Source organism: Alteromonas sp. S167, assembly GCF_036864375.1.
Taxonomy (GTDB): Bacteria; Pseudomonadota; Gammaproteobacteria; order Enterobacterales; family Alteromonadaceae; genus Alteromonas.
Window position 1 is genome coordinate 57,672 of sequence record NZ_JAZETR010000009.1, and the last position, 57,671, is coordinate 115,342.

Genomic DNA, 57,671 nt, shown 5'->3' on the forward strand with positions numbered 1-57,671 from the left:
TATCTCGAACTGATACCACCATGAAGCTTCAATATTATTCTGAAAGAGAGTTGTTTGCTTTAGCTGAAGGGCTTATGGATGCCGCCGCCGATTTTTACGGCGCAAAAATACAGCGAGAAACGGTTAAAACGGATATCCCTCATACCTACGAATTTAATATTACTGTTCAGTAGCGGTCTGATATGTCCAACGAGGCCTCTGATCCACAAAAGCAAATTGCACTGCTGGAACGGCGCTTGAAACGAGAGCGTCTAGCCAGAGAGCAAGCTGAAACATTACTTACTGAAAAAAGTGCCAGTCTGTTTGAGTCGTTACGACAAAGTCAGGCTGCACAAAAAAATCTTGAGCTTGCTTTATGGGCGTCTCAAGAATCGTTTTGGAGTTGGGAAGCGAAAAGCGACTTATTGGAAATCAGATCGTTTTCTTTGCATTCTGCAACGGCATCTCGCTGGGAAGGCACACTGATAAAGTTAATGCAGCTGGTCCATGAAGACGACCTAGATAATCTTCAGTTTCACTGGGCAATGGCGTTACATGGAAACAGAGAGCAGCTTGAGTTTTCCTTTCGTTTAAAAGTTGATAACCACTACCAGTGGGTGCGACTTCGTGGGCGTGTGCTAAAGCGCGGCGATTGCGGTCAGGCCATGCATATCGTTGGTACAACGAAAGATATTACAAGACAAAGAAAAGCTGAACAGTCATTTCACTTAATGGCATCGGCGTTTGCCAGCTCACGTGAACCTATGCTGGTATTGTCTACTGATTTCACTATCACCGAATGTAATGATGCCTTTGTTCAATTAGTCGCAGCGCCAGTTAAAGAAACCGTATTAGAAACCAATTTCAATGCCTTGTTTCAGGGTAAAAAGGTAAATCAGGCCAAACTAAACAAAGATAAGCAGTACCGATTCGAGTCGAAAATTACATCTATGCGGGGCGATGATATTGTTGTTGACGTGTCGGTGGCTTTGTTTGAAGCATATCAGCAAACCTCATCGTATTTAATTGCGACCATTCGTGATATTAGTGACCGAGAACGCAACGAAGCCAAGCTAAAGCAGTTAGCATTGCATGACAACCTTACAGGCTTGTCTAACCGAAACGCATTGCGAGAAGCATTGAATGACCTTGCTAAAGATGATCAGCCATTTGTGTTGGTGTTTGTTGACTTGGACGGCTTTAAAGCGATTAACGATAACGCAGGCCATGAACGAGGTGATACCGAACTCAAAAGAGTCGCAACAGTCTTAAACAATACATTTGGCGAGCTAGGTAAAGTGGGGCGATGGGGCGGTGATGAATTTATTATTGTTTTACCTAACCAAGACTTAAATTGTATTGTTGAACAGTCTGAGGAGCTTATTAAGCACATTGAGGAAGATACTATCTCTGTTAAAAGCAACGAATTACGCCTGTCTGCCAGTATTGGTATTGCAGGTTTTCCGCTGCATTCAGACAACATTGATGGTTTAATTCAGTGCGCCGATGCCGCGATGTATCGTGCAAAAGAGTTGGGTAAAGGGCAAGTCTTTATCTACGAAGACGGCCTCTATGAAAGTATGGCCCAGCAAGTCAGTATGGCTAACGATTTGCGACGCACCATAGAAAAACATTTGCTCGACTTTTATATTCAAGGAAAATACGACTTAAACGGCCGCCTTAAAGGTGGCGAGGTGCTGTGTAGGTGGATATCAGGGCTACATGGTGTGGTGTCGCCGGGTGTGTTTATTCCCATCGCTGAAGAGCAAAATCTCGATTCCGCAATAGGTCTTCAGGCAATTGAAGCGGCGTGTGACTACATTTCAATTATGGAGTCACAGCAGGGGGGAGCCATTCCACTGTCGGTAAATATCAGTGCAAATCAGCTGCTCGACTCTGACTTCCCTGAACAAGCGGTAAAGATTTGTGAGGATAATCACGTATCGCCCGAATATATCGAATTAGAGCTGACTGAATCGGTATTTATTCGCGACGAAAAATCAGCTTTCAAAGCGCTACATCATTTACGCGAGTGCGGTTTCAGGCTGTCCCTCGACGACTTTGGAACCGGTTTCTCTTCGCTAAGTTACTTGCGCAATTTCCAGTTCCAAGTGGTTAAAGTAGATAAAAGCTTAGTTCGTGGAATCCATGAAGACAGCAGAGCTAACGCATTATTTCTAGGCGTTGTTGCAATGCTAAAAAGTCTTCAAATAGAAATTGTAGTAGAGGGTGTTGAGATTGAGTCACATCTGCCTTTTATGGAGCAAGCAGACGTTCAGTTAATGCAGGGGTTCTATTTTGATCAGCCCATGCCTTACGATCAGTTCTTGGCAAGGCACACATCTGAGCCTAAACGATAGAAACAAAAAAGCCCTCTTTAGATACTAATAATAAAGCATCTAAAGAGGGCTTTGTTATTCGTAATAAACGTTATTTTACGTTCGTACTCTCAAAGATTTTGTCTGCTGAAGCTGCCACAAAACCTTGATAGCGCTCGCCATTTGGCATGTCGTAGCGCTGTGCAAATTCATAAAAGCAGCTTGGGATAGACACGGTTTCATCGCTGAATACTACATCTGCGCGGTCTGCCATTGTTGAAGATTGAGCAAGAAATACGTCTGGACCGCCTTTAATTTCGCCGCCAGAAGTATTCAGTACGAACCCTGCTTCTTTCAACAGAAGGTTTACGTCGGTAAGTTCTGTAGTGCGCGTTAAATGGTTAACGCTTACTGTAAAGTGATTAGCGCGAAAGCCCCATGCAGCCATCCATGCAGCATATTCAGATTCATTTAGTAATGTATCGTACTCTGCTTTAGTCACTTCCCAATGCTTACCCGAGTAAAGGAAGTTATCTGCTTCAACAACACTCGCTGGCATCTGATCTACCAATTTCTTGATAATGCGCTGTGCTTCATCAGACAGCTCATGCACGCGCAATTCGCTAATAAACACTTTTGGCTTGGTGTCGTCAGGGTGTTCGAAATGCTTAGCGGTTAGCTTTTTCGCTTCAAAGTCATAATCGCCTTTATCCTCATAACCAAGTGCAAGGAAATGAGCAGCAAGCTTGTCTAAGCGCGTTTTATCAAGAGCAAAAGTTCTAAATGCAACGTGGTCATTAACGATTTCATCTGTGTTCTCTTCTCCAGCTAGTAGCGCGTGAATCTTGTGCGCAGATGGAGTAATAGTCACGTAATCGTCCCACATGTTGCTAAACAACGTATCGATGTTGCTATGCATAATGATAGGGTCCTTTCTGTCGTCTACTCTCTAATGGAGTAAATGGTAATTATGGGTAGGGTAGAGGTATGGCCAACAGCATTTGGCTTGTTGGCCACTGCTGTTTTACATTGTTAAGCCAGGGCTTAGCTTGCCTGGCATGGTAACTTTGTCTAGCTCAACCGACGCAACCGGATAGGCACAGTAGTCGGCAGCATAGAAAGCACTTGCTCGGTGGTTACCACTGTCACCAACGCCACCAAATGGTGCTGCACTGCTCGCACCAGTAATAGGACGGTTCCAGTTAACAATACCCGCACGAATGCGCGCGAAGAAGTAACGGTAGTCTTCTTCGTTATCACCAAGTAAGCCGGCTGAAAGGCCAAAGCTTGTGTTGTTTGCTTCCGCGATTGCAGCGTCGAAGTCGGTATAACGAATCACTTTTAACAGCGGGCCAAAGTGCTCTTCATCAGGCAGTGAAGAAAGCATCTCTGTTACATCGATGATCCCAGGTGTTGCAAAACCTTTGCTTTCGTCTTTTTGTTCAAGTCGAACTAACACTTTACCGCCAAGGCTCTCAAGCTCTTGCTGTGCTTTAACCATTAGCGCAGCCGCATTACTTGAAATCATCGCACCCATAAACGGTTGCGCTTGTGCGTCGTAGTCGCCAACGCTAATGTTTTTAGTGACTTCAATAAGGCGTGCAAGAATAGCGTCGCCTTGGGCATCAGCAGGCAAGAACAAGCGACGTGCACATGTACAGCGCTGACCTGATGTAATGAAGGCTGATTGCACGATGTCGTGTACCGCAGCATCTACATCGGCTACATCTTTTACGATAAGTGGGTTATTACCGCCCATCTCAAGCGCTAAAATCTTACCAGGGTGGCCAGCAAATTGTTCGTGAAGTATCTTACCCGTGCGCGAACTACCCGTGAAAAACAGGCCGTCTATGTCATTATGAGAAGCAAGCGCTTTACCTGTTTCCACTTCACCTTGCACTAGGTTTAATACACCTGCAGGCAGGCCAGCAGCGTCCCACAGTTTAACCATTTCTTGTGCAACCATTGGCGTTAGGTCGCTAGGTTTAAACACAACCGTATTGCCGGCAATAAGGGCAGGCACTATATGGCCGTTAGGTAAGTGTCCGGGGAAGTTGTATGGACCAAATACCGCAACTACGCCATGTGGCTTATGGCGAATGAACGCTTTACCTACAGGCATTGGGTTTTCAACGTTACCGGTACGCTCAAAATACGCTTTTTCAGAAATACCGATTTTACCCATCATGGCGCCTACTTCCGTAGCCGTTTCCCATTCTGGTTTGCCTGTCTCTTTTGCCATTACTTTAGCAAGGTGCGCTTTCGCTTCTTCAAGCTTTGCACCGTAAACTTTAATAACGTCTAGGCGTTCTTCAACGGTTTTCATGCTCCATGCAGGCAACGCTTGGCGGGCTGCGCTAATAGCATCGTCAATTTGAGCTGGCGTTGCTGATTTGCCTTCCCAAATAATTTCGTTTTTTGCAGGGTCAATCGACTTCAGGTCGTGACCTTGTCCGGCAACCCATTCACCGTTTATAAAATGTGTATGTAGCATAGTGGGTGTCCTTTATTAGTCTCTGAACGTTACGGGTGCAAAGCGAACTTCGTCACCTTCTTTAACGTTAAGTGCGGCAGCTGCTTGGCGAGATAAAACTACAACGTTTTGTTCTTCGCTTACCGCTATTTCGGTAGCAACCGCGCGAAAATCTGATATCGACGTGTTGATAATATAGTGCGTCTGACCTTGTGCAGCGGCGCTATCATCAATCACTACAGGCAATTTTAAGCTAGATTGCGCTGTTCGAATGTGGCTTAAGTTGGCTTCAACGGTCGGGCCTGCATCGAAAATATCTACGTAGCCGCGACAAGAAAAGCCTTCTTCTTCCAGAAGTTGAAGTGCTGGGCGGGTTTTCTCATGAACTTCGCCGATAACATCTTGCGCTTCTTTGCTAAGTAAATTTACGTAAATGGGATACTTTGGCATTAGCTCAGCAATAAACACCTTATTGCCAATACCGGTGAGGTAGTCGGCAGTAGGGAAGTCTAGCGAGAAGAAGTGCGTTTCTAGCCATTCCCAAAACGGCGAGCGACCTTCTTCATCACTCACACCGCGCATTTCGGCAATGACCGTTTCAGAGAAGCGCTCTCTGTGCTCCATCATAAACAAGAAACGTACTTTTGATAAAAAGCGACCGTTAATACCACCACGCGCTTGCTCGCGTAAAAACAGCGTACAAATTTCTGTAACACCTGTGTAGTCGTTACAAAACGTCAGGATATCAACAGTATTGTGAATGTTTAGTTCGCGTGAAGCGTGAACCACCTTGCTTAAATGGTAGTGATAAAACGCATCATCAATGCCAACTGCAGCTTCAATGCCTGATGTGCCCACCACTTGACCCGTGGTGGTATCTTCCATTACGAACAAGTATGACTCATCGCCAGGCTCGGTTACGTTGTGTTTATTAAACGCAGTTTCGGCACGATCAATTTTACGCTGAAGTAACTCGTCGTTAACGGGCAAAGACGTAAAGCCTATGCCCGACTCGACAGCTATCTCTTTTAGCGCATTGTAATCGGCTTTTGTGATAGGGCGAATGATATTCATGAAGGCTACTCGTGTTGTATTTATTCGGCGTTTACAACGGCAGCTACGGCGCGTTCAAAACGTGCAAGACCTTCTTTGATGTCTTCGTCAGGAATAACCAACGATGGAGCAAAACGAATTACGTTCATACCTGCTACCAGACACATTAGGTGCTCTTTAGTTGCCGCCATCATGAAGTCGCGCGCACGACCTTGGTATTTTTCGTTTAGCGCACAACCTAGTAGCATGCCCTGACCACGTACTTCTTCAAATACGTTGTACTTGTCGTTAATAGCACCAAGTAATTCACGGAAAAGCGCTTCTTTCTTAAGAACACCTTCCATTACTTCTGGTGTGTTTACAATATCAAACGCTTTTTCTGCCACTGCACAAGCTAGAGGGTTACCACCGTAAGTACTACCGTGAGTACCTGCTTTTAGGTGTGCACCAATTTTCGCAGTAGTAAGCATTGCACCAATTGGGAAGCCACCGCCAAGCGATTTAGCTGTGGTTAGAATGTCAGGTGTTACGCCTAAACCCATGTAAGCATAAAGATGACCAGTACGGCCTACACCAGATTGAACTTCATCAAAAATAAGTACGGCATTGTGCTTGTCACATAGCTCGCGTACGCCTTTTACAAAATCAACGTCAGGTGGAATGATACCGCCTTCACCTTGCAGTGGCTCCATCATTACCGCACAGGTCTTGTCAGAAATCATCGCTTCAAATGCCGCAAGGTCGTTGTAGTCACAGTGTGATACAGCGCCTGGCTTAGGGCCGAAACCGTCAGAGTATGCAGCCTGGCCACCTACTGTTACGGTAAAGAATGTACGGCCGTGGAAACCTTTGTTGAAAGCAATGATTTCGTTTTTGTCTTCGCCATAGTGGTCAAGAGCAAAACGACGCGCTAGTTTAAGCGCCGCTTCGTTAGCTTCTGCGCCTGAGTTTGCAAAGTACACTTGGTCTGCAAATGTAGCGTCTGTCAGCTTCTTCGCAAGGCGAAGCGCAGGCTCGTTAGTGAATACGTTACTTAAGTGCCAAAGCTTGCTGCCTTGTTCGTTTAGAGCCTTAACTAGCTCAGGGTGACAATGACCTAATACGTTTACGGCAATACCGCCTGCAAAGTCGATGTACTCAGCACCATCTTGATCCCAAACGCGTGAACCTTCACCGCGAACAGGAACCATCGCTGCCGGGTTGTAGTTGGGAACCATTACATCATCAAATGTAGCGCGAGTTACGTTCATCTTTGTTACCTCTGCGTTGGGCGCCATGCACATTATGTGTCTAGAGCCTGCTGAATTTTGCTGCATTTTTAGCAACCGCAAAACACAACAGAAACTGTTTGTGGCGCATAAAAACTAATCTAATTTGGAGCATAGTATGCCATTTTTTTTAACATTTGTCTTTAGTGTGAATGGCTACAGCCCTTTATTTATAAGGACTGTGGCTTAATTTGCAGTAAAAGTGAATAACTATTTACTGATTGGTTATAGCATTGTGGAATATTGAGCAAACGTAGGTGCGAAAGGGGGTAAAGACAGAATGTGGCGCATAATGAACGCCACGGTACTGCGCCAAATTTGGCTAAAAAGGTAACAGCGAAACGAATAATGAGTGCATGAATATCCAATATTTTTTTAATGTTTTTCCTCGTGTTTAGTCAAAGGAAGCGTAAAAATATCAATAGATTTCAGTTTTTCGAGCGCACCTGCTGGGTACTTCTGCTCAGCAATAAGTGGCTTAACTTCATGCAGTTCTACTAGCTTAAGCTGGTGGAGCATACGAATTTGCGTGTAAATTCTTGCTTGGTTTAATACTTTGCCTAACGAGTTAGGCGCTGCCGGCGCGTTCATTGCGCATGTTTGTATAGGTTCATTTAGGCGCAATCGTGTAAACTGCATGTGTTCAATAACATCAGCAGATACTTTGTCTGCAAATTCCTGCTGCAAAGCAATAAGGTGGTTTGCCGACGGTGTTATCTTTAACAGTGCTTCATGCCGTTTTTGCTCTTTCTCTTTCTGGCATTCTTGTAATAGCTGCAGCTGCACTTTATCAAAAAGCTTAAAGTAAAGGCGTGTTACAGCGCAGCGCCCCAAATTGCTCAGCATGCCGAGTGTATAGGCTTCACTTTTATGTAACCCGGCTAATTCTCCAATGTGCTTCGCGGTAAGTGCTACGCCCATCGAATAGGGCATAAGCTTTTGTTTAATCAATGGGTATGGATCGGTAATTTGTGGTATCGCACGTTTTATTACCACCCATGGAATGATTAAACGAAGGTTTTCTATGCCCAAAAAGCTTAATGCCGTTCGAAGCGTTTCAACAACGATAATGCGTCCACGTGAATCTTTTCTTCTAAAGCGTGGGGTATTTACTAGTGCAATGAGTTCGTCATAAAGCCATGGCATAGTAGCAGCAATAGGCTCTAGTTTTGAAATTGAGGCAGCGCGCACTGAAAGTGCATCTAATAACGCGCCCATGTTTTCAGGTAAATTAAGAAGCTGAGAGTATACGTCGTTGGTTTGGCTTAAATATGCTGTCATTTCTGCAAGCAGTAACTCATGCAGCTGGTGGTTAACCATCTCAATATAAGAAGCTTCAGTTTTTTCTTGTAGCCGTTTGTTTTCAATGGCGATGCGCTCAACGTTGAGTAGTTTTCGTCTTGCGTCCCCTTGCTCTGACTGATCAAAGGTAACCTCGCCTGCGCGTTTACGCCCAAGCATATGCATCACACGTTCAGGTGAGATAAGTAGGTTTTCAAATCTATCATCAAGTGTAGGCGGTGTTGATTCGCCAATTGGCATAGTAAAAATGCTCCTGCTTATGACTCTTTTATAAGCGGTAATATTGTCATACATAGAGGTGCCTCTAGCCCGATGAACTGGTGATAACATCTATGTTTCCGCACGCTTTACGCATTTTACTTCTAAAAAGTAAACGAAAACATGATGAATTGCGAATATGTTATCGGCGTAAGCGTAGATTACTTGAGGCGTGCAGTAGCCTTTGATGCTTGTAAAAAAGCGTTAAGAACGTCATGTCCGTGTTCAGTAAGCAAAGACTCTGGGTGATATTGAACGCCCCAAATCGGAAAGTCGTTATGCGAAATAGCCATTATTTCTTTTTCGCCATCCTGTGTTTCACACCAAGCGTCAACGCTTAAACATTGCGGCATTGAGTGAGGTTCCAGTACGAGAGAGTGATAGCGAGTAACGTTGAACGTTGTTGGAAGATGGATAAACAAGCCCGTATTGTTGTGTGTAAGCGGTGACACTTTACCGTGCTTTATTTCCTGCGCACCTACAACGGTAGCTCCGAATACTTGCCCTATAGCTTGATGTCCCAAACATACGCCCATAATAGGGATAATACCGGCAAAATGTTTAATAGCCTTTAAGCTAATGCCGGCTTCATTTGGCGTGCAAGGGCCTGGCGATATGACTAAATGAGAAGGCGCAAGGCGCGCTATGTCGTCTAGCGATACTGCGTTGTTACGCACAACTTCGACATGAATACCAAGCTCTGTGAAATACCGTGCAAGGTTATGAGTAAAAGAATCGAAATTATCAATCAGCAGCAACACGTTTACACTTTGCCTCGGTACGCTTTCTTCATTTGAAGTGACTAACTAGTTGAAGGTTGCTGGGCTCCTACCTACAGGTGCCCAGCAATCATTTTTGATTATGGCTTTGCAATAAAACCTACAGCGTCATAGACACGTTTCAGTGTTTGTGCTGCGCGTGCTGATGCTTTCTCTGCCCCTTGACGCATAACATCGTCAAGATAGCTACGGTCGGCGCGAATTTCTGCGTAACGCTGTTGAATTGGTTCAAGCAATGCTACCACTGCTTCTGCAACGTCACCTTTAAGGTGGCCATACATCTTATCAGTGTACTCAGGCTCTAACTCTTTAACTGACTTACCAGTTGAAAGCGACAGAAGCGTTAACAGGTTGGAAACGCCTGGTTTCTCTGCTGGGTTGTAATAGATATTGGCTTGCTCGTCTGAATCAGTCACAGCGCGTTTAATCTTTTTAGTAAGCTTCTTAGGCTCTTCTAATAAACCAATAAAGTTATTTGGATTAGTGTCAGACTTCGACATTTTCTTTTCAGGCTCTTGCAGACTCATAATGCGTGCGCCAAAGTCTGGGATATATGGCTCAGGTAGACGGAAAACATCGCCGTATAAATTGTTAACGCGAGTAGCGATATCACGGGTAAGTTCTAAGTGCTGCTTTTGGTCTTCACCTACTGGCACCTTATCAGCTTGATACAACAAAATGTCAGCGGCCTGCAAAACAGGGTAGCTATAAAGGCCTACGTTAATGTTGTTTTCGTTTTTCGCCGACTTGTCTTTAAACTGTGTCATGCGGTTCAGTTCGCCCATTTGCGCATAGCAGTTAAGCACCCACGATAGTTGAGCGTGCTCAGGTACATGAGACTGCATAAACAGTGTGCTTTTTTGAGGGTCTATGCCGCAGGCAAGGTAAAGAGCAAGACCGTCAAGGCACGCTTCAGCCAGCGCTTTAGGATCTTGACGTACAGTTATTGCGTGCAAGTCCACAATCATAAAATGACAGTCGTGGTCTTCTTGCATGGCAACCCATTGTTTAAGGGCACCCATATAATTGCCAAGGGTTAGCTGACCAGAAGGTTGGCAGCCACTTAATACAACGGGTTTGTTACTCATTAGTTTGTACCTGTAATACGAATAGTTAAATTAAGCTTGAGAGATTGAAGATAGCTCGTCACGCATTTGATCAATAACGTTACGATAATCGTCTTTTGAGAAAATGGCTGAACCTGCAACGAACATGTCGGCACCAGCCTCGGCTATTTCGCGAATGTTATCTACTTTAACACCGCCGTCAATCTCTATTCTAATGTCATAGCCACTTTCAAGAACACGCTGCTTCACCGCGCGCACTTTGTCTAGCGTGCTTGGTATGAACTTCTGGCCACCAAAGCCAGGGTTTACCGACATAATCAAAATGTGATGAAGTTTATCCATAACATGGTCAAGATAATGAAGTGGCGTTGCAGGGTTAAATACCAAGCCTGGCTTACAGCCAGCATCAATAATTAGTTGAAGCGAGCGGTCGATATGATCAGATGCTTCAGGGTGAAAGCTAATGTAGCTTGCCCCTGCCTTTGCGAACTTCTCAATCATGTCATCCACGGGTTTAACCATTAAATGCACATCGATAGGTGCTGTAATACCGTATTTGCGAAGTGCCTCACAGATCATCGGCCCAAATGTTAAATTTGGCACATAATGGTTGTCCATCACGTCGAAATGCACCACATCCGCACCTGCATTCAGTACTTTTTCTACGTCCTCACCCAGCCTTGCAAAGTCGGCTGAAAGTATAGAGGGTGCGATTAAATAGGGTTTCATGGCACTTCCTTAAAGTAAAAAACGACGGGGTTATTACCACTTACGTTCTGAATATTGGAAAGTTTACCCAAATACGTTCTGCAATGCCATGCAATGCCACGTAAACGTGTGTTAACCACATGACAGATTGGACGCTTTATGTTCACTATAACGTTCTGATGTATTGCCCAATTATGGGGAGGGTGCGTTAACTTGGTGCATTTTTATGCACTCATATTGCATGTCTATTTTTCGCGGCGTGATGGTAGTGTTTGTAAAGTCTATATATAACAGTGTTTTAGCTCTAGCTTTTGTCAATTTTTACAGTTGGCATAAATGGGCACCAACTTTGCGTTAATCAGTTCAAAAATAAAAGACAGACAGAAAAACTAATTACAACAAGTTTGATTTTTGACTGGAGAACACACATGAAAACATCTACAAAAAGAACACTACTTGCCGCTGCTATTTCTTCAGCGTGTCTATTCACTGCAATGCCAAGCTATGCTGAATTCACAGCTAATGCTGGTGTAAGCAGTAACTATATTTGGCGTGGTCTTACGCAAACAGAAAACGAAGCTGCTGTACAAGGTGGTATCGACTATTCTCACGAAGGCGGCTTCTACGCAGGTACATGGGCATCGAACGTAAACTACGGTGCAGGTGACGTTTACTCATACGAGCACGACATGTATTTCGGCTTCGCAGCTGAGTCTGGCGATATTTCTTACGATGTAGGTTATCTATATTACAACTACGATGATGAAGCGAACTTCGACTTTGCTGAAATCTACGGCACTGTTGGCATGGGCGGCTTTAGCTTGTCTTTATACGTGCTAGCACACACAGAAGCTGACGAAGGCCTAGGTCAAGACTTTGGTTTTGGTAAAGCAACTTATACCTCTGTTGATTACACTACAGAAGTACTAAACGGTACTGAGCTAGGTTTTCACGTAGGCTATCACCAAGGTGATTTCGCAGAAGCGTTCAACGGTGTTGAAGGTTATGTAGATTATGGTATTTCAATTGCAAAAGACGGTTTTAGTTTCGCAATTACAGGTACTGACTTAGACGATGCTGGCGATGACGATGCGTTCGATAACGATGCAGTGAAATTCACTGTTGGTTATTCAATGGATTTCGCTCTATAACAGCGCGGCTGATATACAGCAGTTCAAACCTAATTGTCTGAATTTAAAGCCCAATGTAAATCATTGGGCTTTTCTATTTTGAAAAATAATAAACAAAATAGGTTTTTCGAAATATTTGTCTTGTTCGCCAAGTTGATTTGATTATAATGAGACTAAATTTTAAACACAGGAAGGAGTATTCAGGATGAAGATTCTACCTTTTTTCGCAGTAAGCGGTGCGGTAGCGCTATTGAGTATTGCGGCGACATTTACGCCGGAAACGCGCTCGTCTGTATGCGAATATCAGCCTGTAACAGAATTTAACCCCAAACTACCCGCAAGCCACGTGCAAAATCAGTGTGCGCGCCATCTAGACGGCGTTGAGGAAGTAAGCTGGCTTTCATGGATAGCGGGAAAGTCGTCATCTTTCCAATTCCACTTCTTAGATTTACTAGAACTCTTGCATAACGACGACAGTGGTCTAGATTTCTCTGCCTCGCCAAACGAAAGATAAAAACGACTATGCAATCGGGCACCGGTTTTTGGTCGGTTCTTGGCAGCGTACTTGCTAGCTTTTTTGGTGTGCAAAGTCACAAAAACTATCAACGAGATTTCACTAAGGGCACGTTTATTAGCTTTGCAGTGTTCGGCGTTGCCCTTGTTGCACTGTTTGTGTTTGCGCTTTTCACATTTGTTAAATGGTATGTCGGCGTGAGTTGACAGTGATTATCTAGAGCGTGTTGAACTATGGTGCAAAAGCGTACCGTAAAGGTCATGCAACTCTAGTATTAATCAACAACAATGCTTTTGTAGTCATCCATGGTATTTACGTTAGAGAATAAATGCGAGTTGTTAACCGGCAATTTTTCGTGCTCTAGCTGCGCTATAAGTGAACGTATCGATAAATTGTCTTTTTTCTCTAATATGTTTGAAAGAATGTGCCTTACCTTTTCTGTGTTAGCGAGAAAAAGCGGTAAGGGAAAGCTTTCATAATACAACGCCTCAGTTGTGCGTTGGGTATGTGTTACCAATGGTGTTAGCTGTTCACAGGTAAGCAAAGGCATATCTACTGGCATAATAAGAAGGCTGTGACTTGTTTGTTGTAAAGCGGCATGAATGCCAGATAACGGGCCGCAGTTAGGGTAAATGTCGGGAACCCCCGCTTTATTATTAGCCGATACAATAATGTCACTTGCCCCTGTTTCAATAAGTAGGCGTTTGCAGTGGTTCAAGAATGAGTTTCCTTTGAACAAAAGTGCTGACTTGTCTTGCCCCATTCTGCTGGACTTACCGCCAGCTAAAATTACACCAGTAAATGTGTTCAAGTTGCACTCTCCATCGCTGCTGCTTTTGCGCGTGAATTATTGTTGTAGTGCTAGTTTGCTACCTTTATTAGCGGTACATGACCTAGCGTATTGTTTGGCGCGCTGCGTTTCCGTTTCTTTTTCAAAGGCACTTTTGCGGGTGGAAAATACGCTAATATTTCGTCAGCCGGCTGTCGCTTTGCGCCGTTTTGACTTATCGAGCGTTTCACAGACAACATACTAAAGTCTGCACCTTGATATAGCGCGCGAGTAAACGGTAAATCATGATTAGAAATAAGCACTGGAATACCGCGCTTCTTAGAGGCTCTTGTGGCTAACTCGGCTAACTTCTCTTGAGAATCTTGTCCAAAGCTTCGCGCAGCATAGCTGGTAAAGGCTGCGGTTTTACTAATTGGCGCATAAGGCGGATCGCAATATATAACGTTCCCTTTGCGTGCGCGGGTAAATACCTTTTCAAAAGGCAGGCAGGTAAACGTCGCTTTTTGTGATTTTTCCGAAAAAAAGAACATTTCTTCTTCCGGGAAATACGGTTTCTTGTATCGACCAAAAGGTACGTTAAAGCGGCCTTGAAGACTATAACGGCATAAACCGTTGTAGCCATGCCTATTTAAATACAAAAACAGAATAGCCCGATAGTACTCATCTTCAGTGGCGTTAAACTCTTCACGCAACGCATAATAAGTATTTTCATTATTACGACTGCCACTAAAGAATTCTCGTGCATCGTTAATAATTGCGTCTGGCTGAGCTTTCAGAAAGTTATAAAGATTAATTAAATCTGGGTTGATATCGTTAAGTAGGTAACGTTTGTACTGCGTATTCAAAAACACAGAGCCGGCACCAACAAACGGTTCAATAAGTTTGTTAGCTTGCGGTAATCTGGCCTGAATATGCTCTACTAAGCTGTATTTGCCACCGGCCCATTTTAAAAAAGCCCGGTTTTTCTTCTGCATCATGCTAAAACGTTACTACCTAAACGGAATGAAGACGGTGGTTATTCCTAACGTCGCCATTCTAGGCATTGCTGGGGAAGGGTTGTCATTGTGACATCACCACACTAAACAGTGATTGTAACTTTCATCGTTAACAGCGACAACCAGCAAGTGCGTAGTAATACTAAATCGGTAAGACGATTGCCCATCTTGCGAGCATTCCTTGAGCGGAGCTATAGAAAGTAGTTATTGGGAAAGTGCTATTTCAGAGAGTATTTGCGAACCGCTTTTTACAAACGCATTGTTTTTACCCGGGTAACTAGGGAGGCTTGCTTGGGCGGTACGCGCCGCGTCCAAAGTAGGGTAGGTTTGATTCGCTACTACAACGTACCAATCTCCACCATATCGCTGTGTTTTGTACGTTCTCGATACTGCGTTTAAACCATTTTCTTCAAGGAAATCGTTGAGTACCGCCACATCTTTCATTGCTAACATTTGAATAGCGAACTCGTTTGCGCTAATCCAGGCACCTTCCACCTGTTGTCTTGTTTCTTCAGCGGTTTGTGCGGCGCTAGTGGCTATTGTTGTATCTGGCTGACTGCCGATTTCATCATTAGGCGCATTGGTAGTATCGGCTCCTGTATTTGAAGCAGCCTGCCCTGAAGGTATGCTAGTCGCGCTATTCTCTAAATTCGAAATAGCATCCTTCCAATCTGTAACAAGCGTAGCTGAATCATCTCTAGGGTTGCTGGTTACAGTATCGCTGGGACCTTGCGCAACAATGTCACCAAACTCTTGTATGTTTTCTTTTGTGTTTTCGGGTGCTCTTTCGTTGCCCGTGGCGTCTGTTGTCAGTGGCTCCGCTACAGCACGTTCATCGGTATCAGCAGGCTGCGATGCATCTGCTTCATCAAGCAGGTTTTTATACGCTGAACCAGGCACTGCCTGTGGAGTATCTGCGATGTCTGCGTCGCTATTAATCGGCGTGAACAGTGAGGCTAGTTTATCGCCGTACTGCCAGTAGACTAACCCCGAAAACGTTACCAAAAACACCGCTAGAATACTGATATAGAGCCACTTTGATTTTAGTGGATTTGAAAAGGTAATGGCGTTTTCTTGCTGCCTATTATCCAAGTGCGCTTGAAATGCCTCACGACGAGACGCAATCATTTTATCTAAATCTGATTCAAAGCGCGGCTGTTCACTCATTACTGACTGACTGCTAATGATAAGTGGCGTTTCGGTATTTTTAGCAGGTAGCCATTGCTTGGCCTTTTCAGCCCAAGCACTGTTGGCAAAAAGTAAAACATTAAGGTGTTGTTTGTTGCCTGCAAATCGGCTTTGTAGTACCAAGTCCCACAGCTCTTGAAGCAGTTTGTCTGGCAGGTGCTGTGCCTGGGTAATGGCAATAAGAATAGGGCCGTTATGGCCGTTTAAGTCAGACAATAGTTCGTTAAGAGGGCGAACGAAACTGCCCACTAACTGACCTAATAGTTGACGACACAGCTGACGACGATAGTCTGAAATATCCATATTATCTTGCGCTGTTAGGTACGCAATTTCGGTGTCGTCGTGCTGCTGAAACACAAAGGCTTCCAACGTTTTTTGTTGCTCAGCAATAGACTCACCGCTAACAAAAATTAGCTGTGATGAGTAATTTACTAAGTATTCCAAACGTTCATGCAGTTCGCTGTGCACGTGGGTTTGCCTCTGTTTTTATTTGCTCACATATACGCGTATCGTACCGTTTTACGCCGCTTTGCGCCTCATAAAACCGTATAGTGATATGACCAATACGCGTATGATCAAAGGCAGTTAGTTAAGTAGGCTTGATAAAATATCGTCAGTAACGTCTTTTGTCACTACAGCTTTGCCGATACCTTGCGGTAGTACAAACCGAATACTGCCTGCCTCAACTTTTTTATCTCGCTTCATGTGTTTCACGTAGTCTGCTTTATCCATCGTTGATGGTCCTTCAACAGGCAACGAGAACGCTTCAAAAAGTGAAACCACGCGACGGGTTTGTGACGCGTCGAACCAAGATAAGGCCTCAGCTGCTTTACAAGCAATAACAGTACCAGCCGCTACTGCTTCGCCATGCAGCCAGTTACCATAGCCTTGTTCCGCTTCTATGGCATGACCAAAAGTATGGCCTAAGTTAAGTATGGCGCGCAATCCGCCTTCTCGCTCGTCCTGTGCAACTACATCGGCTTTTATTTCGCAGCAGCGAAATATGGCTTGGCTTAGTGTGTCCGTATCTAGTGCAACTAGTTGTTCAACATGTTGCTCCAACCACGTAAAAAACGGCGCATCGTAAATAATGCCGTATTTAATGACTTCGGCCATACCCGCAGCGAATTCTCTCGGTGGAAGCGTTGAAAGTGAGTCAGTATCGATAGCAACCAATACAGGCTGATAAAACGCGCCAATCATATTTTTGCCAAGCGGGTGGTTTACCGCTGTTTTACCGCCTACCGAAGAGTCTACTTGCGATAGAAGTGTGGTGGGTACTTGAATGAATGGTACGCCGCGTTGATAGGTTGCGGCAACAAAACCGGTTAAATCGCCAATAACGCCGCCGCCAAGGGCAATGAGTGTGGTGTCTCGTGCAGCATTAAGTTCCAGCAGCCGTGTCATTACCACTTCAAACTGCGCAAGGTTTTTATGCTGCTCGCCATCAGGCAGCACAATGGTCTCAACGTTCACATCGCCACATGCAGCAATGACTTTTTCTAAGTAAAGTGGCGCAACAGTTTCGTTGGTTACAATTACGGCTAACGGGCCTTTTATAAAGGCACTAAAAAGGCCGGGTTGCGATAGCAACCCAGCCTCTATATGTATGGGGTAACTACGTTCTCCAAGTTCCACAGTTAAGGTTGACATTGGCGTAGTACCTCCTAATTACATGTTAATTTTTTATAGACCAATTTTGCTGATAATTTGGTTAGCTACAGCGCGCGCTGACTGGTCGTCTGTGTCAACGATGTAATCGGCCACTTCTTCGTAAAGTGGGTTACGCATTTCAGCTAACTCGCGAAGTACCTTCTCAGGATCTTCATTTTGAAGTAAAGGACGACGTTTATCGCGTTGTGTACGAGCAACTTGCTTATCGATAGTTGTTTGTAAGTAAACAACAATACCGCGGGCAGATAAACGATTGCGCACAGCTTTAGTTACAATAGAACCACCGCCAGTGGCAAGTACAATACCTTGCTTATCGGTCAAGTCGTTAATGACGTTCTCTTCGCGTTTGCGGAAGCCGTCTTCGCCCTCTAGATCGAAGATCCAAGCGATGTCTGCACCGGTACGGCGTTCAATTTCTTGGTCAGAATCAAAAAATTCAAGGTGAAGTTCGTCTGCTAGATGTCTACCGATTGTACTTTTGCCAGCACCCATTGGGCCAACTAAAAAGATATTACGTTTTTCAGCCATATTTGCTTATATCACAACTTAATCATGTTAGGGGCAGCGCACTGTTGCCTTACCAGCCTACCCATTGACTCGTGCCTATTTAGTGTCCAATAAGCACTACTCCTTTAACCTCGCTTAAATTTCGAGAGCGCGATTATCTCAGCTTCGGGTTATACGATGCAAGTTTTGTTACCAACAAATAGCAGGAACTTGTAAATAAACTGCCAAAAAAGTGGTCAAAACAAAAAAGCGCGCCTGAAAAAGCGCGCTTTCAACAAAACTTTGAGTTCACATCGTTACGGTCGCTCTGTAACAATCTTTGGCGTTACAAAGATAAGCAGCTCACGTTTTTGTTGTAACTGAGAGGTATTTCTAAATAATGCGCCCACCAAAGGAAGGTCGCCAAACAGTGGTACTTTCGTTACACCATCTTGACTGGTTTGTTGAAAGATGCCGCCAAGTACAATAGTTTCACCGTTTTCAACCAACACTTGTGTTTTGATTTCTTGCGTATCAATGGCAATTGCGTCGCCGGTAGACGTAGATACCGTTTCGCCTCGCGTGTCTTGAGTTACAACGAGGTCAAGAATAATGCGATTGTCTGGCGTGATATGAGGCGTTACTTTCAAAGACAGCACGGCTTTTTTAAATTCCACCGACGTTGCACCACTCGATGTTGCCTCGACATAAGGAATCTCTGTACCTTGTTCAATATACGCTTCGTGCTGATTGGCAACCGTAATACGCGGGCTGGCAATAATTTCCCCTTTGTTTTCAGACTCAAGGGCTGATAATTCTAGATCTAAAATGGTGCCATCTACCAAACTAGCAATTTGGAAACCAATGCTGCCTGCTGCTGTAGTCACCGGTAGATTAACGTTGAGTCTGTCGTTAATTGATGGGACAACACCGCCTGCAATTGTGTCTGCCCCCTCTATCGAGCCCGATACACCGTCATCGCCCTGTCTATCGCTGAAGCCCCAGCGTACACCAAGCTGTTCATCTACGTTGTCTAACACCGTCACCATACGGCTTTCAATAAGTACCTGTTTAACCGGAATATCCAGGGCATCAATGGTTTTTCTTGCTTCATCAATAGAGGCAAGTGTATCGCGAATGAGAAGTGTATTGGTTCGCTCGTCAACAGTTACGCCGCCACGCTCTGAAAGAATACCGCCTTCAGACGACTTTAAAATTAATGCTAACGCAGCTGCTTTTGCATAATTTACTGGAATGTTAACCGTGTGAAGTGGCGCTAAGTCAGACACTTGTTTTTTAGACTGCAGGGCCTGTGTTTCTCTTGAAGAAAGCTCTTCTGCTGGTGCGATTAGGAGGATGTTGCCTTCCAAACGTTTATCTAAACCTTTAACGCGTAAAATCATATCTAGCGCTTGATCCCACGGCACACCTGACAAGCTAATAGTAACGTTGCCCGACACAGTGTCAGTGGTCACCAGATTAAAACCATTAACTTGCGCAATAATTTGTAGAACCTGTCGCACTGGAACATCTTGAAAGTCAAGTGAGATAGGGTCGCCAGTATATTTGCTTTCAGACGCTAGTGCCTCTTCTTGATCTTCGTCCATTGGTGACACTTCAATGCGTAAAACACCGTCATTAACGCTGTTTTGAACAACAACATTGCCGCTGTAATTCACTTCAATACGCGCGCTGTTGTCTTCTTCAAAAGTTTCAACAGTAGATACTACTGTGCCAAATTCACTGACATTAAGTTCTATAAGCTGATCGTCGCCTAATGCTGTCGCAGATAGCGTTACCGACACTTTCCCTTGCGACTCGATAAGCTGCAGTTTTGGTGTAGTGCCTTTAAATGTGACCAAAGTAACGGCAGCGTTATTGGCACCTCGTGTAAAGTCAACATTGGTTACCGTGGTAGTTATCTTTGCTTTGTTGGCGCTTGCCTGTGGGTCTACTAAGATTGGCTCTTGTGCTTTTACTGGTGCAACAAGTAACGTTAACGAGAATAAAGCAGCAATCGCAAAGGCGAGCCAGTACCATCGTGGCGCTCTGCGGTTAAGAGATTTATTGAATATGTATCGCTCGGCCATTTCTACTCTCCTGCCTTAGATGCTGTAGTCATTGTTGTTGTTTTCCTTTGCCAGCAGCCGGCACCATCCGGTATTAATTGTTCTATACTAATTGAATCGTTGCCAATTTGCGTAATTTTCCCATAAAACAAGCCAATACGGCTTCCAACCTTTGCTTTATGCAATACGCCATCGTTGCTTCGCAATAATGCCCACTTCGTTCCTTGAGCAGAGAAATTTCCACTTAACGCTAATCCGTCAATGCCATAAGCTTCAAGCGCTTCTTTTGGGCGTTGAAAGTTTGGCTGTAAGCAATTCTCTACCCGCGGGCGGCTCACAGGCGCGGTATCGCGCTTAGGTTGTTCAAACGGACTTCTCAATACACTTGCCGTATAAGTAAAAGGCGGGTGCGTTTTAAATTCTGGGTAAGGTTCTATTTTTGGCTTCGCACGCGCTTTAACTTCAGCGGTATACGTGTACAAGTCGTCTAATTTGGGTGCGCAGCCACTAATAAATAGCAGAATGAAAAGCGTAACAATATGGCGCATTATTGTTGCTCCTCTTCTAAATCTGCCGAATTTTCAGAGCGATAGGTCTTCGCTTGAAGTTTTAACGACAAGCCATTTTCTTCACGTTTTATATCGAAGTCGTGCAGCGTTACAATGCGCGGCAGATCAGCGACTTTAGACACAAACTCACCGAAATTGTGATAACCACCGCTCACTTCCATTTCAATGGGGAGCTCGGTGTAAAATTCTTTTGGCACTTCTCGCTGCCAATTAAGCAATTCAAAAGTAAGGCCAGAAGAGGTGCCCACATAGGTAATGTCGTCTAGCAATCCTGGCGTTTCATTGCTGGTAGGAAGGCTTTTCAACATAGATGAGAAGTCTTCTTTAATTTTGGCTAGCTGCTCCTGATAAGCCTCTAAGTTAACAGCAATGCGATATTTCGCTTCAAACTGCAGTTTTAGCTCTTGCTCTTTAAGCTCAGCGGCATCTTTAATTGGAAGCTTCGGACTAACAATCATGTAATAGCTAATCGCGCCCACAACAATAGCGACAAACGCAGCAACGACGATGCGAATTTCATTGGGCCAAATCGCAATTTGCTCAAAGTCGAGCTCGTTAAGTTCTTTTAGTTTTGATACATCAAACTTCATAAACTATTGCGCTCCATCTTGTTCTAGTTCTAATGGGGCAACGTTCGGGCTAATTGAAAACGTTAACGTGAAATTACTGATAGCACGCGCGGCGTCGCTATCAGATTTGATGGTTGAAAGTTCGGCTGCAACAAATACTTTTGAATTATCTAACGCACGCATGAAATCGGACAGACGATTATTCGAATCGCTGATCCCTTCTATTTCAATTCTATTGTCGGTGCGGCGCATGGACTCAAAGGCAACGCCGGCCGGTACAAGTTTAGCCAGTTCGTCAAAAACAATAGGGGCTACATTTCGGCTTACTTGAAGTTGCTCAATAAGTGCCATGCGCTGTTCTATGGCATTCTTACTGTCTTTTACTTTCTTAATTTCAGCTATCTGCGCATCCAGTATTGCAATTTCTTTTTCCAAATACTGATTACGTGAATTTTGATTACTGATTTGCTGGTCGATAGCTTGACCAATGAACCAAAATAGCAGTCCAACAATAGCGGCAACGGCCAAAAGTGCAGCAAGATATTGTTGCTTTTGATGTTGGCGCTGCTTCTCACGCCACGGAAGCAGGTTTACATGTGCCATGGTGTAAAGCTCCTGCTTGCTAGGCCTGCAGCAATCGCTAACTGTGGTGCGATTTTTTCCAAACGTGCAGCGTCTAGTTTTGGGTTAATGGTCATTTTGCTGAATGGGTTGAAGCAGCTTACTTCTAGCCCTAAATCTTGATTAAGAATATCAACCAGTGGTGCAATGGTTGCGGCACCACCGCTTAATAGAATGCTGTTCGGCCTTTCTGCATGTAGAGTACTCATATACATTTGCAGTGCACGATTGATGTTTTGTTGTAAGTTGGCCGCGAAAATGGGCAATGTATCTTCTATCCAGTTGCTCGTAAGCGTGCCATCAAGCAGCTGACGTTCTGCGGTTTCGCGTTCAACCATATGAATAGCGCTAATATCGTCAATCAGGTTATTTAACCCAAACGCATGCTCTTTGGTGTAAATAACGTCGCCGTTTTTCACCACGCATATTTGTAAAAGCGATGCGCCAATGTTTACGCAGCATACCGCTTTTTCAGGGTCTTCATTGGGGTAGAAGAAATCTAATGCATTGCCTATTGCATAGTTTTCCATATCTACAATTTTGGGTTCGAAGTTAGCTTCACGTGCAAGTAACAGGCGGCTATCTACTAAGTCTTTGTGCGCTGCCGTAAGTAATACATTTACTTTGCCTGTGTGCGTAGCGCTAGGCCCCATTTCTTCAAAGTCTAAATACACTTCGTCTAACGGGTAGGGGATTAGGCTGTCAGCTTCAATTTCAATTTGGTTCTCAAGCTCATAGTCACTTTGGTCTGGGTCCATGTACACTATTTTGCTAATTACCGACGTACCTGCTACAGCAACGTTTGCTTGTTTTAATTTTGTTTTTAGCACTTTGCGAATTTTCTTTAGCGCAATACTCACAGACTCGTAATCTTTTATTTCTCGCTCAGAGAATGCAATTTTTGTGATCGGCTCGCAAGCGTACCCCTGGAGTACGAATCCATCTTTCGATTGTTCTAGCCACACCGCTTTTATTTGACGCGTGCCTATATCTAAGCCCACAATGGGTGGCAGCTTTTTGTTAAACAGCGATTTCATTTAAACGTGTCCAGTTTCAAAGGTAGTTGCTCTAAAGTACAATACTACGCTATTTATTTTAAACGTATGGTTCTACAGATAACACATACGTATAAAAAATACGTCATTTCAACAGAATATCTTGGTATCCGTTACAGTGAAGTACATCAAACCACTTATTTTATTTAGTTTTCTATCCGGCGTTTTAGGTGTTGCTGCGCTGGTAGGTATCTACTTTTATATCAAACCAGACCTACCAAGTGTTACTGTACTTAAGGATGTTCGCCTGCAAACTCCCATGCAGATATACACTAAAGATGGAAAACTTATTTCACAATATGGAGTTAAACGGCGGATCCCAGTAAAACTTGAGGATGTACCTCAAGAATTGATCGACGCTATTTTGGCCACAGAAGACAGTCGTTTTTATGAACACCACGGCATAGACCCCATCGGTATAGTGCGTGCTGCAGTAAGTTTAGTGCTAACTGGCGAAAAACGACAGGGCGCAAGTACGCTAACTATGCAGTTAGCAAGAGGTTTCTTTCTGACTAGAGAAAAAACCTACATACGAAAAGTGAAAGAAATCTTTATTGCGCTTCATATGGAGCAAGAGCTAACCAAGCAAGAAATTCTTGAACTATACCTAAATAAAATTGAGCTAGGACACCGTGCTTTCGGTTTTGGGGCGGCCGCACAGGTTTATTATGGTAAGCCGCTAGATGAGCTTACACTTGCGCAACTGGCTACAATTGCTGGGTTGCCAAAAGCGCCATCAGTGCTAAACCCAATAAGTCGTCCAGACCGTTCTGTAGAGCGCCGCCGCGTGGTACTACTGCGGATGCTAGATGAACAATATATTACTAAGGCGCAGTTCGATGAAGCGGCAAGTGCGCCTGTTACAGCGCGTAAGCATGGTGCGGAAATAGAAGTCGATGCGCCTTATCTCGCCGACACCATCTATAACGAAATGGTTGAGATTTACGGTAAAGAAGAAGCTGAAACCGGTGGCTATCAGGTTTACGCCACAGCAACTTCTGAACTTCAAATTGCTGCGCAAAACGCAGTGATACGCAACCTTCATGATTATGATGAACGACATGGTTATAAAGGGCCATTAGGTTATTTATGGGACAAGCCTAAAGCTCAAGATTCAGCGGTTCCTGAGTTAACACTGAGTTTTGATATTAGTGCACGCACTACACGCGGCACGTGGGACGAGACGTCAATGCTGATGGCGCTTGCTGAAATACCACATATCAAGCCGTTAATGCCTGCCGTGGTATTAACCGTTAACGAGCAGTCAATTGAAGTATTAGGCGTTGACGGGCAAAAACGTGAGATTACATGGGATGGCCTTGACTGGGCGCGCCCTTATATTACTGATTTCAGGCAGGGTAGCGACCCTACAACCGCGGCAGATGTTACACAAGCAGGTGCGGTTATTTACATTCGTGAGCAGGAAGGTCAGTGGCGCATTTCTCAATTACCAGAAGTAAGCGGCGCTTTTGTTGCGCTTAATCCTAATAACGGCGCGGTAGAAGCAGTTGTTGGTGGTTACAGCTTCTATCAAAGCCAGTTCAACCGTGCCACACAAGCAAAACGACAAGTTGGCTCAAACATAAAACCCTTCGTTTACGCAGCAGCAATTGACAGTGGTTATACGCTGGCGTCAATTATTAATGATGCCCCCATAAACCAGTGGAATGCGGCGACGGGTGTTGCATGGCGCCCACAAAACTCGCCGGCAGAGTACGATGGCCCTATTCGCATGCGAAAAGCGCTGGGTAAATCAAAGAACGTTGTTTCCGTACGATTGCTGCGCGGTGTTGGATTGCGTGAAACTGCGCAGTATTTAACACGCTTCGGTTTTGACCCGGACGATATCCCGCTAGATGAAACTGTTTCACTGGGTTCAAGCTCACATACGCCACTAGAATTAGTACGCGGTATGTCGACTATCGCCAACGGCGGGTATTTAGTGAATCCGCACTTTATAAATAAAGTGTTAGATGAAAACGGCAACGAGCTATGGCGTGCAAACCCCGTGTGGGCGTGCAACCGATGTGAAGAAGCAAGTGAAGCTGATATTTCACCTGAAAATGATGAACAAGACATTGAAGCGCTGCTTGCCGCTGAACTTAACAACGATGTGTTGTTAGGCTTTGACGAAGAAAGTGAAGAAGAGAAAGTTATTGCACCACAAGTTATTTCATCGCAAACCGCCTTTTTGGTTGGTGAAATGATGCGTACTGCGGTAAGAGCAAACGGTAGCTGGAATAAGAAAACATACTGGCTAGGCACTGGCTGGCGCGCTCGTAATATTTTAGGGCGCACCGACATTGCTGGAAAAACAGGTACAACGAACGACTCCCGAGATACGTGGTTTAGCGGTTTCCATAAAGACATAGTGGCGACAGCATGGGTGGGCTTTGACAATATGAGCAGGCAACTTGGCCGCGCTACACGCAATCAGAACCTGATAAATAAAAACCCAGAGAAGTTTAATTGGATAGGAAACGCTCTTATCGGTACCGAAGATGGTGCGAAAGCCGCAGGGCCTGCATGGATTCGTTTTATGCAAGAAGCCTTAGAAGACAAGCCACATTCGCCCATGCCTGTGCCCGAGGGTATTATGCGTGTTCGCATTGATCGTACCAGTGGGAAGTTGACCAAACGTACAGACCATACGACACTATTCGAATACTTCCTGCAAGGCACCGAGCCAACCACGTATGTTAGAGATGACGAAGTGGTTGATCCTGCCGAACAGGATGAAGAGACTACGCCAGAGCCGGAAGAAATATTCTAAAAACAACAATGGCACACCACAGCGTGTGCCGCTTTTGGTCATGACGAACAATTTGCCTGAACCTATTATCGGAAAACTAATGTCAGACGATTCACAGCAATATCTTTATATTCCTCACGCCGGCCCTTCATTGCTGGAAACTCCCCTACTGAATAAAGGCAGTGCATTTACTGCTAGAGAGCGCGCTGCGTTTAACTTAACGGGGTTAGTACCACCGCGTTTTGAAACCATTGAAGAACAAGTAGAACGCGCCTACATGCAGTACAGCAGCTTCGATGAGGCGCTGAACAAACACATTTACTTGCGTGCAATTCAGGACAACAACGAAACGCTTTTCTATCGCCTTATTCAAAAGCATATTGATGAGATGATGCCTATCATCTACACACCTACGGTTGGCGATGCATGTGAACAATTCTCAGATATCTATCGTAGCTCTCGTGGTTTGTTTGTGTCTTATGAAGAGCGTCACCAGCTTGATGACATCATTCGCAACGCGACTAAACGCAAAGTAAAAGTGATTGTTGTTACCGACGGTGAGCGCATTCTTGGTCTTGGCGACCAGGGTATCGGCGGTATGGGTATTCCTATTGGTAAACTTTCGCTGTACACCGCGTGTGGCGGTATTAGCCCAGCATACACATTGCCAGTTATGCTTGATGTGGGCACTAACAACGAAAAATTGTTGAACGACCCTATGTATATGGGCGCTCGTCACCCTCGAATTGGTCAGGAAGAATACGACGAATTCGTTGATATGTTTATTAAAGCGGTTAAGCGACGCTGGCCGGAAGTGATGATTCAATTTGAAGATTTTGCTCAGCCAAACGCTATGCCGCTATTAAATCGTTATCGTAACGATGTGTGCTGCTTTAATGACGATATTCAAGGTACTGCAGCCGTTACGTTAGGTACAATTTTAGCTGCATGTAGAACTAAGCAACAAAAGCTTAGCGACATGAAAGTGGTGTTTGTGGGCGCAGGTTCTGCGGGCTGTGGTATTGCCGAAATGCTTATCCAACAAATGGTGTTTGAAGGTATAAGCGACGAGCAAGCTCGCAAGCAAGTATTCATGATAGACCGCTATGGACTTGTCACTGAAGGTATGGAAGGGCTTCGTGACTTCCAGCAGAAACTGCAACAAAAACGTGATGATCTTAGCGAGTGGACGTTCAGTGGCGATTACGCGTCATTACTTGATGTAATGCACTGTGCAAAGCCTGATGTGCTTATTGGTGTTTCTGGGCAGCCTGGTTTGTTCACAGAGCAGGTTATACGTGCAATGAAGCAAAACTGTGAATTGCCAATCATCTTCCCACTAAGTAACCCATCTCGCCAAGTTGAGGCGCGACCAGAGCAGGTTATCGAATGGACCGATGGGGAAGTTATTATTGCAACGGGTAGCCCGTTCAAACCGGTAGAATACAACGGAAAGGTGTATCCTATTGCGCAGTGTAACAACTCGTACATCTTCCCTGGTATTGGACTAGGTGTTGTAGCGTCAAAAGCAAAGCTAATTAGTGACGAAATGCTAATGGCTGCAAGTAATGCATTGGCGGCTGCGTCGCCACTTGTGAACACTGGAATTGGTTCTTTGCTTCCACCACTAGCGGCTATTGCTGAAATAAGCCGTGAAATTGCCTTCGAAGTTGGGAAGGTCGCGATGGAACAGGGGCTGGCTTTAGAAATGTCTGACGATGCACTTCGCGCCAGCATTCAGCGTAATTTCTGGAAAGCAGAATACCGTCCTTACAAGCGTGTAAGTATTTAATAATTCATTTCTTCTTAAAAAGCAGGCATGGCCTGCTTTTTTTGTGCCTGCCAAAAAAACACGCTGTGTTTTACGCTTTCTATCAATACGTAAAAATGTGTTGCACATGTGCAACATATTCTTATCCGTGTCTTTGTTTTTCTTTCGTAGATCTTTTTATCCCATTGATTTTAAGTGTTTTTATATGTTGGCACAGACATTGTAATAGTAATGGCTACAAACCTATTGGCGTAAATGTAGCAGCTGCTTAAAGCACTGCTTTTACTTTCGAATAGCACCAGTTTGCGGGCAAAGGACTGCTCGCCTTTTATTCATAGGCCGGGCTTTATTAAGCTCGGCTTTTTTATGTTGGTGACCTCACATCAGCTACCGTTAGTCGAAGGTAGTGAACGCAAACCCTTTTAAATCTGTTCAATATATCCATGTAGATGCTTTAGCCATGTATTTACTAAGGCGTGTAATGAAGGTTCTTGTGTCGAAAAAACCGTGAACCCACTCGCCAAGCATAAAAAATACTCAGTACTACACTGTATTAACGAAAATGATTTTTAAACCAGTAGCGATTTTAAGGAAAAGCAATGTCATCAACAGATAGCTATACACCGCCAGAAATTTGGACTCAGCCCGAGGGCGATGGGAATAAGTGGGCGAGCATTAATCGTCCGGTTTCAGGCGCTACCCACGAAAAAGCGCGTAGCGTTGGAAAGCATCCACTGCAGTTGTACTCACTGGCAACACCGAATGGGCAAAAAGTGACTATTATGCTGGAAGAGTTGTTGGCAGCAGGTATTAGTCAAGCAGAGTACGATGCGTGGCTTGTTAATATAGGCGAAGGTGACCAGTTTTCGTCAGGCTTTGTTGACGTTAACCCCAATAGCAAAATACCCGCTTTGGTAGATACCACCACAACCCCAGAAACCAAGCTTTTCGAATCTGGCTCAATCTTGGTCTACCTTGCTGAAAAGTTCGATATGTTCATTCCAAAAGATCCTCAGTCAAAAGTGGCGTGTTTTAACTGGCTGTTTTGGCAAATGGGATCAGCGCCTTTCTTGGGTGGTGGTTTCGGCCACTTCTACAGCTACGCACCCTATCCAATGGAGTATCCTATCAACCGTTTTGCGATGGAATCAAAGCGCCAGCTTGATGTTTTAGATAAGCACTTGGCAAAGCATACTTACATGGCGGGTGATGAATACAGTATTGCAGATATGGCAATTTGGCCTTGGTACGGTAATTTAGTGCTAGGTAATTTGTACGACGCCAAAACGTTTTTGCAGGTGCATGAATACACAAATTTAAGCCGCTGGGCGAAACAAATTGAACAGCGTAACGCTGTACAAAGAGGCCGCATAGTAAATCGTACGTGGGGCGACGATGGACAAGTACCTAACCGTCACAGTGCAAAAGATATTGATGATGCGCTTAAAGGTTAAAACTACATATTCTATGTAAGCGCTAGATTAGTTCGGCAGTGCTTTTTAAATAGGCGCGTTGAAGTACCGTGAAATCCCAGTTTTTAAACTCAACACGAAACTGAAACTCGCCTATTTGTCCTTCCCATACGTCAGAGGGTACGTTTTGCCATGTTTTCATCGACACTAATTTGCCGCGAAGGCAGTGCAATACTTGAAGGGAGGGATCATCACTAACTCGAGTATTATTCCATTCATCCACACGTGCGTTGGTAATGATTGAGCCTTCCTCGCAGTCGACGTCGAAGAACACAAATCCTCGGTACTCGCCGTCTTGACTCATGGTAACAAGGGATGCGTAGTGTCTATTACCAGACACCTGACGTAATGCAGGCAACTGACCGTCCACGCTTTTTATTTGCAGTCGCGCAAGTTCATCATGCCATCGCCACCCCTGACTACCCATAAAATTGAGTTCTTCGGCTTTTTGTGCGCTTTCGTCAAGTACGCTATAAGAGAACACGCCACTGATAGCGACGGTTATTGCAATAAAAGCCGTAGCAAAAATTACTTTTTTCATAGCGACACCCGAAAACGTTTTATCAATACCACTACGTCTTTACGTTTTTTGCTTGGTTTAGCGCATGCCTAACGGGAATTTAATACAAAGGTTTACTGCGTAGCGGCAATAGCATAAACATGCAAACGAACCGCTTGAGCAGCCTTTTCAGACCAATCACTTCCTGCACTATCGGGCAGTTTTTGAATACTATTTAAGCTAATGAAACCATGCACTAACGCCCATATTTGTGAACCAAGCGAATAGGCTTTCGACTCTGAGGGCGTTCTCTTTGGAATAGCGGCTGTTAGCGTAATCAAGCTGTTCTCAAGCTTCTGGAAAGCCTGTGATGCCTCATCTGACAAGGTTGTGTGGCCTTCAGTATTGCCGAAAATAAGCTGATAATGTGCACGGTGATGTTTTGAAAACAACACAATGCGCTCGCAGGCATCGATGACTTTATCTGAACTGGTATTACCTTGAGCTGCATCAATGGCCTGATAAAGCTTTTCACAGGCGTCAATAAATAGCGCATCTATTATGCCCTGCTTGCCCTTAAAGTGACTGTATATACCAATGGTGGATAGGCCTGCCTTCTGAGCAATGTTTCGCACGCTGAGGGCGTCAAAGCCGTCTGATATAAAAATCTCAGAGGCCGAATGTAGAATTCTTTCTTTATTATGCATTAGAAATAACCGTGTGTTAGGCGCACATGTGCTGTTGCTATAACGCAGTTATAACTATAGAAAACAAAGTGAAAAGTTGCGTAGGCTTACGTTGAAAAAAATAACAGTTGCGTTTCGTACTGTATAACAAGGTAAGCCTGCTATTGTGCTATAGATATTGCGCAAAGTAGTGGATTACTTTTGGCCATAAATGGTTGCATTTGCGAGAAAAGAACTTCATATGGCCTATTTCACTTACCTTGTGGTCGCGCGGGTTAAGCTCTTCTACTTCGGCTTCCATATTCGGAAACACACTGATCATATCGTGTACGTTGGTAATGTTGGCGATATCGTCATCAGTAGCCAATAGCCACTTTGACGGGAGTGAAATGTTGTCGTAATGGTGCGTTTTAACCTCTTTCCCAAATGCGGTTTTAACGTAACCTGAACCGTTACACCATTGTTGCCATTGTCGCGACACCTTCTTAGGAAGGGGCTCTCCCATACCTACCCACTGTGACTTTGTATGGCCAAACAACAAGTTACTTACGGGGATATAGAAATTCATAAAGAAGTGCGCTTTTACCAAGTAGCCTTTGCGCATGTTGCGCAAGCTACCTGATGAGCTTCCAAAATTACAAAACGCGGTTAAGTCATGCACATTATGCATTAAACCAAGTAACTGGCCGCCAGCACTATGACCAACTAAAAAATAGGGCACGTTAGGGAATTGAGCTTTCAACGCCTCAAGTACAGCAGGCATATCCTGTTCGCCCCAGGTTATCAAAGATGCATCGCTCTTGCTTACTGGCACCTGTGCCGACTCGCCAATGCCCCTATTGTCGAAGGTGATAACACCAAAACCTTGTTCACATAGATAAGTGGCAAATGCGCTGTAAAACTGTCGTTTAATGCCCGTTGCAGGCCCCACCATAATGGCGCCTTTAGCTTGGGTACTTGGAGAGAAAACGGTAGCTCTTAAACATGTACCATCATTACATGTCACCGAAATATCATTAATCTCAATGCTATTTGCAATATCACTCACAATATCATTCACAACGCATCCTATTACTTCTTGTTGCAGACTTTATTAAAGCTATCTGGTCTTACCAGTAAAACGTGAAGCGTGTGAAAAAGCAATATAGTGCGTATTTATTTTAGTGATATTTGTTTATGTACGCTTATCAAAAGCACGGTGCTTGAACTGTTTACCTATGCCTAGTTACACAATAAGGGTGAATACTTTCGAGTTACGCTGAAAGTTGTACAGTTCTTTTTTAACCGACGGCAAGGCACTAATGTCTGCAGGCTCAAAACCTTGTTCTAAAAACCAATGAGCCGTAACGGTAGTTAGCACAAATACCGTGTTAATACCTGCATCTTTCGCGCGTTGTCTTACTTCTTCAAGAATACGTTCGCCCCTGTTCTTGCCGCGATAATCTTGATGAGTAGCTACGCAAGCAAGCTCCGCACAGCCGTCTTCTGGGTATAAGTAAAGTGCAGCGCAGGCGATGATCATCCCGTCACGCACTATTACAATAAACTGGTTAATTTCGTTTTCTAAGCGTTCACGAGAGCGCTTGACTAACACGCCACTTTCTTCCAACGGTTTAATAAGCCGTAAAATACCGCCTACATCGTCGATGGTTGCTGCGCGAAGCTGTTCATAATGGTGCTCCATTACCAACGAGCCAGTACCGTCGCGGGTAAACAGTTCTTGTAGCAAAGCACCATCTTGTTCGAAGCTAATGCAGTGTGCACGCGGTACACCTGCTGCAACGCTGGTGGTTAAAGCGCTAAGCACGGTATCTTCGGTGGTGATATCACCGGCTAACATATGCTGTTCTAACTGGGGGCGCTCTATTGTGCGTAAAAGCTTGCCTTCGCGATTGTATATACCGTCAAAATTTGAAAACACAATTAGCTTGTCTGCTTTAAGCGCAATGGCTGCCTGCGTTGCCACATCTTCATGAGATAAATTAAATACTTCACCGGTAGAGGAATATCCCATTGGCGACAACAGCACAATAGAGCCATCGTTAAGATGATCGTTTATACCTGTGGTGTCGACGCGTCGAACGAGGCCAGTGTTTTCAAAGTCTACGCCGTTTCGCACTCCCATAGGCTTTGCCACTACCAAGTTGCCGGAGCACACGCGTATTTGCGAGCCATGCATCGGCGAATTCGGCAGCCCCATAGTAAGTAATGCTTCAACCTGAGAACGTACCGAGCCTGCGGCATCCTTCACACATTCAAGGGTTTGTTTGTCGGTAATACGCACACCATTGTCGAAGCGCCCTTCAATATTGCGAAGTGCCACGCGCTGGTCTATTTGAGGGCGAGCACCATGCACCACCACTACGCGAACTCCTAAGCTATTAAGCAGAGCAATGTCGTGAATGATGTTAGGGAAGTTGGGGTGTTCGATGGCTTCGCCACCGAACATCAAAACAAAGGTTTTTCCCTGATGGGCATTTATGTATGGCAGCGAGCTGCGAAACAGTTTTATGCCATCGTGATGTGCTAATACCATGTGCGCGTCCTTTACTGCTAGCCTTGTTTGTCCAAGCTTTCTAGCTCTTGATAAAGTGCCTTTGTGACAGTCTCTTTGCTCGTGCCGCCTAAAATATTGCGCTGGTTTACGCCGTATTCCAGCTGTAATACCGGGTAAACGTCGTCTTCAATTTTGTCGCAAATGGCCTGCAAGTCACCAAGCGGCAAGTCTTCAATAGCACAGCCTTTTTCAATGGCCTGAAGTACTACGCGACCGGCAATATCGTGACCTGTTCTAAACGGCACACCTTTTCCTACTAGGTAGTCGGCCAGTTCAGTGGCATTCGAGAAACCTTGTGTTGCCGCAACACGACAGCGCTCTTCATTAAGCTGAAGCGAGTCCAGCACTTCGCTGGCAATGCATAAACAAATATGCCATTGGTTTACGGTATCAATGGCACCTTCTTTGTCTTCCTGCATATCTTTATTATACGCAAGGGGAAGACCTTTCATGGTAACCAACAGCGCTTGAAGTGAACCAAAAACACGGCCACATTTACCGCGCATAAGTTCTAGTGCATCGGGGTTTTTCTTTTGTGGCATTAGCGATGAACCAGACGTTACGCTATCGCCTAATTGAAGAAAGCCTGCTTCGCCTGAATTATAAAAAATCATATCTTCGGCTAAACGTGACAAGTGCATCATGCTGGTACTAGCAACAAACAAGAGTTCCAGTACGAAGTCTCTGTCTGAAACAGCGTCTAAGCTATTCAAACATGGAGAGTCAAAGCCTAGCTCCTGAGCAATAGCGTGGCGATCAACAGGAAAGGTAGTGCCTGCTAAAGCGCCTGAGCCTAACGGGCATTGATTCATGCGCACTTTTAAGTCGTCTAAGCGGCTTAAATCACGTTTTAGCATTTCTACATAGGCTAAGCACCAATGCGCAAAGTGAATAGGCTGTGCGCGTTGTAAATGGGTGTATCCGGGAATGATGGCTTCTTGATGACGACTAGCAACATTAAGCAGCGATTTGATTACACCTAAAACGTCAGCACGAAGTGAGGCAATATGTTCGCGTACCCACAAACGAAAGTCAGTGGCTACTTGGTCGTTACGGCTGCGCCCTGTATGCAGTTTACGTCCAATGTCACCAAGTTTTTCAATAAGCGCGGCTTCTACAAAACTATGAATGTCTTCTTCGCTAGATGCATTAAAGTCTAATTCACCGGCTTCAGCCTGTGCTTTTAACTCGTTAAGTGCAGCTTCAAGCTTCACTTGTTCATCGGCAGTCAATACGCCTGCTTTTTGAAGCGCTCTCGACCAGCTTATCGAGCCTTGAATATCTTGGCTTGCCATTACTTGGTCAAACGGTAGCGAGTCGTTAACCTGTTTAAACATACTACTTGCGCCGGATTCAAACCGACCACCCCACAACGCCATGTGCTGCTCCTTAAATGCTGTTCTTTGCCTATGCTTTGTCTATCAAGAAACGCTTTCAAATAGCGCTTATTGCTCGCCTTGCTTTTTTAGTGCTTCGATACGACTTGAAAGGCTAAACAGGCGAATAAAGCCTTCTGCGTGTTTTTGGTCGTATACGTCATCGGCACCAAAGGTGGCAAAGTCTTCAGAGTAAAGGCTATTAGGTGAACGACGCTGGGTTACCGTAGCTTGGCCTTTGTATAGCTTAACTACGATGTCGCCCGTTACTTTCTTCGCAAAAGATGCAGCGCCTGCTAATAGCGCATCATTCAGCGCAGTAAACCAACGGCCGTCGTACATTACATGTGAGAACTCAAGGCCAATTTGCTCACGGTATTTAAGTGCAGCTTTATCTAGCACCATAGTTTCAAGGGCTTTGTAGGCCTTCAGCAATACGGTGCCTCCTGGTGTTTCATAACAGCCACGTGACTTCATACCCACAAGGCGGTTTTCAACAATATCGATTCGTCCCACACCGTGGGCAGCGGCTATGGTGTTTAGCTTAACCAGCGCTTGATAAGGCGATAATGCTTCACCATCAACATGGGTAAGCGCACCTTCGTTGAACGACAGGGTTACGCGCTCTGGTGTATCTGGTGCATCTTCAGGATCAACGGTCATGGTCCACACTTGCTTGGTAGGCTCTTGCCACGGATCTTCAAGTTCACCGCCTTCATGAGAGATGTGCCATGCGTTTGCATCGCGGCTGTATATTTTGGTGGCCGATGCAGTAGTAGCAATATTGCGCTCTGCAAGGTAGGCAAGTAAGTCTTCACGGCTTACCATGTCCCACTCACGCCATGGCGCGATTACGGTAAGATCTGGAGCTAGGGCAGCAAATGTACTTTCAAAACGCACTTGGTCGTTGCCTTTACCCGTACAGCCATGACAAAGTGCATCAGCACCTACTTTACGGGCAATTTCTACCTGCGCTTTTGCAATCACAGGACGTGCCATAGAGGTACCAAGTAGATATTCACCTTCGTAAACGGCACCTGTGGTAATAGTTGGGAAGATATAGTCGCTGACAAACTCTTCTTTTAAGTCAACGATGTGGCATTCACTCGCACCTGACGCAATCGCTTTTTCATGGAGGCCTTCAAGTTCTTCATCGCCTTGGCCAACATCTGCCGCGAATGCAACCACTTCACAGCCGTAGTTTTCTTTTAGCCATGGAATAATGGCTGAAGTATCAAGCCCGCCAGAATAGGCCAGCACAATTTTTTTAACGTTTTGCATTTAAGTAATCCTCTTAAGCGTCTTCTTAAGCACTAAGCAATTGAGTAAGGATGGCGTTCTGGCCATGCATTCTGTTTTCGGCTTGCTGCATTAATAGCGATTTATCACTATCAATTAACGAGCCTGTAATTTCTAGGTCGCGATGAGCTGGCTGACAGTGCATTACATAGCTTGCACCGGTTGCCTCCATGAGCGCCTCGTTTACCTGATAAGGTGCGAATTTTTCTTTAATGGCTTCAAGCGGCGTATCGTCTCCCATAGAAAGCCACGTGTCGGTGTAAATAACATCAGCACCGTTTGCTGCACTTAAATCATGACTTTGCACAATAGAAACGCCCGTTTTATCGGCAATGGCTTGTGCCTGCGCTACTATTTCGGCACTTGCTTCGTGGCCTTCTGGTGTTACTACCACTTGATTACAGCCAAGTAATGCACCCACAATTAACAGTGAATGTGTAACGTTGTTGCCATCACCCACATACGCCATGGTTAACCCTTCTGTTTTTCCAAAACGCTCAAACATGGTGAGATAGTCGGCTAAGCCTTGGCACGGGTGATATTTGTCGCACAGTGCATTAATAATGGGTACATCAGCGGCCTTGGCAAAGGTTTCGAGGGTACTGTGTGAAAACACGCGCGCTACAATAGCATCGGCCCAGCAGGCCAAGTTTGCTGCGGTATCTACTGCATCTTCACGACCCGCTAATTTGCCCGACTGAACATCTAAATACACCATGTGACCGCCAAGCTTATTAATACCAATGTCGAAGCTTACGCGTGTGCGTAAAGACGGCTTTTCAAACAGGGCCACTACCGATTTGCCGGCTAATACATTGCTGTAGCTTGCTGGCGCTTGTTTAATTTCTACTGCCAATTGCAGCAAGTTTTTCATTGCCTCTGGTGACCAGTTTGCAAAGGTAAGTAGGTCCTGTTTCATTGTACGTCTCCGGCTTGCTGCGAAACTGCACCCGCAGCTTTTGTAGGTAGTATTTGTGTACCTGTGTTTTGATTAAGAATGTCGGCGATATCGGCTATCCAATTCGCGATGTATACAGGGCGTTTGAGCGTGTCTGCAGACGCAAGCGCCGCATCCACTTTTACTTTCATACCGTCGGTAATAACGCCTTCACTGGCGTAATGGGCGATACTTTGTGCATTGAGTTCACGTAGTAGCATTTTATTAGCGTCTAGTACGCCATCTACATTTGAAAGTAGCAGCAGTTCGGCATCTAGAAGCTCTGCGATTACCGTTGCCGCTTGGTCGGCATTTACGTTAAGCAACCTGCCTTGAGGGCTAGAGCCAATAGAGCTGATGATAGGAAGCGTGTGCTGGGCTAATACATTTTTTAGAAATGCGGCGTTAGACGTAGAAGGTACGCCAACCGCACCATATTTATCGGCAAGTGGCTCACAAACCACCATGTTGCCGTCTAGTAACGATAGGCCTACAGGCGTAAGGCCGCTGGCAATGGCTGCGGCGCAAAGTTGTTTATTCGCCGAGCCTGCAAGTGCGCCACAAATATAGGGCATGTGCTCGTCGGGCGTTACGCGTAGCCCGTCAATTTTGCTGCTTTTCAGTCCAAGGCTTGCCATCAGCGTTTCAACCAGAGGCCCGCCACCGTGAACAATCACAACAGGGCGTTCGGCCTGAACTTCTTTAACGCTTAAAAATAAACGGGCCATGGCGGGTGCATCGTCAAGTAATGCACCACCCACTTTTATAACAACTGGTGAACGGCTCATAGTACTAACCCTGTCTCTACTGGCTGTGCTGTCATAATGTTTAGGCATTGAATGGCTTGAGAAGCAGCGCCTTTCATTACGTTGTCTATTGCGGCGGTCACTACCGCATACCCCGATGTTTCATCTAACTTCCAATGCAAATCAACAAAAGGCGTGTTCGCGACGTCATCTATTTTTGGAAAGCTTTCACGCAAACGTACAATAGGTTTATCAGCATAGGCCTGCGTATACGCTTGTTCAAGTTGCGCGCTGGTAACACCTTGTTTCACCTTCACGGTAACCGTGGCTAATATGCCCCGTTTAAAGTTGCCTAGGTGCGGTGTGAATATCACGGGCGTGCCTAAATACGCTTCTATTTCAGGTGTGTGGCGATGCCCTAGCACGCCATAAGCCTGAAGGCTTACTTCAAAAAAGCTGGTGGTAAGGCTGGCTTTTCTGCCGGCGCCCGACACGCCAGACACGGCATTAATTACTGGCCTAACGGCATCATCCAGCAAGTTGTTCTCGGAAAGCGGCTTAAGTGCACTTAGGCTGGCAGTAGGGTAACAGCCCGGCACGGCAATAACACTGGCGCTTGCAATGCTCTCTGAATACCATTCAGCAAGGCCATAAACCGCTTTTTGTAAGCACGCTGTTTGTTGATGTTCAAAGCCATAATAGCTAGCGAATACATCGGTATCTTTTAGTCTAAAGGCGCCTGACAAATCCAGCACCTTGGCTTTGCCCGACGTAAGCGTAGGCATCCAGTCATGGCTAGCCTCATGCGGCGTGGCAAGAAATATAAAATCCACATTGTTTGCCAGCATGGTCAGTGCTTCAGCAGATATTGGGGTGAGTACGCTATCCACATGCGCTAGATTTCCGTGAAGCGAACCTATCTGTTTACCTGCATCGTTACTTTTTTCAGAAACATAGGTGCTGTGAAGCGACAACAAAGGGTGCTGCTTCACCAGCTGAACAAGTTGTGCTCCGGTGTAACCACTGGCGCCAATAATTGAAACGTTATACATAATTTAAAATTCAATAAATGGAGAAAAAAATCACTTTTTACCTTTGTGAACTGGTTGGGCGTAATCCCTTGCCTAACCGCTACCACATCACAAAGGTAAAAAGTGTGCTAACGCAAAAGCATAGAAGAGTGCACGCGTCGTCGCACGTTCTGCAGCGCGTAGCTAGCCAGGGGAGAGGTTAACTCTTTATCGCTATGATCAAATGAACCAACAGCGTGAGTTGGTTGTGTCATCTTCAGTTCCTAATTTTGATAACCCAAGTATGGGTTAGATGCTTAAACCGTATGCTAGTTTATCTTTATTGAATTTTTATGCAATAAAAATGTATAAATATTTTTTATTTATTTCGCTGGCCTGCGCTCTTCATTTGTAAAAAGAGTTTACATTCTGAGTTGTTACAATTGGTTGACACAGTAAAAAGAAAAATGAATATTTATAATTCAAGCTGAGCATTGAGTACGTATTTCTACAAAGTGCCATTACTTGGGGCAAAGTAGTACGATGAAGGTGTAAAAACACAGTAGGTATTAAACGTAATCTTTACAGGTTAAGGATAAGGAATGGACAAGCTAACCATAGCGCTTGTTGCACACGACCATAAAAAGTCAGAGTTACTGGCTTGGGTACAACAACATCAAGCAATATTAGCGCAATGCAACCTTGTGGCCACGGGCACAACAGGGGGGCTTATTGCAGAAAAAACGGGGTTGGACGTTACGCGTTTTAAAAGTGGTCCTTTAGGCGGGGATCAACAAATAGGTGCGCTTATTGCGGAAAATAAGCTCGATGGATTGTTTTTTTTCTGGGACCCGTTAAATGCAGCGCCCCACGACCCAGACGTAAAAGCACTGCTTCGCTTGTGTTCAGTATGGAATGTGCCGGTGGCATGTACGCCTGCTACGGCCGATCTTGTTATTACATCGCCTTTGTTTTTGTCACCAGACTACAAACCAACAAAGCCTCGATTCGAATAAATAAAAAAGCGCTGTCATCGCAGAGTGCGAGTAATGACAGCGCTGACAGATAAACAGTGTTAATGCTAAAGCGATAACATGTCTCGAAGTTCGCGCTCTTCGGTACGACGTGCTTTTAAGGTTTGCTGCTGCGATTCAGTTAGTACTGCGAACATGGCTTGCTTGTGCTTCGCCTTCGCTACGCCGGCAGCAACTAAGTTGTCTTTATACTGCGCAAATAAGGCGTAAAAGGCGTCTTCTGAAAAAGCGTCGCTTCTTACTAACGCCTGTTGTGCTTCTCTAAAGTCACGCATTACCACTTTATGCGTTTCATAAGATACTGAAGCCTCTTCTCTTAGGGCCTTAAGCGATGCTTTCTGTTCACGTGTTAAATCTAAGCCCTTGAACATGCCGTTTCGCCCGCCGCGCTCGCTGTTTCGTTCACCTCGATCAAAGTGGTCAAAACGTGCATTACGCTTCTCCATTTTGTCTTGCCTTGCTAGTAAGCGTTCCTCGTGACGCGCTTCACGCTCAGCCTCTTTTTCTTCTAGCAATTGCTGCTGCGAAGGCGTAAGCAACGCATAAATGTCGTGACGCAGTTGTGCAAAAGCAAAGCGTTTTGAAGCCGAAGTTTCTATTTTCCCTTCAATGAACTGGGTAAGTTCGGCTTCACTGGCGTTAGCCATTTCGAATGAGGGGCGCTCAAAAGTACGTTCGTTGTCGTTTTGATGCGTTGCACGAAAGTTTGCAAACAGTACTTTCATTTCACTACGCTGAGCTTCTGTTAACGACAGGCCGCGTAGGTGTTTTACAATTTGTTCAACCGGCTCGTGGTGACGCATTGCGTTACTGCTATGCTTGGCTATTGCAAAGCTGCTAATGCTGCATGCTGCGATAATTGCACCGGCAATAATGACTTTATTCATTGTCGTCTCCTAGTTGTTCGGACAATGTAATCCTATCGCTTTGTGAAAAGAATGCAGTCAAGGTAACGTAAAGCTTGTGTAAAGGTGCCAACGTTTAGAGATTGTAACGGTCTGAAAAGATATAGTAAGCGTAAGCAGCGAGAGACAATTAATGAGTTCAGATTTTCACTTTCAGTCGTTATTAGTTATTGATGACGATAAAGAATTAACCGACATGCTATCTACTTATTTAGAGAGTATGGGGTACAAAGTGCAAGTGCGTAACGATGGTGAAGCAGGGCTAGAAGAAGCGGTGTCTGGTCATCATTACGACATGATATTGCTTGATGTAATGATGCCAAAAATGGATGGCTTCGATGTGCTTAAAAAATTGCGAGCAAGTCATGCAACACCCGTGCTAATGCTTACTGCCAGAGGCGACGATTACGACCGAATACTCGGTTTAGAGATGGGAGCTGACGATTACTTACCTAAACCGTTTAATCACCGTGAGCTAGTGGCAAGAATAAAAGCTATCGTGCGTCGCCACAATATGGCTGCAGCGGGTAATGGGGTAGAGCAAGACTTACTGGTTAACGGTGTGCATTTAAGCCCAAGTAGCCAAACTGCAAACGTTGACGGCGAGCCTCTATCGTTAACATCTACAGAATTTTCCATACTGCGTTTACTTATGTTGCACGCCGCAAAACGCGTAACCAAAGAAGAGATTAGTTTGAAGGTATTGGGCAAGCCACTTCAGGCCTTTGATAGAAGTATTGATATGCATGTGAGTAATTTGCGAAAGAAAATAAATGCTGTATCGGTGGACGAAAAAATAAAGACCATTCGCGGTATTGGCTACATGCTGCTGACAGGGTCCAATTAAAAATGAAAAGCAAAATTAGTGACCGAAAGAGATAACATTAAAAGAGACTAGCATTGAAAACTTTGCTCGAAAATATAAACCCCGCACGTGCCATTATGGGGCGTCTATTCCTGTGGTTTTGGGTAACATTTATTGTTACCGCACTGCTGGCTATATGGGGTGCACGATTATTTTTTGTTGATTTAGAAGTGTCTGAGATAACGCCCGATGAACTTGCTACATTAACAAGCATTACTCAACGTTTCGATCGCCCGCGCCTTGCGCGAATGCCTTTACAAGAAGTGGTTAATCGCAACGCACGTAGTTTACGAGGCCGCCTTATTGCCGTGAATACCGCCACACAAGACATTGTTATGTCGATGGGGCCGCCGCTTCGAGAGAACGACATTCGTGATTTGAAGCGATTAGCCAAACAAGCGTCCCCAATTGCGATTAAGCGTGGAGCACTTAAGCTTGTTGGGCCTCTGTTCTTTGAGCGAAGAGGGGAACGCTACGCGCTTTTTTCTGCCAAGTTCGACTTACCTGAGAAAAAAACACCGCCTATTGTACTGTTCCTTATTATTGCGCTTATCACTACTACATTGCTTAGCTGGCTTTTCGCCAGAACGTTTACCAACCCTATTTTGCATATTCAAGGTTCGGTAAAACGCCTTGCTGGCGGTGAATGGCAGTCACGAGTAGGGCCTACGTCAAACCGCCAAGACGAGCTAGGTCAACTGGCTAGAGACTTTAATAAAATGGCCGAGCAGCTAGAGGCTATGTGGGGGGCGCAGAAGCGTCTGCTTGCAGATGTTTCTCACGAGCTGCGGTCACCTCTTGCCCGTTTGCAGATGGCGTTAGGGCTTGCGCATCAACAAAATGTCGACCCCGCAACACTTGAGCGGGTAGAAAGAGAGGCCGACAGAATGGCGTCGCTTATTGATCAGCTTCTCGCGTTGAGTCGCGCAGAGGCAGGCGAGATAAAGCTAAGTGCAACACCACTGCCTGATGTACTAAAAGAGGTGTTTACCGACGCACACTTTGAGGCGGTGAATAGCAATAAACAGCTGGTGGTATTTGAAGTTCCTACTTTTACCGTAAATGTAGACGCAGTAATGCTGTGTAGAGCGGTTGAAAATGTATTGCGCAATGCAATAAGGCACAGCCGCGCATCAACAGAAGTGTACTTTAGTGATGACGATGATTTTTGGTCTTTGCATATCGTTGACGATGGAGAGGGCTTGTCGTCGCAAGAGTGCGAGCGAATCTTTGCGCCGTTTTATCGTGCTTCATTAGCCCGTGAACGAGAGTCCGGTGGTGTGGGCTTGGGTTTATCCATTGCAAAAGCTGCCGTGGAGTTGCATCATGGACATATAACCGCCGTGCCGGCAGATACTGGTGGCCTTCATGTTACGTTGGCTTTTAAGAAAAGCTAACGTTACGCTTTTATAGCCATACTCGCACAACACGTAAATACGCTAGAGTATTGATGGCCCTTTTTGTCTATTTCCTGTTTTTATAGGTGCCACAATGAACTGGACGTTCACGTCAGAAAACAACCTTGCAAGTACCTTTGCTGCTCACATCAATCCATTTTGGAAAGAGCATGTCACTGAAAGTGAGTTCGTAGGCAAAGATAACGTAACCGTACGCTATGCGTACTGCATTCCATCAGCGCCTAAGTCTACGCTAGTGATCAGTTCTGGGCGCATCGAATCGTATTTAAAATACAAAGAGTTCATTTACGATTTATATCAAAACGGTTTTGCTGTGTTTATTTTTGATCACCGTGGCCAGGGGTTGTCTGGACGCATGACTAACGACCCACAGCATGGCTATGTAGCACACTTCGACGACTATGTAGACGATGTTATTACCTTCGTAAATACCATAGTAAAACCAAAGCAGCAGGGCGATTTACAACTAGTATGTCATTCCATGGGCGGCGCAATTGGCGCACTTACGTTACTTCGCGTACCCACGTTATTTAGTAAAGCCGTACTGGCATCGCCCATGTTCGGCATTAAGCCTGCGCTTCCGAACTGGTTAGCTAACGGCCTTATTAGAACAGGTCTAGCGGTAAACAGAATGAAAAAACAAGATTCTGGTTACTTCTTTGGGCAAACCCCGTATATCGCGTTTCCCTATTCATTAAATAAACTTACGCACAGCAAAACCCGCTATGCGCTGTTTAGAGAGCTGTATGATGAAGAGCAAGAGATACAGCTAGGCGGTGTAACTACCGAGTGGCTTAAAGCGGCCCACGAAGCCATGAATACAATAGAAAATAGTGCTAGAGCCATAACCACGCCTACTTTGTTGTTTAGCGCAGATGCAGACAGCATTATCGACAACAAACGCCAGCGACGGGTGGCGCAGCAAATGCCGAATACCGAACTGGAAATAGTGCCAAGGGCTTACCACGAGTTATTTACCGAAGCGGATGACATAAGAGAGCGCACGCTAGCGCGGATGCTTGATTTCCTTACCAGTGAGTAGGCGTGCCTTCTGTAGGTGCACCTGAAAAGCTACATGTGAAAAGCGCTTAAATGAAAAGCGTGATGATTGCGTACTTTTCATTGTAAAATTAACGCGTTTTTATTTAGTTAAGTTAATAGCACTAGGGTAGCGCATTTAAGCATGTTAGATATTGTACTTTATCAACCAGAAATTCCGCCGAACACGGGTAATATCATTCGCTTGTGTGCAAACAGCGGTTTTACGTTGCACCTTATCGAACCACTGGGGTTTGAATGGGACGATAAACGGGTGCGTCGAGCAGGGTTAGATTACCACGAGTTTGCTCATGTTAAGCGCCACGCTAGTTTAGACGCGTACTTAGAAGATGCTAAACCTAATCGTGTATTTGCTTGCACCACCAAAGGTAAGGCATTTCATAGTGACGTAAGCTATCAAAAGGGCGATGCACTTATCTTTGGCCCCGAAACTCGAGGATTGCCCGACGATTATATCCAGTCGTTACCGCCAGAGCAGCGCGTGCGTATTCCCATGCTACCAGATAGTCGCAGTATGAATTTATCAAATGCGGTGTCGGTGTTTGTGTATGAAAGCTGGCGTCAATTTGGTTACGAAGGGGCAAGATAAAACCGAATCTGTACAAGCTATAGCAAAAGAAAAAGGCTGCAATGCAGCCTTTTTTTAACGGTTAAAATGGCGAGTTGCCTGTTAAGCTTCTTGCTTCAAGTCTCGTCCTAGCAGTGCTAATGCTGCATCTTTAGGTGACTTGCCATGATAAAGCACCGCATAAATTTGCTCGCAAATTGGCATTTCCACGCCAACCTTTTCAGACAGAACGTGTACTTCTTCGGTGTTCCGGTAGCCTTCTACTACCTGACCAATCTCTTCAATGGCTACGTCTACGCTTTTACCTTGCCCTAATGCTAGGCCAAAGCGACGATTACGCGACTGGTTATCGGTACAGGTAAGTACAAGGTCGCCAAGGCCTGCCATTCCCATAAAGGTTTCAGGGTTGGCGCCTAGCTTTACGCCTAAGCGAGTTAGCTCAGCTAATCCGCGCGTGATAAGCGCCGTGCGTGCGTTAGCACCAAAACCAAGACCATCGGCAAGGCCTGCGCCTATCGCGATAACGTTTTTCACTGCGCCGCCCAACTGCACACCAGTAAAATCTGAGTTTTTATACACTCTGAAAGATTTGGCGCAATGGAGTTTCGCTGCAAACTCATCACTTAGTGTGTCGTCGGTAGATGAAAGTGAAATAGCCGTGGGTAAACCTGCTACCATTTCTTTTGCGAAGGTAGGCCCCGACAAAACCGCCAGAGGGTGGTCAGTACCTAATATTTCTTCTGCCACATCGCGCAGTAATCGGCCAGTTTTGGGCTCAAGCCCTTTGGTAGCCCAAATAATGCGTTGATGAGGTTTCAGTAATGGCTTTAAGCTTTGAAGCATTGCAGAGAATGCATGGCTAGGCACTACTACCAAGATATCTTGGCTGGCAGCTACCACTTCTTCTAAATTGCCATTTACCACTAGCGCGTCAGGAAAGGTTGCGCCGGGTAGGTAACGTGCATTCTCTCGGTTCGCTTCCATTTCAGCAATATGCTTTTCATCACGGCCCCAAAGAAGAGTGGGGTTGCCATTTCTGGCTAAACAAAAAGCAAGGGCGGTGCCGTAAGACCCCGCCCCTAATACTGAAACCGAATTCGACTTCATCTCCACCTTATTAGGCGTCCATTTTTGGTGCTTCGCCTTGTGCTTGCTGTGCACGTTTTTGCACGTAAGCTGCGAAGATCGCGTCAAAGTTAACAGGCGCTAGGTTAAGCGGAGGGAATGTGCCACGGTTAACTAGGTTTGAAATCGTTTCACGGGCATATGGGAAAAGCATGTTCGGGCAGAACGAACCAAGCGTGTGTGCTTTTGCTTGGTCAGGCATTTCACCAATTTGGAATATACCAGCTTGCTGTACTTCACATAAGAAGCCCGTTTCTTCGCCAAGCATTGCAGTAACTGTTACAGATAGCACTACTTCATAAACGTTTTCGTCAAGCTTGTTAGTGCTTGTATCGATATCCAGTTTAATTTCTGGTTTCCATTCTTTCATGAAAACAGCTGGCGCATTAGGCGACTCAAAAGAGATATCTTTAGTGAAGATACGCTGAATATTAAACTGCGGGCCCTGTTGAGGTTGTGCTGCCGCTGCGTCGCCGTTGTTTGTCTGATTTTCGTCAGCCATGGTATTTCCTATTAATTTTGTCGTTTTAATTTAATGTAGTGCGTTGCTAAAAGCGCTGACGCTTACTTATTGCTTTAATCTAAACCCAGCATTGGGTTTAGTTTGCTCTGAGCTTCTAAAGCCATCATATCATCACAGCCGCCCACGTGCTGATCGTCAATGAAAATCTGTGGCACAGTCCAACCGCCGTTTGCGCGTTCAATCATTTCGTCACGAAGCTCTGGCTTTACATCTATTGGGTACTCAATAAATTCTACACCTTTTTGTGTCAGCAGTGCTTTTGCACGATGGCAGTATGGGCAGTGGCCCTTGGTGTAAAGTTCTACTTTGCTCATAACGGTTACCTGTTATTTAGAGACGGGAAGACTGGCGCTTTGCCAAGCGTTCATACCGCCTTTTAATACATTAACATTCGCGAAGCCATCTTTAAGCATCGCATTGGCTGTACCACGAGCCTGATTACCCATAGCGCATACTACGATAATGGGTTTGTCTTTACTGTTTTCAAGCTTCTTAAAGTTTTTCTCGCGCAACTCTTCAGGTTTTATCTGTCTTGCACCTAAAATATGGCCCGCTTTGAACTCTTTTGCAGCTCGCGTATCAAGTACAACTGCATCGCTTTTGTTCATTAAAAGTGTTGCTTCGTGTGTACTTACTTCTTTTACTGATGATGTCCATGCACTGATGTAGCTAAATATAAGCATACCCACAAGCGCTATCCAAATACCGGCAAGAACAATATTGTTACCAGCAAATTCAACTAGTTGATCCATTACCTCTAACCCTGTCTACAGACCTTGAAAAGAGTGCAAAGTATATAGAAAAATAGACGAGAAACCAGCCTGCTGATGTTTTGATGTTGTAGGCAGTGAACGTTGTAAGCCCTGCCATTGTTGCAATCAGCACTTTGAAATGATGAGAATGGTTTAATCTAGAGTAAAGTTAAGAAAAAAGTGCAATACACAACACAATGTTAGATGGTTGATATTACGAATAAATTGCACTGGGCATATCACTGTACCTCAGATACACTGGCTTACTGAGCACCTTTGCACAATAATTTAATAAAAGACGAATTACCCTGTTCATGTTTAATCGCTTTGTTACCGTTTTTAATGTTGCTACCTTTTGCGCGCTAGCTTTTGGCTTGGCGCTTGCTTTGTCGCTTAGTTTGGCTGCTCCAGTGGCTGCACAAGAGCAAGCAGGCCAGCAAAAAGAGAAACTTGCCGAGCTGCAAGCAGAGCTACGCGCTCGCCAGCAAGTGCTTGAAAACAGTAAAGCAAGTGCTCAAGAGCTAGAAGACGTGTTGAAAAGCTCTGAGCTTGAAATAGCAAAAGTAGCGAAAGCGTTAGCAAACACTAAGCAATCGCTCGAAAAGGTTGAAAGCGAGCAGACCTCCCTCGAGAACGAACAAAGTGAATTAAAAGCAGCAATTAGACAGCAGCAGTCGTTACTCTCAAGCCAATTGAAAAGTGCCTTTATGGCAGGGCATTACGACTACGCCAAAATGCTCTTCTACCAAGACGATGCGCGCACCTTCGAGCGTGTTATTACCTACTATCAATATGTAGCAAAAGCACGGCAGCAAGAAATTGAAAGTTTCAGAGCTAACGTAGCGCGACTAGAAGCTGTAACGCTTGAACTTGAAGAAAAGGCACAGGCGCTGGCATCACTACAGGCGGACCAAGAAAACCAGCGAGCGGTGTTAATTACCCGTCAAAACGACAGAAAAACCACGCTGAAGAAAATAAAAAGCACCATTGCCTCGGAAAGCCAACGCATAGCGTCGTTACAGGCCGACGAACAAGCACTTAAGGATGCCATTGAAGCCGCACGTATAGCAGCAGAGAGGGCGGCTCGCGAAGCAGAGATTACGCTAGACGGATTAGCAAAGCTGAAAGGTAAACTATCATCGCCCGTTGATGGAAGAATAAGAAACTTGTTCGGAAATCGACGACAGGGGCAGGTTCGCTGGAAAGGCATCATTATTGATGGCGCTGAAGGCGATCCGGTGACTTCCATTGCGCCAGGTAAAGTACTGTATTCTGACTGGTTACGCGGCTTTGGGCTGGTGTCTATTATTGATCACGGAAAAGGCTATATGAGTGTTTATGGCCACAATCAGGCATTGCTCAAGCAAGCCGGTGACGAGGTAAGACAAGGTGAGCGTATTGCGCTGGTTGGGCGAAGTGGTGGACAAGAATATCCTAACCTTTATTTTGAAATTCGTCATAAAGGCAAGGCGTTAAATCCACGTGCTTGGTTTAATTAATAGCAAAAAGTTGAATATCACCCATTAATTGGTATGCTTTTTAAGACAGCACGGTAGTTTAAAGCGTCAGCGCTAAGGTTATCCAAAGAGATAGCCAATAAGGCGAAGCTAGTGTGCACGAAACCTAGACGCGTTATTTCTTGGGGAAGACTGGTGTTAATAAATGCCAGAATATAACGCGCCGCAGTAGCGTTTCAGATAAAAATAACGATAAATAAATGGATAATTGAAGATGCGCTTGCGTCTTATAATAACAAGTCTGTTGTGTGTGCTAAGCGGGCTATTTTGCCATGCAGTAATGGCAAAGTCCGACATTATAATTATATTAGATGACCTGGGTTACAGGCCGTCCGATGTCGCTGCTTTCTCACTTCCTAAAGAAGTAACTTTTTCAATACTACCTCAAACGCCCCTTTCTGAAGATATTGCCAAACGCGCTGAGCAAGAAGGGCGTGCTGTTATGCTTCATATGCCCATGCAGTCGCAAAAAGGCCTGAACATGGGGCCGCTTGGTTTATCAACCGATATGTATGCTGGTGCTATTACCCACACGTTGCGCCGAGCTATTAAAAGCGTGCCCAACGCTGTGGGTGTCAATAACCACATGGGTAGCGCATTTACAGGTCAAGAGCAGGCTATGGAAGCGCTAATGCAGGAAATAAAGCGCCAAGGACTTTTCTTTGTAGACAGTCGCACAACAGTGCAAACAAAAGGCGAGGAAGTTGCTGAGCGCGTTGGTGTACCGAGTGTAAGTAGACAAGTATTTCTCGATCACGAATTAAGCGAGGCATTTCTATCACGCCAATTCAATCGCATGAAGCGCATTGCTAAAAAGCGTGGGCAGGTGGTTGTTATCGGTCATCCTCATCCAGAAACCATTGCTTTCTTGCAAAAGCACTTGCCTACGCTTGAAGCAGAAGGGTTTAACTTAAAGTCTGTTGCAGATTATTTTGCACCTACTGAAGCATTAGCTTCTGCAAGTCTTCCCGATATGTCTAGCTCTGCGCCAAACGAATAAGGCTGGCTGTATTTGAATTAAAACGCCTCTAATGCAATGTTTTCTCATGTATTCGCTTTTCACTTCCCTTTGAACTTCCTTTTACACATCAGCAAACTTTCAACGAGTTAGGCGTGCAGCACCTTTGGAAAGACGCTTTTATTTGATTTCAAGGTTTACCAATTAGTCTATTTTGATCTCAGTAAGTCCAAAATTTAATGTGCTTACCTTTCTCATTCTGCGTACTCTGTTATAATATAACGTCCGACGTGTAGCATTGATGTTTTTGGTAACGAGAATTTGTGGTAATGACTCCGATTGAAGATAATCCAGCAAAATTAGACAGACTTGGCATTTGGGTGTCTAGCCTGTGTGCACTGCATTGTCTCGCGTTACCGCTTTTGGTGCCGTTACTTCCGTTAATTGGCTCTAGCTTTTTTGCGCAAGTATGGTTCGAAAGGGCTATTTTATCGTTTTCGCTGATTGTGGGGGCATTTGCCTTATTAAATGGTGCGCTGCGTTACCATGGTAAATTTTACCCGTTGGGTTTGTTATTTAGCGGCGGCGCTATTTATTGGTTTAAAGATATCTTCGGACATCACTACGAACCCTTTACCATAGCAATAGGTGCAATGTTAATAGTGGCGGGACATTGGGTGAATATGCGCTTATGCCGTCAGTGTAAGTGTTGCAAGAACACTGTGTTCAGCGAGCATTTATCTACAGAGCTAAAATAAAGCTACTGCGCTAGCAAAAAGGTGCTTTCGCCAGTATTTTTAAACTAAGACTTATCCGATACGGCATCTTTTGCCGAGGCTCTTTTTGCCATGACTCTTTTTGCTAGTTCGGGCACATTGGTAAAAATACCCGTAACACCCCACTGCGCCAACATTTCCATATCTTTTGGCTCGTCTACGGTGTACACGTACACATTAAACCCTTCAGACAGCACCGTTTGTACAAATGTTTTATCTACCGCATCTAATGCAATATTCACTGAATAAGCATTTAACGCTTTGGCACTGGCCGTGCAATCTAATTCGTAGCTTGCTGACAATGCGCCAATCTTAACTTCTGGCCATAAATCGGTAATGGCTTTAAGCCAATGATGATTAAACGACGATACTAAAACGTGCTCAATGGCAATCTGGCTTTGTGATAACGCTGCTTTCACGTCATTTACCCAGCGCTTAACGTCAACAAGGTGCTTTATTTCAATATTGCACCACTTGTTTGTTGGAACCACACCTAGCGTTTCATTTAGCGTAGGGATGCGTTCACCGTCACCAATGTCGAGTGTTTGTAGCGTAGACCACGGCGTTTCTAGCAAATACCCTTCGGCGTTCGCCCGTCTTCTTAACGTTCTGTCGTGAAAAACAATAATGCCGTTTTCGTGCTGATAAACATCAAACTCAATGCCATCGGCATGTTGTGAAAATGCCAAGCAAAACGCTTTTAAGGTGTTTTCTGGTGCGTCTTTACTCGCGCCGCGGTGAGCGTAAATGCGCATAACGTTTCCTAGTTAGACGTATCGTTATTGTGGAGCTTGTGGGTATTCAGCGTTTCATACACAGAGGCAGAAGTAATAAGTATACCTCCTAAAAGCGTAACCCACGTTGGCTTTTCATCAAGAAGCAGTACCGCAAGAAAAACACCATAAAGCGGCTGCATGCATGCAATAAGTGAAAAGGTTTTTGCTCGTAAATGGCGAAGGCTTGCAGCAATGAGTGCGTGAGGTAAGGCGGTAAACACAGTACCAAGTAACAGTAATAATAACCATGTACTGTTGGAAGCTTGAGCGATACTTGCGCTGCCAAATGGCATTAACAAAATAGCGATTACCAGCGTTTGCCACGCCATTGCCTGGGCACCGCTGTAATGTTTAAAGTGCTTACGGTGAATAAGGTTTCTAAACGAGTACAGTATTGCCGAGGCGATGCCAATAAGCACACCAAGAGTAACGTCGTTTTCAAGTGACGTTTCGGGCACGATAAGATACACACCCGCAATTACTGTGAGCGTCGATACAACGTCTTGCCAAACCAGTCGTACTTTTTCGAAAAACGGTTCAATGAGCACCGTGATCACCGGAAAGGTAAACAAGGCAATCATACCTACTGACACGCCAGCATACTGCATAGCAGCAAAATAGGTTACCCAATGCAATGCCATTAGTACGCCGAGGCCTAGCGCAACGCCGTAGTCTTTTTTCGAATTAAGGGTAATTTTTTGTTTTGCCAGCTTTAAGAAAGCAAACAGAGCTATAAAAGCAAAAACCGAGCGCACAAGCGTAATATCGCTAGCGCTTAGCGGCACTAACCTTGAGAAAAGGGCCGTGCCACCAAGTAGAATAACCGTTAGGTGCAGCGATATTAGGCTTTTTTTGACAGCATCCATAAGTTAGCTGTCAGAGCCCTCAGCGAGTGAAGAGCCCTCAGCAGAAGAAGCATCCTCTACTTCATTAACACGACTAGCCATGGGTTCACCTAAACGTGTCACCATGCCAGGCGCCAAGTCATCAAAGTTAATCATGTCTTTTTCAAAGCACACCACAATGGTAGAGCCAAGCTTAAAGCGTCCAAGCTCGTCGCCTTTAGCCAGTTTAACCGCAGCTTCACTGTCTTTCTCATAAGACCAATGCTGAACGTTCTTTCCTGCTGGCGGTGTTACTGTGCCTGCCCAAACGGTTTCTATGCTGGCAACAATAGTGGCGCCAACAAGCACCATGGCCATTTTGCCAACTGGCGTGTCGAAAAGCGTAACCACACGTTCGTTGCGCGCAAATAGGCCGGGGATATTTTGTGCAGTTAATGGGTTTACCGAGAACAGCTCACCTGGCACGTAAATCATGTCAGTAAGCGTACCTTCAACAGGCATGTGAATGCGGTGGTAGTCACGCGGTGCTAAATAGATAGTAGCGAACTTACCGTTTTTGTAAGGTGCAGCTATCTCGGGTTTTCCGCCAAGTAGCGTAGTAAGGCTAAAGTCGTGGCCTTTCGCTTGAAAAATACTGTCGCTGTTTATATCGCCGAACTGGCTTACCGTGCCGTCTACTGCATGAATTAGCACGTTTTCATCATTATTAATTGTGCGTGCTTCTGGCTTTAAAGGGCGGGTAAAAAAGGCATTAAAGCTGCGATAGTGAGCCGGGTCTTCATACAGTGCCTCGGTCATATCCACGTTGTACTGCTTTATAAATGCTTTTATGAAAAACGTTGTTACGCTTCCCATTTCCGCTGCAGCAAGCAGGCCCACGGCGCGTGAAAGCAAGTGCTTAGGGGTAACATACTGTAAATTAACTTTAAGCCAGTCTAACACTGAGTATCTCCATTATTTGGGCGGGCATGATTTACGTAGAACATCCACATTCATCACCCGATATATCTTCTGCAACGCTCGTCTTTATTGCTTCAAGAGCTCATCATAAAAGCGCTTAAACATAAGCACGTGAATATAAATGCTTTATAATTTCACGTTGATAGACAATTGCATAAACAGATGGTTGTTATTGTACATGATGTTAAAGGACCGCGGTCAACTTTAACATTATGAGAAGTTTCATCTGGGAATAAGCACGCGACGCTTCGCGTTAAGCCCCCGGAGGCAAGCTGTGGCTTGGGCGCTGCTCGTCCATGGTAGTTAAAATGCGGTGATAGCTTTCAAATCGCTCTTTGCTAATTTTGCCTTCTTCAACCGCTTCTCTAAGAATACAGCCTGGATCGTTAAGGTGTTTGCAGTCTCTGAATTTGCAACCACCAAGGTAGTCGCGAAACTCAATAAAACCCCACGTAATACGTTCTGTTGGAATATGCCAAAGACCAAATTCTCGCACTCCAGGAGAGTCGATAAGATCGCCGCCAGCAGGAAGGTGCAGCAGTTTTGCTGCAGTAGTGGTGTGCTGGCCCAAGCCTGAGTTGTCAGAAATTTCACCGGTTAATTCATCGGCATCAGGCAGTACCTGATTGATAAGGCTAGACTTACCAACGCCCGACTGACCTACAAATACGCTAATATTGTCGTTTAGGTAGTCGTTAAGTTCAGCTATGCCTTCACCGGTTTTACAACTGGTAAACAGCACTTCGTATCCCAGCTTTTCGTAAGTCACAAGTTGCTCTTTTACCGCGCTGCACTCGTCGTCACTTAATAATTCTACTTTGTTCAGCACAATTAATGGCGTAATGCCAATATCTTCACAAGCAACTAAATAGCGGTCGATAATGTTTAGCGACAGCGAGGGTAAAATGGCGCTTACCACAATAATGCGGTCTATATTCGCGGCTATGGGTTTAATACCGTCGTAATAATCGGGGCGGGTAAGCACGGAGTGCCTGTCTTTAACTATTTCAATTACGCCACTAACACCGGTTTCAGCGTCATCACCTTTACTGAAAAAAACTTTGTCTCCACATACCACAGAGTCGACTGTACGGCGAATATGGCATCGAGACACGTTGCCCATAGCGTCTTCAACATCGGCGTGCTTACCGAAGCGACCTATCACTGTGCCGCTCTCAAGTGTGCTTTCGTCGAGCTTAGTTTTGCCTTTACCCGCATGCTTTTCTTGCAAACGCTTGCTTCGGTTCGCTGCAACTTGTCTTTTCTGTCGTTGTGTAAGTTTTGGTTTTTTCGCCACGATTCTTTTCTAGTTTCACGTATACTATGTCAATAATACCGTTTGTAGGGCATGGTTGCCATGTCTGTAGCGCAAAGAGGAACGTAATGAGTAAACACGACAGTAACCTTGTTTGGATAGATATGGAAATGACAGGGTTAGATCCTGAAACGTGTGTGGTAATGGAAATTGCTACCATAGTGACAGATGCGCAGTTAAATATTCTGGCTGAAGGGCCTGTTATTGCTGTACATCAAAGCGATGAAATTTTGGATAACATGGATGAATGGTGTACGCGAGTACACGGTGAGAGTGGTTTAACCCAGCGTTGTCGAGACAGCAAAATAACGGTTGAAGAAGCATCCAAGCAAACCATTGCTTTTTTAGAGCAATGGGTTGATGCTGGTAAATCGCCACTTTGCGGGAACACAATAGGGCAAGACAGGCGCTTTATGGTGAAATACATGCCAGAGCTTGAAGCCTATTTCCATTATCGCAATGTAGATGTAAGCACAATAAAAGAGCTAACGCGCCGCTGGAAGCCAGAAGTATTAGATGGTTTTGAAAAGAAAGGCGTGCATTTGGCGCTAGACGATATTCGCGAGTCTATAGAGGAAATGCGCTACTATCGTGAGAAAGTGTTTACGATTTAGGCATTCAAACTACTAAGGGTAAAAAAAGTGGAATTAAAGGTTGCGTTACCCCAAAATTTTTGTAAAATGCGCACCACTTCAAACGAAGTACCTCTTTTGTTGCGGGAATAGCTCAGTTGGTAGAGCACGACCTTGCCAAGGTCGGGGTCGCGAGTTCGAATCTCGTTTCCCGCTCCAAATTTAAAAAGCTGATAGTAATTGCTACTTTCAGTGGGCGTGAAAAGTGCGACCCCTAGTGGGCCTGCGACCGAGTGTCGGCCAGTTGGCAAATCTCGTTTCCCGCTCCAAATTCACTTACCCTCGGTAAGTTTCAAAAAGATGCACAGCATCGACTCTATGCGGGAATAGCTCAGTTGGTAGAGCACGACCTTGCCAAGGTCGGGGTCGCGAGTTCGAATCTCGTTTCCCGCTCCAAATTTTCAAAAATCACGAAGACTAAAACACAATACAGTTGTGTCTATGCGCCCCTTGAAGGGCCCGCGACCGAATGTCGGCCAGTTAGCGAATCTCGTTTCCCGCTCCAAATTCTTACAAAATGTTTTCTCAAGTAACATCATCTGGTATATCTATGCGACCCCTTGAAGGGCCCGCGACCGAGTGTCGGCCAGATACGAATCTCGTTTCCCGCTCCAAATTTTCAAAAATCACGAAGACTAAAACACAATACAGTTGTGTCTATGCGCCCCTTGAAGGGCCCGCGACCGAATGTCGGCCAGTTAGCGAATCTCGTTTCCCGCTCCAAATTCTTACACAATGTTTTCTCAAGTAACATCATCTGGTATATCTATGCGACCCCTTGAAGGGCCCGCGACCGAGTGTCGGCCAGTTAGCGAAACTCGTTTCTCGCTTCAAATTTTCATGCGCCATCAAAAACCAAAACTAAGATAGTTGTATCCATTTAACTCCTTGCTTTGCCTGCGACCAAGTGTGGTCTTATGCACGTTAATATTGTTTGTGCCATGCCTTTATTTTTTTGCATTTATTCAGTTGAATGAATACTTTTTGGGTAAGTATTCATTATTTTGCGCACTAACTTGGTGCTTTCGATGTAGCTGAATTTATTTCTATTCGGTGTTTGTCAATATTCAAGCCTTTAAATAATGGTGTTCAATGTGGTGCAATGTAATGGCGCCACTAAAGTGCAACGTATTATCTTTCTTACGATTGATAATAATTGCACTTTTTTTGAATAAATATCCTTTTTTATCTGGTTTTTGATGTGGTTTGTATTAGAATGCGCGCCAATTCCGGCATGCTTTCTGCTCAATCCAAATTGAAAAAGTACGGTCGATAAAAGCAAAAATAAAAAGCGACTAAAAAAGCGCCGGTTAAAAACCTCATGTTTTTGAAATACAACGAAATGTCGGATTCTCCGGTATGACAATGTGTTCGTTGTGTTTTGAAAAAAACAGCAAAGACTTAGAGAGAATACGAATGTTTAAGAAAAGTACGCCTTTTCATTTTTCTGCCGTTGCGGGTGCTGTTTTAGCAGCATGCACAGGGCAAAGCGCTTACGCACAAACTACTGCAGTTGACGAAAAACAAATTGAAAAAGTAGAAGTAACCGCTACACGTAGAAGCGGCACGCTGCAAGAAGTGCCTATTAATATCTCAGCATTAACGTCTGACGTACTTCAGCAACAAAACATAGAAGACCTAGATGCAGTAGCACGTTGGGTACCGGGTCTTACTGTTACCGATCAGGGCGGCCGTAACGACTCTCCAATCATCGTTCGCGGCTTGAATACCAACTCGTCTGGCCCAGGTTCTAATGGCGGCACTGTAGCCACCTATTTTGGTGACATTCCACTATTTCTAAACATGCGCTTGGTTGATGTAGACCGCGTAGAAGTGCTTATTGGTCCGCAGGGTACCTTATACGGTGCCGGTACATTAGGTGGTGCAATTCGTTACATTCCTAAGAGCGTTGACCTTGAATTTATGTCAGGTGAAGTTACTGGCGACGTGTTTAGCATCAACGAAAGTGACTCATTAGGTGGTGAAGGAAGCGTTGTCTTTAATGCGCCTATTATTGACGGTGAGCTAGGTGTTCGTGCTTCATTAAACTACTTCAATAACCCAGGTTTTCTAGACTACAACTACGTAGTGCGTCAAACCGGTGTATCGTTGCCAGATCCAGATTGGTCAAACGAGGAAGACGTTAATAACAATCTGCGCCGCGTTGAAGATAACAATGGTGAAGACACATTAACCGGTCGCATTGCAGTGCGCTGGGCGCCTAACGACTGGTTCGACAGTACGCTGACGTATTTTTATCAGAAGCAAGAAGTTGAAGGTCGTTCAATAACACATTTCGACTCGCTTGCAGAAGAAAACCCATTAAGCGACATCATAGGTAAGTACGAATCTGCTTACCGTTATGAAGAGCCAAGAGATAAAAAAGACGAATTACTCAGCTTAGAAATGAAGGCCGATTTAGGTTTTGCTGAGCTAGTATCTGCCACTGGTGTGTCTAGTTTTGAAGCTGATGGTCAACGTGACCAAACCGACTTGCTAATTCGTCTTGATTACAGCTACGAAGAGTTTCCAGCATTCTCTGCTTATACAGAAGAGCTTACTGACCGCGAGATATTCACTCAAGAATTACGCTTAGTTTCTCAAAACGATGGTCCACTATCGTGGATTATCGGCGGTTTCTATTACGACCTAGATAGCGAAGGCAGCAGTAAAGAGTTTACGCCGAACTTCGACATTTACGCCATTGATGTGTGGGGCGTTGACGGAAACTACCGTCCTGATGCACTTGAGTACTTCTCGGTTGACGAGTCTGAAGTCACTGAAAAAGCGCTTTTCGGTGAACTTACTTACGACATCACCGACAAGTGGGACGTTACATTAGGTCTTCGAGCGTATGAATACGATGTATATTCTCGTTCTGCCGTAGATTTACCACTTTATTTCACTGTATTTGAAGGTCGTGCATCAGACTCTATCGTGCTTGATTACGGTGAAACGCAGGCTGACGACAGCGGAACACTGTTTAAATTTAACACCAGTTATCAGTTTACCGATAGCACAATGGCATACCTAACGGTGAGCGAAGGCTTTAGAATTGGTGGCGCTAACAGCGTGGCTGCGTGCCCTGATAATATCGACGAGCTGAATAACCAGATTGTTTGTGCGCTAGATAACGAGCAGCTTTTTGAAGCTGATACTACGCAAAACTATGAGCTTGGTGTTAAGACAAGTTTCTTCAGAAACAAGCTTCAGCTTAATACCGCGCTATTCTATGTTGATTGGCAAGACCCACAGGTGGCAGGTGCTACGGTGAATGGTCAGCAGCCAATTACCGTAAATGCAGAAGGTGCTGAGTCGAAAGGTGCTGAGTTCTCGATGCGCGCAATTATTGGCGACAATATCACTACTTATGCTACCTATGCTTACACGAAAGCAGAGTTAACGGCTGACGCGCCATTCTTGTTTGGTGTGTTTGACGAGCAGGGCACTGCTCTTCAAGACTTCTACGACGGTAAAGAGGGTGATCGCCTTCCAGGTACAGCTGAGCACCAGCTATCGTTTGGTATTACATACAGCCAAGAAGTGTTTGGCGATAAAATGTTAGACGTAAACTACGGTATTACAGCGCAAAGCGATGTATTTACAACTGTTGGCCTTCGTCAAGACGGTGAAGCGCTGCCGGGTTATGCAGTAAGTAACTTAAATGCCACGA

54 protein-coding genes and 2 tRNA genes (2 of these 56 cut by a window edge) are annotated in these 57,671 nt (G+C 44.9%); 20 read left to right on the top strand and 36 right to left on the bottom strand.

The genetic code is table 11. The features are described from left to right. Together V7R35_RS14120 and V7R35_RS14125 are read left to right on the top strand one after the other, a co-directional pair. Window positions 1-173: the 3' portion of a heme NO-binding domain-containing protein gene (locus tag V7R35_RS14120; protein WP_334015544.1), read on the top strand. The gene continues 364 nt to the left of window position 1, outside the view; only the last 173 of its 537 coding nucleotides appear in the window; the start codon falls outside the window, past its left edge; the stop codon is at window positions 171-173. Between the two features lie 9 nt (window positions 174-182). Then, on the top strand, window positions 183-2,339 hold the full coding sequence (locus V7R35_RS14125; protein WP_334015545.1) for a putative bifunctional diguanylate cyclase/phosphodiesterase: 2,157 nt from the start codon (window positions 183-185) through the stop codon (window positions 2,337-2,339). A 70-nt stretch (window positions 2,340-2,409) separates the two neighbouring features. Here the strand turns inward: V7R35_RS14125 and V7R35_RS14130 are convergent, their stop codons facing one another. The 8 genes from V7R35_RS14130 to rpe form a co-directional block, all read right to left on the bottom strand. Continuing rightward, a complete protein-coding gene (locus V7R35_RS14130) occupies window positions 2,410-3,216 on the bottom strand; it encodes a DUF1338 domain-containing protein (protein ID WP_334015546.1) in 807 nt (268 codons plus the stop codon). Window positions 3,217-3,321: 105 nt separating this feature from the next. After that, window positions 3,322-4,791 carry a succinylglutamate-semialdehyde dehydrogenase gene (astD, locus tag V7R35_RS14135; protein WP_334015548.1) on the bottom strand — a complete coding sequence of 490 codons (1,470 nt, stop codon included), beginning with the start codon at window positions 4,789-4,791 and terminating at the stop codon, window positions 3,322-3,324. 15 nt (window positions 4,792-4,806) lie between these two features. Then, window positions 4,807-5,844: an arginine N-succinyltransferase gene (gene astA / locus V7R35_RS14140; protein ID WP_334015549.1), complete on the bottom strand. Its 1,038-nt coding sequence runs from the start codon at window positions 5,842-5,844 to the stop codon at window positions 4,807-4,809. 20 nt (window positions 5,845-5,864) lie between these two features. Continuing rightward, window positions 5,865-7,073, bottom strand: a complete 1,209-nt coding sequence (locus tag V7R35_RS14145) for an aspartate aminotransferase family protein (protein ID WP_334015681.1) — start codon at window positions 7,071-7,073, stop codon at window positions 5,865-5,867. Window positions 7,074-7,466: 393 nt separating this feature from the next. After that, on the bottom strand, window positions 7,467-8,633 hold the full coding sequence (locus V7R35_RS14150) for an HDOD domain-containing protein (RefSeq protein WP_334015550.1): 1,167 nt from the start codon (window positions 8,631-8,633) through the stop codon (window positions 7,467-7,469). A gap of 179 nt (window positions 8,634-8,812) precedes the next feature. Continuing rightward, complete coding sequence (locus V7R35_RS14155; RefSeq protein ID WP_334015552.1) at window positions 8,813-9,412, bottom strand: anthranilate synthase component II; 600 nt, start codon at window positions 9,410-9,412, stop codon at window positions 8,813-8,815. A 98-nt stretch (window positions 9,413-9,510) separates the two neighbouring features. Next, on the bottom strand, window positions 9,511-10,518 hold the full coding sequence (gene trpS / locus V7R35_RS14160; RefSeq protein ID WP_334015553.1) for a tryptophan--tRNA ligase: 1,008 nt from the start codon (window positions 10,516-10,518) through the stop codon (window positions 9,511-9,513). Window positions 10,519-10,548: 30 nt separating this feature from the next. Further along, entirely contained in the window at window positions 10,549-11,226 is a 678-nt protein-coding gene (gene rpe, locus V7R35_RS14165; RefSeq protein ID WP_334015554.1) for a ribulose-phosphate 3-epimerase, read from the bottom strand. Window positions 11,227-11,633: 407 nt separating this feature from the next. Here rpe and V7R35_RS14170 point away from each other — a divergent pair, with 407 nt between their 5' ends. From V7R35_RS14170 to V7R35_RS14180, 3 genes are all read left to right on the top strand, one after another. Then, on the top strand, window positions 11,634-12,356 hold the full coding sequence (locus tag V7R35_RS14170) for a TorF family putative porin (RefSeq protein ID WP_334015555.1): 723 nt from the start codon (window positions 11,634-11,636) through the stop codon (window positions 12,354-12,356). Between the two features lie 184 nt (window positions 12,357-12,540). Further along, window positions 12,541-12,849, top strand: a complete 309-nt coding sequence (locus V7R35_RS14175) for a hypothetical protein (RefSeq protein WP_334015556.1) — start codon at window positions 12,541-12,543, stop codon at window positions 12,847-12,849. An 8-nt stretch (window positions 12,850-12,857) separates the two neighbouring features. Continuing rightward, on the top strand, window positions 12,858-13,055 hold the full coding sequence (locus tag V7R35_RS14180; protein ID WP_334015557.1) for a DUF2970 domain-containing protein: 198 nt from the start codon (window positions 12,858-12,860) through the stop codon (window positions 13,053-13,055). Between the two features lie 68 nt (window positions 13,056-13,123). Here the strand turns inward: V7R35_RS14180 and mobA are convergent, their stop codons facing one another. The 10 genes from mobA to pilM all read right to left on the bottom strand — a co-directional run bounded on the left by mobA (window position 13,124) and on the right by pilM (window position 22,847). Then, complete coding sequence (gene mobA / locus V7R35_RS14185) at window positions 13,124-13,660, bottom strand: molybdenum cofactor guanylyltransferase (RefSeq protein WP_334015558.1); 537 nt, start codon at window positions 13,658-13,660, stop codon at window positions 13,124-13,126. Between the two features lie 50 nt (window positions 13,661-13,710). Continuing rightward, window positions 13,711-14,616: a Dam family site-specific DNA-(adenine-N6)-methyltransferase gene (locus V7R35_RS14190; protein WP_334015559.1), complete on the bottom strand. Its 906-nt coding sequence runs from the start codon at window positions 14,614-14,616 to the stop codon at window positions 13,711-13,713. A gap of 222 nt (window positions 14,617-14,838) precedes the next feature. Continuing rightward, window positions 14,839-16,290, bottom strand: coding sequence for an SPOR domain-containing protein (locus V7R35_RS14195; protein ID WP_334015560.1), 1,452 nt, complete (start codon window positions 16,288-16,290; stop codon window positions 14,839-14,841). Window positions 16,291-16,407: 117 nt separating this feature from the next. Continuing rightward, window positions 16,408-17,475 carry a 3-dehydroquinate synthase gene (gene aroB / locus V7R35_RS14200; RefSeq protein ID WP_334015561.1) on the bottom strand — a complete coding sequence of 356 codons (1,068 nt, stop codon included), beginning with the start codon at window positions 17,473-17,475 and terminating at the stop codon, window positions 16,408-16,410. Between the two features lie 33 nt (window positions 17,476-17,508). Then, window positions 17,509-18,024: a shikimate kinase AroK gene (aroK, locus tag V7R35_RS14205; RefSeq protein ID WP_334015563.1), complete on the bottom strand. Its 516-nt coding sequence runs from the start codon at window positions 18,022-18,024 to the stop codon at window positions 17,509-17,511. Window positions 18,025-18,299: 275 nt separating this feature from the next. Further along, window positions 18,300-20,072 (bottom strand): type IV pilus secretin PilQ, encoded by a 1,773-nt coding sequence (locus V7R35_RS14210; RefSeq protein WP_334015564.1) that lies wholly within the window; start codon window positions 20,070-20,072, stop codon window positions 18,300-18,302. A gap of 2 nt (window positions 20,073-20,074) precedes the next feature. Then, window positions 20,075-20,599 (bottom strand): pilus assembly protein PilP, encoded by a 525-nt coding sequence (locus tag V7R35_RS14215; protein ID WP_438823483.1) that lies wholly within the window; start codon window positions 20,597-20,599, stop codon window positions 20,075-20,077. Next, entirely contained in the window at window positions 20,599-21,210 is a 612-nt protein-coding gene (locus tag V7R35_RS14220) for a type 4a pilus biogenesis protein PilO (RefSeq protein WP_334015565.1), read from the bottom strand. Before V7R35_RS14220 ends, V7R35_RS14215 begins: the two co-directional genes overlap by 1 nt. A 3-nt stretch (window positions 21,211-21,213) precedes the next feature. Beyond that, window positions 21,214-21,792: a PilN domain-containing protein gene (locus tag V7R35_RS14225; RefSeq protein WP_334015566.1), complete on the bottom strand. Its 579-nt coding sequence runs from the start codon at window positions 21,790-21,792 to the stop codon at window positions 21,214-21,216. Further along, a complete protein-coding gene (gene pilM, locus V7R35_RS14230; RefSeq protein ID WP_334015568.1) occupies window positions 21,780-22,847 on the bottom strand; it encodes a type IV pilus assembly protein PilM in 1,068 nt (355 codons plus the stop codon). Before pilM ends, V7R35_RS14225 begins: the two co-directional genes overlap by 13 nt. 136 nt (window positions 22,848-22,983) lie before the next feature. Here pilM and V7R35_RS14235 point away from each other — a divergent pair, with 136 nt between their 5' ends. The 3 genes from V7R35_RS14235 to yghU all read left to right on the top strand — a co-directional run bounded on the left by V7R35_RS14235 (window position 22,984) and on the right by yghU (window position 28,842). Continuing rightward, window positions 22,984-25,638 carry a penicillin-binding protein 1A gene (locus tag V7R35_RS14235; RefSeq protein WP_334015569.1) on the top strand — a complete coding sequence of 885 codons (2,655 nt, stop codon included), beginning with the start codon at window positions 22,984-22,986 and terminating at the stop codon, window positions 25,636-25,638. A 79-nt stretch (window positions 25,639-25,717) separates the two neighbouring features. Continuing rightward, window positions 25,718-27,409, top strand: coding sequence for an NAD-dependent malic enzyme (locus V7R35_RS14240; protein WP_334015571.1), 1,692 nt, complete (start codon window positions 25,718-25,720; stop codon window positions 27,407-27,409). Window positions 27,410-27,987: 578 nt separating this feature from the next. Next, a complete protein-coding gene (gene yghU, locus V7R35_RS14245; protein ID WP_334015572.1) occupies window positions 27,988-28,842 on the top strand; it encodes a glutathione-dependent disulfide-bond oxidoreductase in 855 nt (284 codons plus the stop codon). A gap of 22 nt (window positions 28,843-28,864) precedes the next feature. Here the strand turns inward: yghU and V7R35_RS14250 are convergent, their stop codons facing one another. From V7R35_RS14250 to argC, 9 genes are all read right to left on the bottom strand, one after another. Continuing rightward, window positions 28,865-29,401: a hypothetical protein gene (locus V7R35_RS14250; protein ID WP_334015573.1), complete on the bottom strand. Its 537-nt coding sequence runs from the start codon at window positions 29,399-29,401 to the stop codon at window positions 28,865-28,867. A gap of 92 nt (window positions 29,402-29,493) precedes the next feature. Next, entirely contained in the window at window positions 29,494-30,066 is a 573-nt protein-coding gene (locus V7R35_RS14255) for a TetR/AcrR family transcriptional regulator (protein WP_334015575.1), read from the bottom strand. Between the two features lie 148 nt (window positions 30,067-30,214). Then, window positions 30,215-31,105: an alpha/beta hydrolase family protein gene (locus tag V7R35_RS14260; RefSeq protein ID WP_334015576.1), complete on the bottom strand. Its 891-nt coding sequence runs from the start codon at window positions 31,103-31,105 to the stop codon at window positions 30,215-30,217. A 165-nt stretch (window positions 31,106-31,270) separates the two neighbouring features. Beyond that, the gene (gene argA / locus V7R35_RS14265; RefSeq protein WP_334015577.1) at window positions 31,271-32,581 is read right to left on the bottom strand and encodes an amino-acid N-acetyltransferase; all 1,311 of its coding nucleotides are present in this window, start codon (window positions 32,579-32,581) and stop codon (window positions 31,271-31,273) included. A gap of 17 nt (window positions 32,582-32,598) precedes the next feature. After that, window positions 32,599-33,981 (bottom strand): argininosuccinate lyase, encoded by a 1,383-nt coding sequence (gene argH, locus V7R35_RS14270; protein WP_334015578.1) that lies wholly within the window; start codon window positions 33,979-33,981, stop codon window positions 32,599-32,601. Between the two features lie 66 nt (window positions 33,982-34,047). Beyond that, window positions 34,048-35,259: an argininosuccinate synthase gene (locus V7R35_RS14275; protein ID WP_334015579.1), complete on the bottom strand. Its 1,212-nt coding sequence runs from the start codon at window positions 35,257-35,259 to the stop codon at window positions 34,048-34,050. A 25-nt stretch (window positions 35,260-35,284) separates the two neighbouring features. Continuing rightward, the gene (locus V7R35_RS14280; RefSeq protein ID WP_334015580.1) at window positions 35,285-36,196 is read right to left on the bottom strand and encodes an ornithine carbamoyltransferase; all 912 of its coding nucleotides are present in this window, start codon (window positions 36,194-36,196) and stop codon (window positions 35,285-35,287) included. Further along, window positions 36,193-37,002, bottom strand: coding sequence for an acetylglutamate kinase (argB, locus tag V7R35_RS14285; protein WP_334015581.1), 810 nt, complete (start codon window positions 37,000-37,002; stop codon window positions 36,193-36,195). The genes V7R35_RS14280 and argB overlap by 4 nt, the downstream gene beginning before the upstream one ends. Next, window positions 36,999-38,012, bottom strand: coding sequence for an N-acetyl-gamma-glutamyl-phosphate reductase (gene argC, locus V7R35_RS14290; RefSeq protein WP_334015582.1), 1,014 nt, complete (start codon window positions 38,010-38,012; stop codon window positions 36,999-37,001). Before argC ends, argB begins: the two co-directional genes overlap by 4 nt. A 560-nt stretch (window positions 38,013-38,572) precedes the next feature. On the opposite strand from argC, the gene V7R35_RS14295 reads away from it, so the two are divergent. Further along, window positions 38,573-38,986, top strand: a complete 414-nt coding sequence (locus V7R35_RS14295; RefSeq protein WP_334015584.1) for a methylglyoxal synthase — start codon at window positions 38,573-38,575, stop codon at window positions 38,984-38,986. 65 nt (window positions 38,987-39,051) lie between these two features. Here the strand turns inward: V7R35_RS14295 and V7R35_RS14300 are convergent, their stop codons facing one another. Beyond that, window positions 39,052-39,891 carry a Spy/CpxP family protein refolding chaperone gene (locus V7R35_RS14300; RefSeq protein WP_334015585.1) on the bottom strand — a complete coding sequence of 280 codons (840 nt, stop codon included), beginning with the start codon at window positions 39,889-39,891 and terminating at the stop codon, window positions 39,052-39,054. 151 nt (window positions 39,892-40,042) lie between these two features. Here V7R35_RS14300 and V7R35_RS14305 point away from each other — a divergent pair, with 151 nt between their 5' ends. From V7R35_RS14305 to trmL, 4 genes are all read left to right on the top strand, one after another. Next, a complete protein-coding gene (locus V7R35_RS14305) occupies window positions 40,043-40,756 on the top strand; it encodes a response regulator (protein WP_334015586.1) in 714 nt (237 codons plus the stop codon). Window positions 40,757-40,809: 53 nt separating this feature from the next. Further along, window positions 40,810-42,171 (top strand): ATP-binding protein, encoded by a 1,362-nt coding sequence (locus tag V7R35_RS14310; protein ID WP_334015588.1) that lies wholly within the window; start codon window positions 40,810-40,812, stop codon window positions 42,169-42,171. Window positions 42,172-42,265: 94 nt separating this feature from the next. Further along, window positions 42,266-43,234, top strand: a complete 969-nt coding sequence (locus V7R35_RS14315) for an alpha/beta fold hydrolase (RefSeq protein ID WP_334015589.1) — start codon at window positions 42,266-42,268, stop codon at window positions 43,232-43,234. 141 nt (window positions 43,235-43,375) lie between these two features. Continuing rightward, entirely contained in the window at window positions 43,376-43,840 is a 465-nt protein-coding gene (gene trmL, locus V7R35_RS14320; RefSeq protein ID WP_334015590.1) for a tRNA (uridine(34)/cytosine(34)/5-carboxymethylaminomethyluridine(34)-2'-O)-methyltransferase TrmL, read from the top strand. Between the two features lie 81 nt (window positions 43,841-43,921). On the opposite strand, the gene gpsA is transcribed toward trmL, so the two are convergent. From gpsA to V7R35_RS14340, 4 genes are all read right to left on the bottom strand, one after another. Further along, entirely contained in the window at window positions 43,922-44,926 is a 1,005-nt protein-coding gene (gene gpsA, locus V7R35_RS14325) for an NAD(P)H-dependent glycerol-3-phosphate dehydrogenase (RefSeq protein WP_334015591.1), read from the bottom strand. A 10-nt stretch (window positions 44,927-44,936) separates the two neighbouring features. Further along, window positions 44,937-45,446: a protein-export chaperone SecB gene (gene secB / locus V7R35_RS14330; protein WP_334015592.1), complete on the bottom strand. Its 510-nt coding sequence runs from the start codon at window positions 45,444-45,446 to the stop codon at window positions 44,937-44,939. A gap of 74 nt (window positions 45,447-45,520) precedes the next feature. Next, the gene (gene grxC / locus V7R35_RS14335) at window positions 45,521-45,781 is read right to left on the bottom strand and encodes a glutaredoxin 3 (RefSeq protein ID WP_334015593.1); all 261 of its coding nucleotides are present in this window, start codon (window positions 45,779-45,781) and stop codon (window positions 45,521-45,523) included. Between the two features lie 12 nt (window positions 45,782-45,793). Beyond that, window positions 45,794-46,219 (bottom strand): rhodanese-like domain-containing protein, encoded by a 426-nt coding sequence (locus tag V7R35_RS14340; RefSeq protein WP_334015594.1) that lies wholly within the window; start codon window positions 46,217-46,219, stop codon window positions 45,794-45,796. Between the two features lie 314 nt (window positions 46,220-46,533). On the opposite strand from V7R35_RS14340, the gene V7R35_RS14345 reads away from it, so the two are divergent. From V7R35_RS14345 to V7R35_RS14355, 3 genes are all read left to right on the top strand, one after another. Continuing rightward, on the top strand, window positions 46,534-47,718 hold the full coding sequence (locus V7R35_RS14345; protein WP_334015595.1) for a murein hydrolase activator EnvC family protein: 1,185 nt from the start codon (window positions 46,534-46,536) through the stop codon (window positions 47,716-47,718). 298 nt (window positions 47,719-48,016) lie between these two features. After that, window positions 48,017-48,736, top strand: a complete 720-nt coding sequence (locus tag V7R35_RS14350) for a divergent polysaccharide deacetylase family protein (RefSeq protein WP_334015596.1) — start codon at window positions 48,017-48,019, stop codon at window positions 48,734-48,736. Window positions 48,737-49,023: 287 nt separating this feature from the next. Next, entirely contained in the window at window positions 49,024-49,452 is a 429-nt protein-coding gene (locus tag V7R35_RS14355; RefSeq protein WP_334015597.1) for a MerC domain-containing protein, read from the top strand. A gap of 44 nt (window positions 49,453-49,496) precedes the next feature. Here V7R35_RS14355 and V7R35_RS14360 read toward each other — a convergent pair whose 3' ends face one another. The 4 genes from V7R35_RS14360 to rsgA all read right to left on the bottom strand — a co-directional run bounded on the left by V7R35_RS14360 (window position 49,497) and on the right by rsgA (window position 53,348). After that, window positions 49,497-50,225: a glycerophosphodiester phosphodiesterase gene (locus V7R35_RS14360; protein ID WP_334015599.1), complete on the bottom strand. Its 729-nt coding sequence runs from the start codon at window positions 50,223-50,225 to the stop codon at window positions 49,497-49,499. Window positions 50,226-50,233: 8 nt separating this feature from the next. Then, complete coding sequence (locus V7R35_RS14365) at window positions 50,234-51,112, bottom strand: DMT family transporter (RefSeq protein ID WP_334015600.1); 879 nt, start codon at window positions 51,110-51,112, stop codon at window positions 50,234-50,236. 3 nt (window positions 51,113-51,115) lie between these two features. After that, the gene (gene asd, locus V7R35_RS14370; RefSeq protein ID WP_334015601.1) at window positions 51,116-52,033 is read right to left on the bottom strand and encodes an archaetidylserine decarboxylase; all 918 of its coding nucleotides are present in this window, start codon (window positions 52,031-52,033) and stop codon (window positions 51,116-51,118) included. A gap of 271 nt (window positions 52,034-52,304) precedes the next feature. Beyond that, window positions 52,305-53,348: a small ribosomal subunit biogenesis GTPase RsgA gene (gene rsgA / locus V7R35_RS14375; protein WP_334015602.1), complete on the bottom strand. Its 1,044-nt coding sequence runs from the start codon at window positions 53,346-53,348 to the stop codon at window positions 52,305-52,307. A gap of 86 nt (window positions 53,349-53,434) precedes the next feature. Here rsgA and orn point away from each other — a divergent pair, with 86 nt between their 5' ends. The 4 genes from orn to V7R35_RS14395 form a co-directional block, all read left to right on the top strand. Continuing rightward, window positions 53,435-53,980, top strand: a complete 546-nt coding sequence (gene orn / locus V7R35_RS14380) for an oligoribonuclease (RefSeq protein WP_334015603.1) — start codon at window positions 53,435-53,437, stop codon at window positions 53,978-53,980. A 101-nt stretch (window positions 53,981-54,081) separates the two neighbouring features. Next, window positions 54,082-54,157, top strand: a tRNA-Gly gene (locus V7R35_RS14385). A gap of 161 nt (window positions 54,158-54,318) precedes the next feature. Next, window positions 54,319-54,394: transfer RNA gene (locus V7R35_RS14390), tRNA-Gly, on the top strand. A 1,020-nt stretch (window positions 54,395-55,414) separates the two neighbouring features. Further along, window positions 55,415-57,671, top strand: the 5' portion of a protein-coding gene (locus V7R35_RS14395) for a TonB-dependent receptor (protein WP_334015605.1). It continues 215 nt past the right edge of the window; only the first 2,257 of its 2,472 coding nucleotides appear in the window; its start codon is at window positions 55,415-55,417; its stop codon lies beyond the right edge, outside the window.

Bases quoted from the DNA above. Each gene is read 5' to 3' on its own strand.
- aroB (WP_334015561.1), bottom strand. From the start codon at position 17,475: ATGTCAACCTTAACTGTGGAACTTGGAGAACGTAGTTACCCCATACAT.
- V7R35_RS14250 (WP_334015573.1), bottom strand. From the start codon at position 29,401: ATGAAAAAAGTAATTTTTGCTACGGCTTTTATTGCAATAACCGTCGCT.
- V7R35_RS14295 (WP_334015584.1), top strand. From the start codon at position 38,573: ATGGACAAGCTAACCATAGCGCTTGTTGCACACGACCATAAAAAGTCA.
- argB (WP_334015581.1), bottom strand. From the start codon at position 37,002: ATGAGCCGTTCACCAGTTGTTATAAAAGTGGGTGGTGCATTACTTGAC.
- V7R35_RS14300 (WP_334015585.1), bottom strand. From the start codon at position 39,891: ATGAATAAAGTCATTATTGCCGGTGCAATTATCGCAGCATGCAGCATT.
- grxC (WP_334015593.1), bottom strand. From the start codon at position 45,781: ATGAGCAAAGTAGAACTTTACACCAAGGGCCACTGCCCATACTGCCAT.
- V7R35_RS14125 (WP_334015545.1), top strand. From the start codon at position 183: ATGTCCAACGAGGCCTCTGATCCACAAAAGCAAATTGCACTGCTGGAA.
- V7R35_RS14240 (WP_334015571.1), top strand. From the start codon at position 25,718: ATGTCAGACGATTCACAGCAATATCTTTATATTCCTCACGCCGGCCCT.
- V7R35_RS14360 (WP_334015599.1), bottom strand. From the start codon at position 50,225: ATGCGCATTTACGCTCACCGCGGCGCGAGTAAAGACGCACCAGAAAAC.
- V7R35_RS14175 (WP_334015556.1), top strand. From the start codon at position 12,541: ATGAAGATTCTACCTTTTTTCGCAGTAAGCGGTGCGGTAGCGCTATTG.
- V7R35_RS14180 (WP_334015557.1), top strand. From the start codon at position 12,858: ATGCAATCGGGCACCGGTTTTTGGTCGGTTCTTGGCAGCGTACTTGCT.
- V7R35_RS14220 (WP_334015565.1), bottom strand. From the start codon at position 21,210: ATGAAGTTTGATGTATCAAAACTAAAAGAACTTAACGAGCTCGACTTT.
- orn (WP_334015603.1), top strand. From the start codon at position 53,435: ATGAGTAAACACGACAGTAACCTTGTTTGGATAGATATGGAAATGACA.
- V7R35_RS14255 (WP_334015575.1), bottom strand. From the start codon at position 30,066: ATGCATAATAAAGAAAGAATTCTACATTCGGCCTCTGAGATTTTTATA.
- rpe (WP_334015554.1), bottom strand. From the start codon at position 11,226: ATGAAACCCTATTTAATCGCACCCTCTATACTTTCAGCCGACTTTGCA.
- V7R35_RS14145 (WP_334015681.1), bottom strand. From the start codon at position 7,073: ATGAACGTAACTCGCGCTACATTTGATGATGTAATGGTTCCCAACTAC.
- V7R35_RS14170 (WP_334015555.1), top strand. From the start codon at position 11,634: ATGAAAACATCTACAAAAAGAACACTACTTGCCGCTGCTATTTCTTCA.
- V7R35_RS14345 (WP_334015595.1), top strand. From the start codon at position 46,534: ATGTTTAATCGCTTTGTTACCGTTTTTAATGTTGCTACCTTTTGCGCG.
- aroK (WP_334015563.1), bottom strand. From the start codon at position 18,024: ATGGCTGAAAAACGTAATATCTTTTTAGTTGGCCCAATGGGTGCTGGC.
- trmL (WP_334015590.1), top strand. From the start codon at position 43,376: ATGTTAGATATTGTACTTTATCAACCAGAAATTCCGCCGAACACGGGT.
- V7R35_RS14305 (WP_334015586.1), top strand. From the start codon at position 40,043: ATGAGTTCAGATTTTCACTTTCAGTCGTTATTAGTTATTGATGACGAT.
- trpS (WP_334015553.1), bottom strand. From the start codon at position 10,518: ATGAGTAACAAACCCGTTGTATTAAGTGGCTGCCAACCTTCTGGTCAG.
- V7R35_RS14190 (WP_334015559.1), bottom strand. From the start codon at position 14,616: ATGATGCAGAAGAAAAACCGGGCTTTTTTAAAATGGGCCGGTGGCAAA.
- pilM (WP_334015568.1), bottom strand. From the start codon at position 22,847: ATGAAATCGCTGTTTAACAAAAAGCTGCCACCCATTGTGGGCTTAGAT.
- V7R35_RS14365 (WP_334015600.1), bottom strand. From the start codon at position 51,112: ATGGATGCTGTCAAAAAAAGCCTAATATCGCTGCACCTAACGGTTATT.
- argA (WP_334015577.1), bottom strand. From the start codon at position 32,581: ATGGTATTAGCACATCACGATGGCATAAAACTGTTTCGCAGCTCGCTG.
- V7R35_RS14150 (WP_334015550.1), bottom strand. From the start codon at position 8,633: ATGCCAATTGGCGAATCAACACCGCCTACACTTGATGATAGATTTGAA.
- V7R35_RS14215 (WP_438823483.1), bottom strand. From the start codon at position 20,599: ATGCGCCATATTGTTACGCTTTTCATTCTGCTATTTATTAGTGGCTGC.
- astD (WP_334015548.1), bottom strand. From the start codon at position 4,791: ATGCTACATACACATTTTATAAACGGTGAATGGGTTGCCGGACAAGGT.
- gpsA (WP_334015591.1), bottom strand. From the start codon at position 44,926: ATGAAGTCGAATTCGGTTTCAGTATTAGGGGCGGGGTCTTACGGCACC.
- V7R35_RS14315 (WP_334015589.1), top strand. From the start codon at position 42,266: ATGAACTGGACGTTCACGTCAGAAAACAACCTTGCAAGTACCTTTGCT.
- V7R35_RS14275 (WP_334015579.1), bottom strand. From the start codon at position 35,259: ATGCAAAACGTTAAAAAAATTGTGCTGGCCTATTCTGGCGGGCTTGAT.
- astA (WP_334015549.1), bottom strand. From the start codon at position 5,844: ATGAATATCATTCGCCCTATCACAAAAGCCGATTACAATGCGCTAAAA.
- argH (WP_334015578.1), bottom strand. From the start codon at position 33,981: ATGGCGTTGTGGGGTGGTCGGTTTGAATCCGGCGCAAGTAGTATGTTT.
- V7R35_RS14280 (WP_334015580.1), bottom strand. From the start codon at position 36,196: ATGAAACAGGACCTACTTACCTTTGCAAACTGGTCACCAGAGGCAATG.
- V7R35_RS14355 (WP_334015597.1), top strand. From the start codon at position 49,024: ATGACTCCGATTGAAGATAATCCAGCAAAATTAGACAGACTTGGCATT.
- V7R35_RS14225 (WP_334015566.1), bottom strand. From the start codon at position 21,792: ATGGCACATGTAAACCTGCTTCCGTGGCGTGAGAAGCAGCGCCAACAT.
- V7R35_RS14130 (WP_334015546.1), bottom strand. From the start codon at position 3,216: ATGCATAGCAACATCGATACGTTGTTTAGCAACATGTGGGACGATTAC.
- secB (WP_334015592.1), bottom strand. From the start codon at position 45,446: ATGGCTGACGAAAATCAGACAAACAACGGCGACGCAGCGGCAGCACAA.
- argC (WP_334015582.1), bottom strand. From the start codon at position 38,012: ATGTATAACGTTTCAATTATTGGCGCCAGTGGTTACACCGGAGCACAA.
- V7R35_RS14210 (WP_334015564.1), bottom strand. From the start codon at position 20,072: ATGGCCGAGCGATACATATTCAATAAATCTCTTAACCGCAGAGCGCCA.
- V7R35_RS14340 (WP_334015594.1), bottom strand. From the start codon at position 46,219: ATGGATCAACTAGTTGAATTTGCTGGTAACAATATTGTTCTTGCCGGT.
- yghU (WP_334015572.1), top strand. From the start codon at position 27,988: ATGTCATCAACAGATAGCTATACACCGCCAGAAATTTGGACTCAGCCC.
- V7R35_RS14350 (WP_334015596.1), top strand. From the start codon at position 48,017: ATGGCAAAGTCCGACATTATAATTATATTAGATGACCTGGGTTACAGG.